Consider the following 57671-nt stretch of genomic DNA (forward strand, 5'->3'; position numbering starts at 1 on the left):
GCGGAAGCCCTCGTACTGGACGTACTTGGGCTTTCGCCCGGTGCGGCGAGAGTGCGTGCCAGACGTCGCGGGGCAGACGGGAATTTGACGACAGGGCCTAGTGCGGCCGGTCCCGACGTCGAAGCCGATTCAGATTCGGCTTCCGAGTCGATGCCGTGTGCACGGATCATCCCGGTATGCGTCCGCTGACCGGACCGTCGCCCACGGCCCCGTCGTTGCGTGCTCAGCGAACAGGCCTGTTCGTGCGGCCGGCCCCGATGCGATCATGGTCCTTTCTCGGAAGCCGAGTTGGGGGATCAGAGCATGGGCTATGTGCTGTCGTTGGACGCTGCGACCGCGACACTGGAAACGGCGGGCGGCAAGGGAGCGGCCCTCTCCGAGCTCGCGCGCGCAGGGCTGCCGGTACCGGGCGGTTTCCATGTGACGACCGCCGCGTACCAGGAGTTCGTCACCTCGACCGGCGTGGCCGATCGCATCCGTGCGGAGCTCACCGCCGCGTCCGGATCGGATGACGATCCGGACGCGGGCGCGGGCGCCCGCATCCGGGCGTTCTTCGAGGACGGGCCGTTGCCTTCCGACCTGGAGCAGGCCATCTCGAAGGCGTACGCGGAACTCGGCGACGGCGCGCGCACGGTCGCCGTACGGTCGTCGGCCACGGCGGAGGACCTGCCCGACCTGTCCTTCGCCGGCCAGCAGGACACGTACCTGAACATCACCGGCGAGAGCGCCCTGCTGGCAGCCGTCCGACGGTGCTGGGCATCCCTGTGGACCGACCGCGCCCTCGCGTACCGCGCCAGGGCGGGCATCGCGCACGAGGACGTCTCGCTCGCCGTGGTGGTGCAGGAGCTGGTGGCCGCGGATGCCGCCGGGGTGATGTTCACCGTCGACCCGCTCGGCGGGCGTGCAGACCGGCTCGTGGTCAACGCGGCCTGGGGACTGGGCGAAGCCGTCGTCAGCGGGCTGGTCACCCCGGACACCCTGATCGTCGACCGGGCGAACCTGGCCGTGGTGGAGGAACGCATCGCCGCGAAGGAGGTGATGACCGTACCGACCGCCGCCGGCACCACGGAGCAGCCGGTCCCCGCGGACCTGCGCGAAGCCCCGGTCCTCAGCTCCGCGGAGGCCGGTGAACTGGCCCGGCTCGGACTCGCGATCGAGGAGCTGTACGGGGAGCCGCGCGACGTCGAGTGGGCGCGCGAGGCGGGCTCCTTCCGCATCCTCCAGGCCCGCCCGATCACCACCGTCGCGGCGCCCCGGCCCGAGGTGTGGAACGACAGCACCGGCACCGACTCCCTGTGGACGAGCGCCAACCTGGGCGAGGCCGTCCCGGACGTGATGACGCCCGCGACCTGGTCGTTCGTCAAGGCGTTCATGGGCGACGTCATGGTCGGGGCCAGCCTGGAAGGACGCCCGATGTACGGGAACATCGGCGGCCGCTTCTACATGAACCTCAGCGTCACGGCCACCCTCGCGGCCGCGTTCGGGCAGGGCCGGAAGTTCGCCCGGGCCAACGAGCTGGTGTTCGGGCGCCTTCCGGACGGCATGGCCATTCCGTTGCTGCCCGCATCCAGGCTGCGGGTCTGGCGGGACACCATCGGCGAGGCGTTCGCGGTGATGAACCGCATTCGCGCGAACGGAAAGCAGCTGCCGGCGTTCCTGGAGGAGGCGCCCGCTCGCTGCGAGGAACTGCGGACCCGCGTCGCCGCCGCGGCGACCGCGGGGGACCTGTCGGCCCTGTGGGAGGCGGAGGTGGCGCCGTACTTCCGTCGCTGCTGCCACATGCTCCAGGCCGCCACCCGCCAAGGCGGCGACTCCCTCGTCAAGGTACGCGGCACCCTGGAGTCCCTGGTGGGCGAAGAGGACGCCGACCTGATGACCACCGGCCTCGGCGACGACGGCCAACTGGCCAGCATGGGACCGCTGCTCGGCCTGGAACGACTCGCCCGCGGCGAGACCGACCGCGACACCTACACCCGTACGTACGGCCACCGCGGCCCGCACGAGTTCGAGGTGTCGCTCCCGCGGCCCGCCGAGGACCCGCAGTGGATCGACCGGCAGCTCGCCGCACTCGGCACGGTCGAGGAGGACGCGGCACTACGGATCGCACGGCAGACCACCGCTCGCGCGGCGGCATGGGACCGCCTGGCCGCCGAACACCCCCGGCGGGTGACGGGGATACGCGCCGCGGTGGACACCTGGGCGGCCTCGGCACGCCTGCGGGAGGCCGCCCGTACCGAGGTCGCCCGGGTGTTCTGGCTGCTGCGCACCTTCGTCCTGCGTGCCGGTGAGGTCAGCGGGGCGGGGGAGGAGCTGTTCTTCCTGTCCCGCGAGGAGATCCTCGCCGTGCTCGGCGGCGACCGGGCCCCGCTCGCCGCGGTGCCGGCCCGCCGTGCCGCGTACGAGGGCTACCGCGCGCTCCCCACCTACCCGACCCTGATCCGGGGCGAGTTCGACCCGGCGACCTGGGCTGCCGACCCGAACCGGCGGGCCGACCTGTTCGACGCGAAGGACACGACACCGGCCGCGGACACGGTCGCGGGCTCGCCCGCGTCCGCCGGCGTGGTGGAGGGCATCGCCCGGGTCGTCGCCACCGTGGAGGAGGGCGAGGCCATCCGGCCGGGCGAGATCCTGGTGACCACGGTGACGAACATCGGATGGACGCCGCTGTTCACGCGGATCGCGGCGATCGTGACGGACGTCGGCGCGAACCTCTCGCACGCCTCGATCGTGGCGCGGGAGCTCGGCATTCCGGCGGTGGTCGGATGCGGCAACGCCACGACGCGGATCCGGACGGGGGACAGGATCCGGGTGGACGGCGGCCGCGGGACGGTGGACGTCCTGGAGCCGGCGGCCGCGGCCCCCGAACCCGCCTGACCCTTCGGCCGATGCCCTGACGAAACCCAGCGTACGAACGGATGAGCTGCCCGGTGCCCAAGCACGACCAGGCCATGCGCCGCCATTTCCACCAGGCCGCGGCGCGAAGCGGATTCTCAGTCGCCCCGGCACAGGAGGCCGCCGTCGAGCGATTGGCCCGCCTGGCGGCCGAACTCGCCAGGCCGGCCTGGACGTTCCCCAGGCCGCCCCGCGACCTGTACGTCTGGGGCCCGGTGGGCCGGGGGAAGAGCTGGCTCGTGGACACCTTCTACGAAGGGCTGCCGGCCGGGCGCAAACGCCGGCTGCACTTCCACGACTTCTTCCGGCGGCTGCACGACGGAGTGACCAGGCCGGGCGCCCGCCACGACGGGCAGAGCGCTGTCGACAGCGCTCTCGACGAGCTGATCGGGGACAGCCGGGTCCTGGTCTTCGACGAGTTCCACGCACACGACGCGGGTGACGCGATGCTGATCGCGCGCCTCTTCCGCACGCTGCTGGACCGCCGCATCACCCTGGTCACCACCTCCAACTACCCGCCCGCCGGACTGATGCCGGACCCGCTCTACCACCACTTGTTCGAGCCGACCATCAAGCTCATAGAGGAGCGGATGGACGTCCTTGACGTCACCGGTCCGGTGGACTTCCGCAGACTCGCGGCGCCTCGGACGGAGGCCGGCGGCCGCCGGTTCGCGACGGGCCTGTGCCTACCCCCGGGGGACACCGCTCTCGAGGCGCTGGGCCTCACCGTCCCGGCGCCCGCGGAGTCCACCACCGTCCAGGCCCACCTGCGGATGCTGCCGGCTCGCGCGGTGCGCGGCGAACTCGTGTGGTTCGGCTTCGACGAGCTGTGCGAGACCGCGACGGCGGTGCCCGACTACCTGGCCCTCGCCGAACGGTTCGCCACCCTGGTCCTGGACGGCGTACCCCCGCTGGCCGAGGCCTCCACGGATGGACGTCAGCGGTTCGCGAACCTCGTGGACGTCGCCTGTGACCGGGACGTCAGGCTGGTCCTCATCGGCTCCGACCCGCTGACCTCCCTCCCCGGCGGCCAAACCCCGACCCGCGACCTGGACCGCACGGCGAGCCGGCTCGCGATGCTCCGGCGTGCGAACTGAGCCCCGGCCGCCCGGGCACGCTCCGATCGGGGTCCGTCCTGATTGACCCTGGGCATTTGGGGGAAGAGCGCACAAATGACACAACCCATCGAAGACTACGCACTCATCGGCGACCTGATGACCAGCGCACTGGTCGGTCGCGACGGGTCCATCGACTGGCTGTGCCTGCCGCGCTTCGACTCCGCCGCCTGCTTCGCCAAACTCCTCGGCGACGAGGACAACGGCCACTGGCGCATCGCCCCCCTCGCCGCCGTCCAGGGCGAGCGGTGCACCCGCAGGGCCTACGTGGACGGCTCGCTGATCCTGGAGTCGTACTGGGAGACGGACACCGGCACCGTCAAGGTCATCGACTTCATGCCGCAGCGCGACGTCGCCCCCGATGTGATCCGCATCGTCGAGGGGATCTCCGGCCGGGTCAGGATGGGCAGCACCCTGCGCCTGCGGTTCGACTACGGCCACATCGTGCCCTGGGTCCGCCGCAGCGACGGCGACGGCGACCGCGTCGCCGTCGCAGGGCCGGACTCCGCCTGGTTCCGCAGCGAACCCCCGGTCCGCACCTGGGGCGAGGAGAACAGCACCCGCTCCCAGTTCCCCATCGCCGCCGGACAGCGCGTCGCCTTCGTGCTCACCTGGCATCCCTCGCACCAGCCGCGCCCCGAGCCCCTCGACCCGTTCGCCTCCCTGGAGCAGAGCCTCGCCGACTGGCGGGAGTGGACCTCCCAGTGCCGTTACGAGGGCCCCTACCGGGAAGCGGTCACCCGTTCCCTGATCACCCTCAAGGCCCTCACCTACGCCCCGACCGGCGGCATCGCCGCCGCGGCCACGACCTCCCTGCCCGAGGAGATCGGCGGGGTCCGCAACTGGGACTACCGCTTCTGCTGGCTGCGGGACTCCACCCTCACCCTCGACTCGCTCATCGCCACCGGTTTCCTCGACGAGGCCCGCGCCTGGCGCGCGTGGCTGCTGCGCGCGGTCGCGGGCGATCCCGCCGACCTCCAGATCATGTACGGACTCGGAGGCGAGCGCCGAATCCCCGAGAGCGAGCTGCCGTGGCTGCGGGGCTACGCCGACTCCGTGCCCGTCCGCGTCGGAAACGCGGCCGTCGAGCAGCTCCAGCTGGACGTCTACGGGGAGGTCATCGACTCCCTGCACCTGGCCAGGTCCTCCGGACTGCCCTCCGAGCACCACGCCTGGCGCATCCAGCTCGCACTCCTCGACTTCCTCGAACGCAACTGGCACCGACCCGACGAAGGGCTGTGGGAGGTGCGCGGACCGCGCCGCCACTTCGTGCACTCCAAGGTGATGGCCTGGGTCGCCGCCGACCGGGCCGTGAAGACCCTGGAGGGGGACCCCTCGCTCGACGGTGACGTGAAGCGCTGGCGTGCCATGCGCAAAGCGGTGCACCAGGACGTCTGCGAGCACGGATACGACGCCGAGCGCGGCACCTTCACCCAGTACTACGGTTCGAGCGAACTCGACGCGGCGACCCTGCTCATCCCCAGGGTCGGCTTCCTGCCGCCCGACGATCCGCGCGTCGTCGGCACGGTGGACGCCGTGCGCGCGGAGCTCGGCAGCAGCGGGCTGGTCCGCCGCTACAGCACCGAAGGCCCGAACGTCGACGGACTGCCCGGCGGCGAAGGGGCCTTTCTGGCCTGCTCGTTCTGGCTGGCCGACGCCCTGCACATGACGGGTCGGGAGAAGGAGGCCCGGGCCCTGTTCGAACGACTGCTGGCGGTACGCAACGACGTGGGCCTGCTCGCCGAGGAGTACGACCCCGTCGCCGGACGCCAACTGGGCAACTACCCACAGGCGTTCAGTCACGTCGGACTGGTGAACACCGCGCTCACGCTGGGCGGCGCCGGCTGAGCGACCGCTCGCCGTGCTCCACGCGCACGGAGGCCGCGCACCCTCCTTCGGGGAGGAGGACGCGCGGCCACGGTGGTCAGGCGGCCCGCACTAGTCGGCCGAGCCCTGACCGTCCTCCGGGATGCTGACCAGCCAGCGGGTTTCCTGACGCGGGCGCAGGTACAGCGCCCAGTACAGCGTGGCCACGGCGGTGATCCCGCCGGTCCACAGCAGGTACTGGGTCTCCTGCTGGGTCAGGATGTACGCGAACACGGCGATCAGCACGACCGGTACGGCCGGCCACAGCGGCATCCGCCAGGCGGCCGCCTGGCCGTGCGTCCCGCGCCGGCTGAACAGGGCGGCGATCGCGACGAGCAGGTACATGCCGGTCACGGAGACGCCGGTGACCCCGTACAGGGTGTCGAGGTTGACGAAGCACAGCGCCGCACCCGGGACACCGACGATCAGGGTGGCCACCCACGGGGAGCCGAAGCGGCCCAGCTTGGACAGTGCGTCGTTCACCGGCATAGGCCAGGCACGGTCACGGGCGGAGGCGAACAGCACGCGGGAGTTCTGGATGACCATGACGATGCCCGCGTTGACGATGGCGAGGGCCACGCAGAGGCTGACGAAGGTGCCGACGGCGGAGTTGGACCAGGCGGTCACCATCCCGCCGAGGTCACCGGCGACCAGCGCCTCCAGGTCCGGGGCGCCCATGGTGATGGCGATGACCGGGACCAGGATGACGGCGGTGGAGATGGCGAGCGTGAGGAGCACGGTGCGCGCCACGTTGCGCTTCGGGTTCTCCAGCTCCTCCGAGAGGTAGACGGCCGTCGAGAACCCCTGGGTGACGAACAGGGCGATGGCGAGCCCGGAGACGACCATCATCGCGGTGACCGTGGAGGTGCCGCCGCCCTCGGCCACGACCGTGCCGTGCACGAGCGCGTCGGCGCCGCGCTCGCTGTGCGCGAAGCCCAGCACGGCGACGAGCGCCGCGGCGATCACTTCGAGCACCAGGAAGACACCGGTGATCCAGGCGTTGGCCCGCAGGTCGAGGAGTCCGGCGAGGGTGGCCAGCAGCATCACGGCGCCACCGGCGACCGGCGCCGGGATGTCGACGACCGGGGCGAGGTAGTCGGCCGTGCCCATGGCGATCACGGGCGGCACGATCATCACGACCAGCAGGGACAGCACGAACACCAGCCATCCGGCGAGCCGGCCGGCCAGGGTGGAGACCATCGCGTACTCGCCGCCGGCGCTGGGGATGAGCGTCCCGAGCTCGGAGTAGCAGAACGCGACGCCGATGCAGAGCAGCGAGCCGATCGCGATGGTCAGGGCCGTCCAGGTGCCGAGACCGGCGAACAGGTCGGGCACGACGACGAAGAGGGTCGAGGCGGGCGTCACGCACGAGAGCGTCAGCAGGGTGCCGCCGACGACGCCGATGGAACGCTTGAGCTTCTGGGGGGCGGGCCCGGTGGCGGGGGAGGGGGCCTGTGGTGCGCTGATCGTGTCAGTCATCTGTGCGGTGTTCCGATCGGCAGATGCGGGGAAATGAGCGCGGGAGCGGTATCGCCTCCGAGGCGGTGGTGAGCAAGTGGTTCCGTGGCTCCCGGGCCGACATGCAATCCCCACGAGATCCGCAGGTCAAGAGTTGTTCGCCTGCGGATTCCATCGTCTCGGGGCCCGCCGGGCACCGACTCCGGCGTAAAGATGGTGTTAAGACTGCCTGAGCGGCAGGTACGAGAACCGCAGCTCACCCGCCGAAGAATTTCCCTCCGCTTTGCCGGACGCCGTCCCGGATGCCGGCCACCCCGCCTGATCGGGGGTGTCCGGCACCATCCGGGGCCCGGAGTCCGCCGACGTGCCGTCGGCGTGCTCGTGCCGATGCCGCCGTCCGGGGTGCCGCCCGCGACGGCGAGCGGGGCCGGGTCGACCGAACCACGGCAGGGCGCCCGACAGGCCGGCCCCGCTGGTCGCGGACGCGCTGCTCGCCGGCGACGCGTACGCCCGTGCCACAGCGGGCAAGGCCGCCCGACTGCTACGGGTCCCCGCCCGTGCGGGACGCCAGCAACAGGGCGATGTCGTCCGGCCGGTCGGTGGACCCGCCCGCCTCCGCGATCAGCCGGTCGGCGGTCTCGGTCAACGGGGCCGGCCGGGCCGAGGCCAGCGCCGCGCGCAGCCGCTCCACGCCGACGTCGATGTCGGTGCCGGGCTTCTCCACCAGGCCGTCCGTGTACAGGGCGAACACCGAGCCCGGCGGGAGGCGCAGTTCGGTGACCGGGTACGTGGCCTCCGGGTCGATGCCGAGCACCACCCCGCCCGCCAGGTCGAGCACCTCGGTCCGGCCGTCGGCGTGGCGCAGCAACGGCTGGGGGTGCCCGGCCCGCACGGCCCGCGCGTCGCCCGACACCGGGTCGAACAACACGTAGCAGCAGCTGGCGAACTGGCCCGGGTCCAGGTCGATGAGCAGCCGGTTGGTGCCGCTCATCACCTCCTGAGGGGTGCTGCCGCTGAGCGCGAAGGCCCTTACTGCGCTGCGCAGTTGACCCATGGTCGCCGCGGCGGCCACACCGTGGCCCTGGACGTCCCCGATGATCAGCGCCAGCAGCCCGTCGTCGGTCTCGATGACGTCGTACCAGTCGCCGCCGACGTCCATGCCGACCGTGCCCGGGAGGTAGCGGGCCACCGTGTCCACGTGCTCGCGCACCGGCAGCCGGTGCGGCAGCAGGGCCGATTGGAGTCCCCGGGCGCGCGCCGCCTCGTTGTCGTACCGCTTCGCCCGCTCCAGGGCCTGCGCGATCAGCCCGGCCAGCGCGGTCAGCACCGTACGCTCCTCCGGGCTGAAGCCGCGCGGAGCGTCGAAGCCGAGGATGCAGGAGCCCACGGGCCTGCCGGAGGCGATCAGGGGCAGGAAGGCGCGGGCGCCGACGTGCGCGTCCAGCGAGATCCCCGGGTAGGCGGCGGCCAGCTTCTCCATCGACTCGAAGAACAGCGGCCGACCCGAGGTCAGGGTCTGCACGCCGGGCAGCTCCGTGTCGAGCGAGACACCGTCGAACTTGTCGAGGAAGCCCCGCGGGAACCCCGTCTCCCAGGCGAGGTACAGGTGCCGCTCGTCGAGCATGTAGATCGCCAGCTGGCGGCCGCCGAAGGCCGGCAGCAGCTCCTCGGTGACCACCGCAGACACCTGGCGGGCCGTCACCGCCTCCGTCAGCGCGATCGCGAGGGCCACCGGCCGGTACAGGGCCGAGGCCCGGTCGGCCACCGAGCCGAGTCCCGTACCCGGCTGGGCGACGGACTCCGGAGCGTATTCGGGCTGCTCGGCGGAGCCGATCAGCACGGTCAGCCCGTCGGAACCGGGATACAGGTCCACCGACAGCCACTCACGGGGCCGGTGCCGGCCGCGCCGGACCGGGAAGTGCGCCGCCACGCCGGAGAGGAAGACGGCCCGGAAGTGGTCCTCGTGGGCGCGGTTGCCGAGCCAGGGCGCCGCCTCCCACAGCACCTGCCCCAGCAGCCGGGCCTCGCCGATACCGAGCAGCGTCGCGGCGGCCGCGTTCGCGAAGCGGATCCTGCCCTGCCGGTCCACGGAGAGCACCGCCTGCGCGAGCCGATCCACGGCGGCCCGGACACCTCCGGCCGGTTCCGGCGGCGGCACGTATACCGGGTCCCCCTCCCAGAGCACCGGCGCCCCGGCCGCCGTCAGGGCCGCGAGCTCCCGGGCCAGGGCGGCCGCGGCCTCGCGCATCCGCTCCCGGTCGGCAGTCCCGACCGGGACCCCGGGGGTGGCCGGGCGCAGCACCATCAGCACCCCGAACCGCTCCGACCCGGCGGTGACCGGCTCGAACAGCGAGCCGAAGGGGAAGGGCAGCCCGGCCATCAGCTGCGGGAAGCGCCGCATGGCCGCCTCGGCGTCCGGCAGGTGCACGGCCTGCCCGGAGCGGTACGCCTCCGCCACCGGGTAGGGGCGGTTCACCTGCATTCGCCACCAGGCCTTGAACAGCGGTCCCGGCAGTCCGAGGAGTGTCGCCAGCAACAGTTCCTCGGTGCGCGAGCGTAGGTAGACCCCGCCTGCGTACCCGCCGACGGCCTCCACGGCACTCGCCGTGGCACGCGTGAGCGCCTGGGCCGTGGCGTCGGGGGCCGGTCCGGAGCTGTCCCCTCTCGCCGTCACACCGTCAGGATGCGCCCTCGGCCGCCGCCGCCGCACCCCGGCGGGCGTCCCGCCGCCCACCCCCGGAGCCCCGGTATCCGGCCACCACCAGCGCGGAGACCACCAGCAGCACCACGGCCACGGTGCGCAGTGCCGACCCCATCGCGTCGGTGAAGGCGCCGATCCGCGCCGGATCCGTCGGGTCGCCGTGGAAACGGGACGCCAGCACGGTGCCGACCACCGCCACCCCGAGGGCCGCGCCGATCTCGCGGGCCGCCGTGTTCAGGCCGGATCCGAGCCCGGCCTGGTGCGCGGGCAGCTCCGCCACCACCGTCAGGGTCAGGGAGGGCGCGCACAGCCCGGTGCCGACCGACAGCACCAGCAGGTAGAGCGCGTACAGGGCGTACGGGGTGCCCGCGTCGGCGGTGGAGACCAGCAGCAGCCCCGCCCCGATCAGCCCGAGCCCTGCGCCGACCGGCAGCCGCGGCCCGGTGCGCTCCCCCAGCCGGGCGCCGAACCTGGGCACCAGGGCCATGCCGACGGTCAGCGGAACGATCGCGAATCCGGCCTGCACCGGGGAGAAGCCCTTCGCGTACTGGAGGTACTGGGCGTTGACGAAGAAGAGGGAGAAGAGCCCGAAGAAGGCGGCGCCGATCCCGAGCGTCCCGGCGCGCAGCCCGCGCGAGGCGAAGATCCGCGGGTCCAGCAGGGGTCGGGCCGCGCGCAGCGCATGGCCGGTGAAGGCGGCCAGGAGTGCGGCGCCGGCGCCGAAGGCGGCAAGCACCCGCAGGGAGCCCCAGCCGTACGCGGGCCCCTCGATGATCCCGTAGACCACCGCGAGCAGGGCCCCGGCGAGCAGAGCCGCACCGAAGGGGTCGACGGCCGCGTCGGGCCGGGACGGCGTACGGGGCACCGTACGGGCGACCGCGATCGCGAGGAGCGCACCGAGCGGGACGACCGCCCAGAACAGGGCCCGCCAGGTCAGGAACTCCCCGGCCAGGCCGCCCCCGACATTGCCCGCCAGGCCGCCGAGGCCCGCGGCCAGGGTCCACGTGGCGAGGGCCTGGCCGCGCGCCTCGGGCGGGCTCAGGTGCACCAGCACGGACATCGTTGCCGGCATGATCAGCGCCGCCCCGGCCCCGCACAGCCCGCGCCCGGCGATCAGCACGGCCGGGTCCGGGGCGAGCGCGCTGACCGCCCCGCCCGCGGCGAACAGCGCGAGTCCGGCCAGCAGGGCGCCCTTGCGGCCGTACCGGTCGCCGAGCGCTCCGGCCGGGATCAGCAGCGCGGCGAAGACGATCACGTACGCGTCGACGGCCCACAGCAGCTCGCCGGGGTCCGGCCGCAGGGTGGAGGCGGCGAGCTGGGGGATCAACAGGTTGACGGCGGCGACCATGGCCTGGGCGACCAGCACGCAGGCACACAGAACGAACAGGGCGGGCCGGGTCAGGGCGGGCCGGTCCGGGGCGTCGTGCGGGTGCGGGTCGGGCCCGCTGGGGGCGGTCCGGTTCGGGGCAGGGCGGAGCACGGCTCCTCCTAGGAGTCGGCGGCGGGAAAGCGATGAGGGGGATGGGCGGATGGGGGAGGCGAGGCCATCTCCCGTCCCTCACCGTAGAGTTGGAGTGACCTGCGTTCCAGTGCAAGTTGTGCAAGGGATGAATGCGTGTGACGCAATCCGGATCGGGCCCCGGCTCCGGCCTCGGACTCGACCTCAATCTCCTCGTCGCCCTCGACGTCCTCTTGGAGGAGTCGAGCGTGTCCCGGGCCGCCGCCCGCCTCCACCTGTCCGAGCCCGCCATGAGCCGCACCCTCGGCCGCATCCGCAAGGCCCTCGGCGACCCCGTCCTGGTCCGGGCCGGCCGGACCATGGTGCCCACCCCGCACGCGCTGGCCGTCCAGGGCGAGGTCCGCGCCGTCGTGGAACGGGCCCGCGCCCTCTTCCTCACCGGCGGCCAGGTCGACCTGCCCACCCTCACCCGGACCTTCACCGTGCTGGCCAACGAAGCCTTCACCGCCGTCTACGGAGCCACCCTCTTCACCCGGATGACCGACGAGGCGCCCGGGGTGCGGCTGCGCTTCCTCGCGGAGAGCCACGTGGACGTCCCGGCCCTGCGCGAGGGCGTGGCCGACCTGGAACTCGGCGTCGTCGACACCCGGACCCCCGAAGTGCGCGTCGAGCACCTCGCCGACGAGCGGATGCTGGCCGTCGTACGCCCCGGTCATCCGCTGCTCCGCGGCCGCGTCACCGCGCGCCGCTTCGCCGCCGCCGACCACCTGATCGCCTCCAGGCGCGGCCGCCTGGAAGGCCCGGTCGACACCGCCCTCGCCGAGCAGGGGTTGTCCCGGCGGGTGGTGGGCGCGGTGGGCACCTTCCCCACCTCCCTCTTCGTCCTGCGCGAGAGCGACCTCGTCGGCCTGCTCAGCACCCAGGCCGTGCCGCTCGCCACCGCGCTCGGACTGGAGGTCTTCGAGATCCCCCTCGACCTGCCGACGCTGCCCTTCGGCATGGCCTGGCACCCGCGCCACGACGCCGATCCGGGGCACGCCTGGCTGCGCACCTGCGCGCGCGAACTGCTGCCGAGGGGCTGAAAGCCCCGGGCGACAGCGACCACACCCCCTGGCAATAGGCCGACCGCTTCCCTCGTCCGGGGGACGCACAGCCGTACGGACCGCCTCCGGCCACGCCACGGGGCACGATACGCACGCGTCCCCACCCCCGGCGGGCCACCGGAAGGCAGAGCATGCGGTACCAGTACGACATCATCGGCGAACGCTACGCGGAGTCCAGGAGCATGGCCGCCTTCTCCGCGGCGGACACCCACACCCTCCTCGGCGCCCTCGACGAGCTCGGCGGGGTCCGCGGGCTCGACACCCTCGACCTGGCCTGCGGACACGGCGACAACACCCGGCTGCTGGCCGGCGGCGGGGCCCGCCGGACCGTCGGCGTGGACAGCTCGCCGGAGCTGATCAGGCTCGCCCGCGAGCACGGCACGGGCCCGGAGCGGGCGGACATCGAGTACCTCGTCGCCGACGCCGCCGGCCTGCCCGACCTCGGCCCCTTCGACCTCGCCACCGCCGTCTACCTGTTCAACCAGGCACCCGACCGCGGCTCCTTGCACGCGATGTTCCGCTCCGTCCGCGCCAACCTGCGCCCCGGCGCCAAGCTCCTCGCCATCGTGCCCAACGCCGGGGCGTTCCCGCACGTTGACTGGTCGCCGTACGGGGTCCGCATCCTCGACCGGCTCCGGGAGGGCGACGCACCGCTGCTCAAAGCACACTTCGTCACCGAGCCCCCGGCACCCCCGGTGCACTTCGAGTACCGCGAATGGGCCCACGCCGACCTCGCCGAAGCAGCCGTCGAGGCGGGCTTCACCACCGTCGGCTGGCAGCCGACCCGGACCCCGCCGGCCGACCCCGTACGCGACGAGGCCTACTGGACGGCCTACCGGGCCTGGCCGGTCAGCTCCCTGATGACCTGCACGGCGTAACGGTCACAGCTCCTCCGTGGCCCGGATCAGCTCCACGATCCGCTCCCGTGCCGCCCGCCCCTCCGGCAGCGGCATCAGCGGATACCCGTGCGGCAGCCCCGCCTCCTCGTGGAACTCCACGTCCACCCCGGCCGCCAGGGCCCGGCTCAGCAGCTCCCTGCTGTCCGTGACCAGCACGTCCCGGGTCCCGGCGAACACCGTCAACGGCGCCAGCCCCGCGAAGGACCCGTGCAGCGGGCTCACCAGAGGATCGTCCGCGGCGAGCATGCCGGCGTACAGCCGGCCTGCCTCGCGCAGCCCCGGCCGGGCCAGCATGGGGTCGGCCGCCTCGATCAGCGCCTGGTCGGGATGGCTCATGGTCACGTCCAGCCAGGGCGAGATCAGCACGATCCGGGAGGGCTGCGCCCCGGTCCGGTCGCGCAGCCGCTGCGCGGCGGCCAATGCCAGCCCGGCACCCGCGGAGTCCCCGAGGAGCACCGTGCCGCCCGCGCCGCCGCTCTCGATCAGGCCGCTGAGCAGGTCGGCGGCGACCGGGACCGTGCGGTCGGCGGTTCCGCGCGGGGCCAGGATGTACGCCGGGACGACCACCCGGGCCCGCGCCCGCGTGACCAGGTGCCGGATCAACGCCCAATGCGGGCGGACCAGTTCGTTGATGTACCCGCCACCGTGCACGTACAGCACCCGCGCCGCCGGCTCGGTCCCGAGGGGGGACACGTCGTACACCGGCCAGGCCCCGACGAAGGTCCGGGATATCTCGGCGACCCGGCCCAGCGAGCGCGGCGGCAGATGCGACGCGGGCCGCCGGGCGGACTGCGCCACCTGGCTCCGCACCGCCTCGGCGCTCGCGAACCGTCTTCGCCGACCCGCCGCGATCAGCGCCGCCGACAGCGCCCTGCTGCGCAGACTCGGCACGCCCCTCACCTCCCCTTTTCCCCGAACCGTGCATCCGGCCCGGGACCCTGCCCCGTCACCTGAGGAGCATAGGCGTGAAGCTGCGCTGTCGACCCGCTTAAGAAAGTCTCGATGGACTGATCACCGTGCCGATCGGCAGATTGGTGCCGTCACCGACGCCGTCCGGGCCCGCACGCCCGCGGCGCCCCCTTCCGCATGCCTGGAGCCACCCCCATGAAGGCACTCGTCAAGCACAAGGCCGAGCCCGGGCTGTGGCTCATGGACGTTCCCGAGCCCGAATACGGCCCCGGCGACGTGCTGATCAAGGTGCTGCGCACCGGCATCTGCGGAACCGACCTGCACATCCGTGCCTGGGACGGCTGGGCGCAGGGCGCGGTCAAGACTCCGCTCGTGCTCGGCCACGAGTTCGTCGGCGAGGTCGCCGCGCTCGGCGCCGACGTCCGCGACATCGAGATCGGCGCGCTCGTCAGCGGCGAGGGCCACCTGGTCTGCGGCAAGTGCCGCAACTGCCTGGCCGGCCGCCGTCACCTGTGCCGCAGCACCATCGGGCTCGGGGTCGGCCGTGACGGTGCCTTCGCCGAGTACGTGGTCCTGCCCGCGCAGAACGTGTGGGTGCACCGCACCGCGGTGGACCTGGACGTGGCGGCGATCTTCGACCCCTTCGGCAACGCCGTGCACACGGCGCTCTCCTTCCCGCTCGTCGGCGAGGACGTGCTGATCACCGGCGCCGGCCCGATCGGGATCATGGCGGCGGCCGTGGCCCGGCACGCCGGTGCGCGCAACGTGGTCATCACCGACGTCAGCCCCGAGCGCCTGGAGATCGCCCGCAAGGCGGGCGCCACGCTCGCGGTGAACGTCGCCGAGCGGTCCATCGCCGACGCGCAGGCGCAGCTGGGCCTGCGCGAAGGCTTCGACATCGGCCTGGAGATGTCCGGCCGCGCCGAGGCGATGCGCGACATGATCGACAACATGACGCACGGCGGCCGGATCGCCATGCTGGGCCTGCCCGCCCAGGAGTTCCCGGTGGACTGGGCGAAGGTCGTCACCTCGATGATCACCATCAAGGGCATCTACGGCCGCGAGATGTTCGAGACCTGGTACGCGATGACGGTGCTGCTGGAGGGCGGTCTCGACCTCAGCCCGGTCGTCACCGGCCGCTACTCGCACCGCGACTTCGAGGCCGCGTTCGACGAGGCGTCCACCGCCCGCAGCGGCAAGATCATCCTGGACTGGACGGCGTAACCGGGCGAGGCGGCCCCGCGCCCGCCGCGTCGCACCCACCGCCCCACCAGTCCCTCCGAACCACCTCCCTCCGGCCGGGCCCCGCAAACCCTCCCCCCTCCGCGGGGCCCGGCCCCCTCCTCCCCTCGCCGCCCTCCGCCGCATAGGAGCCCGCATGTTCGAGACCGTCCGCGACGACCTCCGCACCACCCTCGACGAGATCCGCGCCGCCGGGCTGCACAAGCCCGAGCGCGTCATCGGCACCCCGCAGAACGCCGCCGTCGCCGTCACCGCGGGCGGCCAGGCCGGCGAGGTGCTCAACTTCTGCGCCAACAACTACCTCGGCCTGGCCGACCACCCCGAGGTCGTCGCCGCGGCGAAGGACGCGCTGGACCGCTGGGGCTACGGAATGGCCTCCGTCCGCTTCATCTGCGGCACGCAGGAGGTGCACAAGGAGCTGGAGGCGCGACTGTCCTCGTTCCTCGGTCAGGAGGACACGATCCTCTACTCCTCCTGCTTCGACGCCAACGGCGGCGTCTTCGAGACCCTGCTCGGCGCCGAGGACGCGGTCATCTCCGACGCCCTCAACCACGCCTCGATCATCGACGGCATCCGCCTCTCCAAGGCCCGCCGCTTCCGCTACGCCAACCGCGACATGGCCGAGCTCGAAGCCCGCCTGAAGGAAGCCACCGAGGGCGGCGCCCGCCGCAAGCTCATCGTCACCGACGGCGTCTTCTCCATGGACGGCTACGTCGCCCCGCTCGCCGAGATCTGCGACCTGGCCGAGCGCCACGACGCCATGGTCATGGTCGACGACTCGCACGCCGTCGGCTTCGTCGGCCCCGGCGGCCGCGGCACCCCCGAGCTGCACGGCGTCATGGACCGCGTCGACATCATCACCGGCACCCTCGGCAAGGCCCTCGGCGGCGCCTCCGGCGGCTACGTCGCGGCCCGCGCCGAGATCGTGGAGCTGCTGCGCCAGCGCTCGCGCCCGTACCTCTTCTCCAACTCCCTCGCCCCGGTCATCGCGGCGGCCTCGCTCAAGGTCCTGGACCTCCTGGAGTCGGCGGGCGACCTGCGCGAGCAGCTGGCCGCCAACACCGCCCTCTTCCGCTCGAAGATGACCGAGGCCGGCTTCGAGATCCTGCCCGGCGACCACGCCATCGCCCCCGTGATGATCGGCGACGCGGCGAAGGCGGCCAGGATGGCGGAGCTGCTGCTGGAGCGCGGCGTGTACGTGATCGGCTTCTCGTACCCGGTGGTGCCCATGGGGGCGGCCCGCATCCGCGTCCAGCTCTCGGCGGCCCACTCGACGGCCGACGTGGAGCGCGCGGTGGCCGCGTTCGTGGAGGCCCGGGCGGCGCTGGAGGGCTGAGATACTGGTGGGGTGATCGACCCCCGCCGGCTGCGCATCCTGCGGGCCGTGGCGGATCACCGTACGGTGACCGCCGCGGCCGCAGCCCTGTACCTCACCCCCTCCGCCGTCTCCCAGCAGCTCGCGGCGCTGGAACAGGAGACGGGCCACGCGCTGCTCACCCGCAGCGGCCGGGGCGTACGGCTCACGGCGGCCGGCGAGATCCTGCTCGCCCACGCCCACGAGGTACTGGCGCAGCTGGAGCGGGCCGAAGCCGAACTCGCCGCTTACGCGGGCGGCTCCGCGGGCGAGGTCACGGTGGCCGCCTTCGCGACGGGCATCGCGGAGGTGCTCGCCCCCGCCATCGCCCGCCTCGCGCTGGAGCACCCGGGAATCCGGCTCCGGGTGCGGGACGCGGAGGGCGACCAGAGCCTGCCGTTGCTGCTGGACGGCGAGGCCGACGTGGCGCTGGCCGTCGAGTACCGGGGCGCGCCGGGCGCGGACGACGGGCGGCTGTCGGTGCTCCCGCTGTACGCGGAGCCCTTCGACGCGGTGCTCCCCTCGGGGCACCCGCTCGCCGATCTCCCGGCCGTGTCCCTGGCGGACCTGTCCGACTCGGACTGGGTGGGCCAGTACCCGGGCAATCCGTGCCACGACGTGACGCTATTGGCGTGCGAACTGGCGGGCTTCCAGCCCCGGTTCGTGCACTCCTCCGACGACTTCCGCGCGGTGACCGCGCTGGTGGGCGCCGGGGCGGGGGTCGCCCTGGTCCCGCGGTCGGCCCTGCGCGGCATGGACCTCAAGGAGGTCCAGGTCCGCCCGGTGGCTCCGGCCGGGGGCCCCGCCGCCACCCGCCGCGTGTTCGCGGCCACCCGCCGAGGGGCGGAATCCCACCCTCTGATCGCGCCGGTCCTGGCGGCCCTGGTGAGGGAGTCGGAGCGGCTGCCGGAGCACTGAGGAGGCGTCCGCGCACCGTCATGGGCCGGGGCGGAACACGAAGTGGACGTCGGTCAGTTGCTCTGACAGCTGCCACAGACGGCGGCCGGTGTCGGCGTCGGCCGCCGCGGGGGACAGCCGGACGGTCGTGGGCCGGCCGCGTAGCTCGGCGAGGCCGTCCGGGCCGATGAACTGTCCGCCCGCCACGTCCGGTGCGGTCGCCGCGTACAGCTGGGGCAGGGCTCCCTGGTCCGGGGACTGGGCGAGTGGGGCGAGGACGCGGCCGAAGAGGAGCTTGGTCAGGCCGCTCGGGGAGCTCGTCTGCAGGTTGGTGGCCGTGTACCCGGGGTGGGCGAGGACGCTGAGCACCGGGCTTCCGGCTTCGGTCAGCCGACGGTGGAGTTCCCGACCGAAGACGGCGTTGGCGAACTTCGACTGGTTGTAGAAGGCCATCGGCTTGTAGCCGTGCTCGCCGGTGATGTCGTCGAAGTGGATGCGGCCCTGTCGGTGGTTGGTCGAACTCACCGTGACGACCCGGGGGTCGTGGCCGGCGGTGAGCAGGTCGAGGAGCAGTCCGGTCAGCGCGAAGTGGCCGAGGTGGTTGGCGGCGAACTGCAGCTCGTGGCCCTGGGCGCTGAGTGTCCGAGGCGGTGCCATCACACCTGCGTTGTTCACGAGCACGTCCAGTCGCGCGTGATCCTCACGCAGCCGGTCCGCGAAGGCCCGGACCGAATCGAGATCGGCCAGGTCGAGTCTGCGCACCTCAAGGACGGCGTCCGGCTGACGGGCGGTTATCTCCACGACCGCCCGGCGTCCCTTCTCCTCGTCTCGCACGGCGAGGATCACGTGCCCACGCCGACGGGCGAGCATCCGGGTCGTCGCCAGACCGAGCCCGCTGTTGGCTCCGGTGACGACGAACACCCGCTTGTTCTGGTCCGGTATCCGCTCCACAGTCCATCGCATGTGGCACAGATTGCCTCTGGTGGCACTTGGTGTCAAGGTGCCCCTCAGTGTCATGCGAGGCATTGGGTTACCATCGGTCGGTGACATCACGCCCTGAAATCAGCCTGGCCGAGCGCAAGCGCCGGCTCGTCTCGGACGAGCTGACCGAGGCGGCCCTGCAACTGCTGGCGGTCAAGGGATTCGACCTGGTGACGGTCGACGAGATCGTCGCCGCCGCCGGTGTGTCCAAGAGGACGTTCTTCCGGTACTTCGCGTCGAAGGAGGACGTGGTCGTCCAGTTCCTCGCGGACATGGGCACCGGGATCCGCGCGGAACTGGCCGCCCGCCCCGTCGAGGAACCGCCCTCCGAGGCCCTGAGGCATGCCATCTCGATCCCCGTCGCCGCCTGCGGTGACCACTCGGACCGGGCGCTGCGCGTGGTTCGGCTGATCCTGGGCACGCCGGCCCTCCATGCCCGCTTCCTTGAGCGTCAGGCGCAGTGGCGCGACGAGCTCGCACAGGAGTTGACGACCCGCATGGGCTCCGGCGTCGACCTGTATCCACGCCTGGCCGCCGGAATGGCCCTGACGGCCTTTGATGCCGTCTTGCACCGCTGGAGCGACAGCGGCGGCGCCGAGGACCCCGCCGAGCTGACCGACCGGGCCTTCGCCGTCATCGCTCCCGCGTTGGACCCGCCGCAGGCGGCCGTCGGACGCTGATCGATGGGCGGCGCGTAGGGATGTGACGCGGGGTGGTCGGCCGCCTGTCCGGCGTGCCCGCGGCCTGAGCCCTCACCCCGTCGGCCCGTCACCCCGTCACACCCTCAGCACCTCGACCCCCGCCCCCGCGAACTCCTCCGCGACCTCCGCCGACAGGCCCGTGTCCGTGACCAGGACGTCCACCGCCGAGGTCGCGCAGATGCGGGCGAACGCCCGTACGCCGAGCTTGCTGGAGTCGGCCGCGATCACCACCCGGCGGGCCCGTTCGCACAGCAGGCGGTTGATCGACGCCTCGTCCTCGTGGCGGGTGGCCGCGCCGTCAGCCGGGTCGAAGCCGTCCACGCCGACCACCGCGGTGTCCACCGCCAGTTGGCCCAGTACCTGTTCGGCGAGGGGGCCGGTGAGCTCGTACGACTGGGGCCGGGCGACGCCCCCCGTCAGGACGATCTTGAACTGTGGGCGGATCACCAGCTCGCCCGCGATGTTGAGGGCGTTGGTGACCACGGTCAGCGCCGGCGAGCCCGCTGCCAGGTCCGGGCGTCCGGCCAGGGCGCGGGCCACCTCGGTGGTCGTGGTGCCGCCCGTCAGGCCGATCACCTCGCCCGGCGTGATCAGGGCCGCCACCGCCTCGCTGATGCGCTGCTTTTCGGCGGCGCGCCGCGACGTGCGGTAGCGCAGCGGGAGTTCGTACGAGACCCCGTGGAGGACCGCCCCGCCGCGCGTGCGGACCAGGAGCTGCTGCTCGGCGAGCTGGTCGAGGTCGCGGCGGATGGTCGCGGCCGACACGCCGAGGGCCTCCGCGGCCGGCTCCACCTCCAGCTCGCCCCGCTCCACGAGCAGGTCCAGCAGCGTCTGCCAGCGCTCCTTGCGGGTCATCCGCCGCCCCCTTGGGTGTTCCGTCGCCTTCCGGCATGTTCTCCGTTGGCCTACACGCCGACATTAACTCAGGCGATCAACCCCCATGATGCTTGAAGTTGCGTGAAACACCCCGCTACCTTGCAAGAACACGCACCCATCGGCGCTAGGGAGCCCCATGAGCCACGTCGCGTACGAGTTGAGCACGCAGCCCGAATGCTGGGAACGGGCCGCCGAACTGGCCCCGGCGCGGCGGGCGGTGCTGCCGCGGCCCGCCGACCGTATCGCGATCGTCGGGTGCGGGACCTCGTACTACATGGCCCAGGCTGCCGCCGTGCTGCGCGAGGAGGCCGGGCAGGGGGAGACCGACGCGTTCCCCGCCTCGGAGTTCCCGCGCCACCGCCGCTACGACCGGGTCCTCGCCCTGACCCGCTCGGGCACCACCACCGAGGTGCTGGACCTGCTGGCCGGACTGCGGGAGGCGGGCGTGCCCACGACCGCCGTCATCGGGGATCCGGTGACCCCGGTGATCACCCTCGCCGACGAGGTCGTCGTCCTCGACTTCGCCGACGAGCAGTCCGTCGTGCAGACCCGCTTCGCGACCACCGCCCTCACCCTCTTGCGCGCCCACCTCGGCCTGCACACCGCCTCCGTCGTCGCCGACGCCCGCACCGCCCTCGCCGAGCCGCTCCCCGCCGAGCTGGAGAGCCGGGGGCAGTTCACCTTCCTCGGCCGGGGCTGGAGCGTCGGGCTCGCCAACGAGGCCGCGCTCAAGATGCGCGAGGCCTCGCTGTCCTGGGCCGAGTCCTATCCGGCCATGGAGTACCGCCACGGGCCCATCAGCGTCTCCGGGCCCGGCACCGTCACCTGGTCGCTCGGCGAAGCCCCCGACGGGCTCGCCGAACAGGTACGCGCCACCGGCTCCCAATGGGTGGCGGGGCGGCTCGACCCGCTCGCCGAACTGGTCCGCGTGCACCGCCTCGCCCTCGCCGTCGCCGCGCACCAGCAGCTCGATCCGGACGCGCCGCGACACCTCACCCGCTCGGTGATCCTCACCGCCGGCGAGGAGGCGGTCCGATGAGCCTCGTGCCGGCCGGTCCCCTCGTCCTGGACGCGGCCCGCGCCGGCCGCGCCGTCGCCGCCTTCAACATCATCACCCTGGAGCACGCCGAGGCCGTCGTCGCCGGGGCGGAGGCCGCCGGGCTGCCGGTCATCCTCCAACTGAGCGAGAACGCCGTGAAGTTCCGCGGCGGACGACTGCTCCCCATCTCCCGGGCCGCTGCCGCCTGCGCGGAAGCCGCCACGGTCCCCGTCGGCCTGCACCTCGACCACGTCAAGAGCTCCGAGCTGCTCCGCCAGGCCTGCGACGCGGGCTACAGCTCCGTGATGTACGACGCCGCGCAACTGCCGTACGCCGAGAACCTGGAGGCGACCCGCTCCGCCGCCGACTGGGCGCACACCAACGGGCTGTGGATCGAAGCCGAGTTGGGCGAGGTGGGCGGCAAGAACGGCGCCGCCCCGCCGGACCCGCACGCGCCCGGCGCACGTACGGACCCCGACGAGGCACGGCGGTTCGTGGCCGACTCCGGGGTGGACGCGCTGGCCGTCGCCATCGGCAGCAGTCACGCCATGACCACCCGGACCGCCGCCCTGGACCACGTGCTGCTCGCCCGGCTGGCGAAGACCGTGGACGTACCGCTCGTCCTGCACGGCTCCTCGGGACTGCCGGACACCGAACTCGCGGCCGCCGTCGCGGGCGGCATCCGCAAGGTCAACATCGGCACCGCGCTGAACGTGGCCATGACCGAAGCCATCCGCGCCCATCTGACCCCGGCGGACCCCCGGCCGTACCTGACGGCCGCCCGCACGGCGATGACGGCTACGGCCGCGGCTATGATCAGCGCCCTGAACTGAGCGGTGGCGGGGGGCGATCGTGGACACACGGCGGGGGCGCACGAACAGGCGGAGGTTCCTGCTGATCGCGGGCCTCCCGCTGCTGGCGGTGGGCGGCGGCATGACGTACCTCCTGTGGCCGGAGCCGTACCGCAACCCGGTCCGCACCGACCTGGAGCCGCTGAACGAGCGGTTCAAGCCCTACCTGGGCGAGCTGAGCGAGGCGCACTGGCAGGGCTACGACATCGACGAGGCCACCCAGGGCAGCCGCACCATCCCGGGCCCGGACTCGCGGATCCGGCTGGTCGGCATCGCCCACCTGCCGCCGGGAGGCGCGGCCGCGGTCGTGCGCGCCCCCGGCCGTACCTTCGCGCCCGCCGAGCCGCCCGCGTTGCCCGGCCCGCTGAAGAAGCACCTGCCAGCCGTGGCGGCCTGGCAGCACAGCCCGGAGTTCGACGCCTACATGAACGGCAAGAGCTCGGACGCGTCGGGCGCGTCGGGCGCGTTCCACTTCGAAGTGGAGCGTGACCTCGTCCACTTCGACGTGCTCTACCTCTTCTCCTGACAGCCGGACATCCCACTCAGCGGGAGGACGCCCGCGGCGCCGTTGAAGGTGCGCGGCGGACGGTGTTTCGTCGTACGGCAGACGTGCCGAGCCGTACGACGGAAGGGCCCACCGCAGATGCCGCAGCCCCATCTCCCCGCCCGTTTCGGGGTGTTCCTCGCCCCCTACCACCGGCCCGACCGCGACCCGGCGCTCCAGCTGCGCCGCGACCTCGATCTCGTCGGCGCACTCGACCGGCTCGGGTACGAGGAGGTGTGGGTGGGGGAGCACCACTCCGCCGGCTACGAGATCATCGCCTCGCCCGAGCTGTTCCTCGCGGCGGCGGCCGAGCGGACCGGTCGGATCATGCTCGGCACCGGCGTCAATTCCCTCCCGTACCACCAGCCGCTGATCCTCGCCGACCGGATCTGCCAGCTCGACCATCAGTCGCGAGGCCGGGCCATGTTGGGCGTCGGACCGGGCCAACTGCCTTCCGACGCCTTCATGATGGGCGTCGATCCCCTGCGCTCGCGGGAGATGATGGCGGATTCGCTGGACGCCGTCATACGGCTGTTGCGCGGGGAGACCGTGACGGCCGCCACCGACTGGTTCGCCCTGGAGGAGGCCAGGCTCCAGCTCGGCCCCTACCGGGGTCGGGAGTTGGACGTGGCCGTCGCCTCGGCGGTGTCGCCCACCGGGGCCGTACTGGCCGGGCGGCACGGAGTCGGCATGCTCTCGCTCGCCGCCTCCGACCCGGCGGGTCACGCCGCGCTCGACGCCAACTGGGCCGCACACGAGCGGGCCTGCGCCGAAGCGGGCCGAGACCCCGACCGCGACGCCTGGCGGCTGGTCACCCCGGTGCACCTCGCCGAAACCCGGGAACAGGCCCTGCGCGAGGCGGAGTTCGGGACCACCGATCTCGTGACGTACATCGAGACGCTCGGCGGGACCCGGCTGGAAGGCTGCGGCACGGCGGCCGGCGCCGTCGAACGCTGGGTCACGGACGGGCTGCCCACCTTCGGCCGGGCCGTCATCGGCACCGCCGAGGACGCGGTCGAACGCATCGGACAACTGGCGGACAAGACCGGTGGCTTCGGCACCTTCCTGATCCTCCAGCTCGACATCGCCGAGCCGGCCGCCGCCCTGCGCAGCCTCGAACTCTTCGCCGAACGCGTCGTACCGCGGCTCACCGGAGCGGCCGAGGCCCGCCGCGCGAGCCTCGACTGGGTCGGACGCAACAGCGAGCGGTTCGTCGGGGCCGTGCGCCGCTCCACCATGGAAGCCATCGCCCGCAAGGGGGAGGTCCGTTGAGGGCGGCGGTGCTGGAGGGCGGACGGTTCCGGGTCCGGGAGTACGCGGACCCCCTACCCGGCCCCGGGCAGGCCCTCGTGGAGACGGCGGCCTGCGGGATCTGCGGCTCCGACCTCAGCGCGGTCGCCCACACCGAGGACTTCCTGCGGGCCTCCCGGGACAGCGGCACCACCAGCTTCCTCTTCGACCCGGACCGGCCGCTGGTCATGGGCCACGAGTTCTCCGGCCGGGTGTTGGCCTACGGGGCCGGCGCGAGCGGACCCGAACCCGGGACCGGGGTGGTCGGCCTGCCCTGGGCGGTCGACACCGGGGGAGTGGTGCGCACCGTCGGCTACAGCAACGCCTTCCCCGGCGGATTCGGCGAGCGGATCGTCGTACAGGCGCAGGCGCTGCTGCCCGTACCGGACTCCCTCGACCTGGCGTCGGCCGCGCTGACCGAGCCGCTCGCCGTCGGCTTCGGGAACATCGCCCGCAGCGCCGCCGGGGAGGGCACCCCGGCCGTGGTCATCGGCTGCGGTCCCGTGGGGCTGGGCGCCATCGCGGCCCTGCTGGAGCGCGGCGCCGGACCGGTGGTGGCCTCCGACCCCTCGGCGCTGCGGCGTGCGGCGGCGGCCCGGCTGGGCGCGCACGCGGTGGTGGACCCGGCGGACGGTGAGCACCCGGTGGACCCGGTGGCCCGCTGCGTCGAGCTCGCCGGGGCCGGTGCGCGTGCCATGGTGGTCGTCAACTGCGTGGGCGTCCCCGGCGTGCTGGGCGCGCTGCTGCACAGCGTCCCGCGCGGCACCGAGATCCTCCAGATCGGCGGGGTGATGACCGAGGACGTGATCCGTCCCGTGGTCGGCATCTACAAGGACGTGACCATCAGGATGTGCCTCACCTACCCGCCCCAGGAGTTCGGCGCGACCCTGACCCGGCTCGCCGACGGGCGCATCGACCCGGCCGTCCTGGTCACCGGGGAGGCCGGCTTCGGCGGCCTCGACGCGGCCTTCGCCTCGCTGCGCCGCCCGGAGGAACACATCAAGGTGCTGATCAGGCCCGGCCTGGCCGGAGAGGGAGTCACACCCGTGTGATCAGCGCGGTGCGAGCCGGGCCTGGTGGCACTGGATCCCGTGCCACTCGGCCCGGTCCGGGCGCGCGCCCCGGGCGAGCGTCCGGGTGCCTTCGGCGACCGCCAGGGTGTGCTCGGTGGACAGGCAGAAGGCGACGAACCAGGTGGTCCGGGCGGGCTCGACGGTCTCCTCGTAGTACCAGTCGGCGGTCACGCCGCTGCCCCTGGAAGGGTCGGACAGGAAGGGACGCTGTACGAAGTCCTGTACGGGGAGCGGGAAATGGCCCAGCACCCCCTGCGCCGCCGCCCCCAGGTCGATCCGCAGCACCGGAGCCCCCGGCGCACCCGGCGCGGCGGCCCGCCCGTCGGGCGAGGGCTTCCCGTCGAAGGCCCGGCTGCGCAGCGAGCCCGGCTCCACCCGGACCCGCCGCCCCCGGAACTCCGGTGCTCCGTCACGGGGTTCCTGCGTGACCCGGCACAGCCCACGGTCACCGACCACCAGCGCTGAGGGCCGCCCGTCGGCATCAGGCCCGGCCCACCAGGTCAGGGTCCGGCCCGCCTTCTCCAGCAGCCGGGCCGTGACGTCCCCCGGCAAGCTCTCCCAGTACTCGGCGCGGGCGGGGATCCCGATGTCGACGGGGAGGGCCCCCGGCTCGTGGATCTGCGTCACCGCCGACTCGAGCTCGGAGCCCCCGGCGCCCCCGGCGAGCTCGCGGCGCCGTGCCTCGTGGTCCATGTACGCCCCCCGGATCCTCCGCCTTCCGCGGCCCGGAAGTCCGGGCCGCCAGAAGGCCATTGTGCGGCAGGCCGCCCGGGCGGCAGAGGCGTACCTCAGATCCCGATGGCCCCGTCTATCCGCTCGCGGAGCAGGTCGGCGTGGCCGTTGTGCCGGGCGTACTCCTCGACCATGTGGATCAGGACCCAACGCAAGGACACCTTGCCCCGCCAGGCGTCGTCACCCTCGACTTCGAGGTCGGGTGCCTCGGCCACGAAGCGTTCGGCGAAGGCCACTTCGTCGCGCCACGCCTCCCAGGCCGCCGCCACGGCCGCCGGGTCGGCGACGGCTCCGTCGAAGGCCCCGTCGGGATCGTCCGCCGAGGAGAAGAGGGGCGAGGCGTCGTCCTGACCCGCCAGGACCAGGCGGAACCAGCGCCGCTCCACATCGGCCAGGTGCCGCACCAACCCGAGCAGGGACAGCGTGGACGGCTCCACCGACCGCCGCGCCAACTCCTCCACCAGGCCCGCGCACTTCAGTTCCAGGGTCGCTCGATGGTCCGCCAGGAAGGCGACCAGCATGCGCCGTTCGTCACCGGTCGCGGGTCCGCTGAAGCGGCCCTCCAGCTCCGGCTCGACGAAGAATTCCGCTCTGCTCCGTGGGGTCGTCATGGTCGAAAGTATGAGCGCCCCCACTGAACCGGGGGCGCGCGGGTCCTTCCGAATCTTTCGGCCCCTTCCGAATTTATGGAACTGGTTCTACTCTGACCGCCGCCGTCACCCAGCGAACCGGCTGGACCGCGAGACTCCCGGAGGGGCCGTGCACCTCGAATACACGCCTGAGCAGCAGCAGTTGCGCACCGAGCTGCGCGCCTACTTCGCCGAGCTGGTCCCCGAGGACGTCTACTCCCGCTACGAGGACCCGGCCGCCCAGAAGCGGTTCTACCGGGAGACCATCCGCCGGCTCGGGGCGGACGGCTGGCTCGGGGTCGGCTGGCCCAAGGAGTACGGCGGCCGCGGCATGACCCCGATGGACCAGTTCATCTTCTTCGACGAGGCCGCGCAGGCCGTCGTACCGCTGCCCCTGATGGCGCTCAACACCGTCGGTCCGACCATCATGCAGTTCGGCACCGACGAGCAGAAGGCGTACTTCCTGCCGAAGATCCTCGCGGGCGAGATCGACTTCGCCATCGGCTACAGCGAGCCCGACGCCGGCACCGACCTCGCCGCGCTCAAGTGCAAGGCCGTCCGCGAGGGCGACGAGGAGACCGGCACCTACGTGGTCAACGGCCAGAAGATCTGGACCACCAACGGCGACACCGCCGACTGGGTCTGGCTCGCCGTCCGCACCGACCCGGAAGCGCCCGCGCACAAGGGCATCACCATGCTCCTCGTACCGACCTCGGACCCCGGCTACTCCTGCACCCTCATCAACACGCTCGCCTCGCACGACACCACCGCCAGCCACTACGAGAACATCCGCGTCCCGGCGTCCCGCCGCGTGGGGCAGGAGAACAAGGGCTGGCGGCTGATCACCAACCAGCTCAACCACGAGCGCGTCACCCTCGCCGCCCACGGCACCATGGCCATCCGCGCCCTCCACGACGTCCAACGCTGGGCCGCCGAGACCAAACTCGCCGACGGCCGCCGCGTCATCGACCTCTCCTGGGTCCGCGGCCGCCTGGCCCGCACCCATGCCCGGCTCGACGCGATGAAGCTGCTCAACTGGCAGATGGTGAACGCCGTCCAGGAGGGCACCCTCACCCCCCAGGACGCCTCCGCCGTCAAGGTGTACGGCTCCGAGGCGCGCAGGGACGCCTACGCCTGGCTGATGGAGGTCGTCGGCGCGGCCGGCTCCCTCAAGGACGGCTCGGCCGGCGCGGTCCTGCACGGCGAACTCGAACGCGGCTACCGCAGCGCCGTGATCTTCACCTTCGGCGGAGGCAACAACGAGATCCAGCGCGAGATCATCTCCTGGATCGGCCTGGGCATGCCCCGCGTACGCCGTTAGGGCGGTGTGACGAGGATCTTTAGTTGGCACTTGGGCCTCATGGTTGTCACCTGGATCCGTGGAGGCTCGGCAGGTTCCGCCCGGGTGGGACCTGCCGGGTTGGGGCTCGTGCGTGACGTGTCGCTGTGAAGCGCGGCAGCGCTCCGCTCGGTCAGGCGAGGGTGGGTGTGACCCTCGGCGGATCGCAGCTCGGCGGGCAGGCCAAGTCGGCCGACGACCGTCGGTCTCCAGACGTCAAGGGCATTCGTCGTGTGGGCCCGTGGCCTGCGTCAGGGGTCCTCAATCCTTCCAGGCCGCCCGCCCCTGGCGGCGCCAAATCTGAAAGTGTCGGAACGCCCGAGGATCGGTCTCTCTGCGCGGCGTTGCGGTTTCGGCGCCACGGACGCCAAGGGGGATCACGCTGTGCGCAGTGCCCAGTCCGGTGCCCGGCGACGTGCACCCAGGCTCGACTCCTGCGCGAGTAGCTGGGGCACCACGGCGGCATGTGGCGTGGCACCTGCGCGACTTGTGCAGATGTCAGCTAGCCGCCAGATGCGACCTCCCCATTCGCGGGCGAGGTGGCGGGTCCTCGCTGTGGGATCGTCCGGGAACTCGGCGGCGTACCGACCCGCTTCCTCGTCGGACACCCTGGGCGGCCTGTATCTTCCGCACGTTCCCCAGGCGTGGCGCCGGGTCACGTCGTGGCGTCGGCCGAGAGCTCGGCGGTGACCGGAAGGGCGCCTCTGGCGATGGGCAGCGTGAGGACCATCGTCAGGCCGCCGCCGGGGGTGTCTTCGGCGGTCAGGGTGCCGTCCATGGCCTCCAGGAAGCCCCTGGCGACTGCCAGCCCGAGCCCCACCCCGGCACCCGCGGGGGCGTCTCCGTACCGCTGGAAGGGCTCGAATATCCGGTCCTTGGCCTCGTCGGGGACACCCGGTCCACGGTCGACGACGCGAAGTTCGAGACGGTCGGCGAGGGCGCTGGCGGAGACGAGGACGGTCTCTCCGGCCGGGCTGTACTTGACCGCGTTCTCGACGATGTTGGCGACGGACCGTTCCAGGAGGCCTCGGTCGACGGCGACCATCGGCAGGGTCTCGGGAATGTCGAGTTCGACGCTGGCGTCGGGGACTCCGGCCAGGGCCATCGGGACGACCTCGTCGAGATCGGTCACGCGGATGATCGGGACGACGGTGCCCGTCTGGAGGCGGGACATGTCGAGCAGGTTGCCGATCAGGTGGTCGAGGCGGTCGGCGCCGTCCTCGATGCCCTCCAAGAGTTCGGCCTGGTCCTCGTCGGACCATTCCACGTCAGTGGAACGCAGGGAGGTGACGGAGGCCTTGATGCCGGCGAGCGGTGTGCGCAGGTCATGACTGACGGCGGCCAGCAGCGCGTTCCGGATCTGATTGCCTTCGATCAGGCGGCGCGCCTCCTCGGCCTCGTCGACGAGGCGCTGCCGGTCGAGTACGACGGCTGCCTGGGCGGCGAAGGCGCCGAGGACGCGGCGGTCCTCGGCGGGCAGGACCCGGCCGGTCAGGGCCAGGGACATGTTCTCACCGATGGGCATGTCCACGTCGGCGTCCTCGGGACGGGTGACCGGGTTCCGGCCCGTGCTGCCCGCCGAGGTCCACGGCTCGACGTCGGTACCGCGTTCCAGCAGTGCGACGGAATCCATGGCGAAGGTCTCGCGCACCCGCTCCAGCAGGGCGTCGAGGGCGGTTTCGCCGCGCAGGATGCTGCCGGCGAGGAAGGAGAGGATCTCGGACTCGGCGCGCAGCCGGGCGGCCTGGTGGGTGCGCCGGGCGGCCAGGTCGACCACCGAGGCCACCGATACGGCGACGCCGACGAAGATCGCGATGGCGACGATGTTCTTGGGGTCGGCGATGGTGAGCTTGTGGACCGGCGGGGTGAAGTAGTAGTTCAGCAGCAGTGACCCGAAGGCTGCCGAGGCCAGAGCGGGGAGCAGCCCGCCGAGGAGTGCTGCCGCCACGGTGAAGGTGAGGAAGAGCAGCATGTCGTTGGCCAGGCCGAGTTCGGGTACGACCTGGCTCAGCAGCACGGTGAGCAGGGCGGGTCCGGCGATGCCGGTGAGCCAGCCCCAGATGAGGCGGGGCCGGCCGAGGCGTGCGCCCCGGGCGACGGGAAGGCCGCGGCCCTTGGCGGCCTCGTCGTGGGTGACGATGTGGACGTCGAGGTCGGGTCCGGATTCGCGGGCGACGGTGGCGCTGACACCGGGGCTGAAGACGGACTGCCAGGAGCGGCGGCGGCTGACGCCGAGGACGATCTGGGTGGCGTTGACGCCGCGGGCGAACTCCAACAGTGCGTCGGGGATGTTGTCGCCTATGACGTGGTGGAAGGTGCCGCCGAGGTCCTCGACCAGGGTGCGCTGGACGGCGAGTTCCTTGGGTGACGCGGCGGTCAGTCCGTCGCTGCGGGCGATGTAGACGGCGAGGACCTCGCCGCCCGAGCCCTTTTCGGCGAGCCGGGCGGCCCGGCGGATGAGGGTGCGGCCCTCCGGTCCACCGGTGATGCCTACGACGATGCGCTCGCGGGCTTGCCAGGTGGTGCGGATGTTGTGCTCGCCGCGATACTCCCGAAGGTACTCGTCGACGCGGTCGGCGACCCAGAGCAGCGCGAGTTCGCGCAGCGCGGTGAGGTTGCCGGGCCGGAAGTAGTTCGAGAGCGCGGCGTCGACCTTGTCCGGCTTGTAGATGTTTCCGTGCGCCATGCGTCGGCGCAGGGCCTGGGGCGACATGTCGACGAGCTCGATCTGGTCGGCGCGCCGCACGACTTCGTCGGGCACGGTCTCCCGCTGCCGAACGCCCGTGATCGTTTCGACGACGTCGCCGAGGGATTCCAGGTGCTGGATGTTGACGGTCGAGACGACGTCGATGCCGGCCTGGAGCAGTTCCTCGACGTCCTGCCAGCGCTTGGCGTTGCGCGAGCCGGGCACGTTGGTGTGGGCGAGTTCGTCCACGAGCGCGACGGCCGGACGGCGGGCCCGGATCGCGTCCACGTCCATCTCGGTGAACGTGGAGCCCCGGTACTCCAGCTCCCGCCGTGAGATCTGTTCCAGACCGTGCAGCATCACCTCCGTGCGCGGCCGGTTGTGGTGCTCCACGAAGGCGACGACGACGTCAGTGCCGCGTTCCACCCGGCGGTGGCCCTCCGAGAGCATCGCGTACGTCTTGCCGACGCCGGGGGCCGAGCCCAGGTAGATACGAAACTTGCCGCGTCCCATTTTTCTCGTCATCCCTCGAAGCGGTAGCCCATACCGGGCTCGGTGATCAGATACCTCGGGTGCGAGGGGTCCGCTTCCAGTTTGCGGCGTAGCTGGGCCATGTAGACCCGCAGGTAGTTGGTGTGCTCGGCGTACGTAGGTCCCCAGACGTCCAGCAGCAGCTTTCGCTGACTGATCAGTCGGCCGGGATTGGTGATGAGGATCTCCAGCAGGTGCCACTCGGTAGGGGTCAGCCGCACCGTGCGGTCGCCGCGGCTGACCTTCTTCGCGATCAGGTCCACGGTGAACTCGTCGGTCGAGACCATGGAGATCTCTTGGGCGGGTGCCGGAATCTCCACTCGGCGGACGGCAGCCCGCAGCCGGGCGAGGAGCTCGTCCATGCTGAACGGTTTGGTCACGTAGTCGTCGGCCCCCGCGTCCAGGGCCCGGATCTTCTCCTCGGACGTATGGCGGGCGGAGAGCACCAGGATCGGCACGCCACTCGTCCTGCGCACCTCTTTGATCACGTCGATGCCGTCGATGTCCGGCAGGCCGAGATCCAGCACGATGACGTCCGGCTTGCGGGCGGCTGCCAGCCTCAGGGCGTTGTTTCCGTCGGAAGCCGTCGCCACTTCGAACTTCCGTGCCTCCAGGTTGATCCTGAGCGCGCGGACGAGCTGGGCGTCGTCTTCCACCACCAGCACCTTGACCATCGGTGTGGGGCCTTCCTCTTTCGGTGGATACGGGTCGGAGCCGGCAGGGCGCTGAGGCCCTCCCAGCGGTGGCTGGGGGAGCTTCGCGTCCCACCGGCTCCAGACCCTTGATGTGCGGAACGTCAGCTCTTGGTCAGTGCCTTGAGCGCGGTGTTGAGTTCGAGGACGTTGACGCGGGGTTCGCCCATGAAGCCGAGGGTCCGGCCGGTGGTGTGGTCGGCGACGAGCTTCTCGACCTGCCTGACGTCGAGCTCGTTCTGCTCGGCCACCCGGTGGACCTGGAGCTTGGCGTACTCCGGGGAGATGTCCGGGTCCAGGCCGGAGCCGGAGGACGTGACGGCGTCGGCCGGGACGTCCTCCGGCTTGACCTTGTAGTCGGCCGTGGAGTTGTCGGCGATGACGGCGTCCTTGGCGGCGACGACCTGGGCGCAGAGGGTGCCTTCCTCCGCCTTGTCGGTGCACTTGCCGTTGATGGCGCCGTTGTCGGCGGAGCGGTTGGTGGCGCCCGAGAGGATCAGCGAGTACTGCGTGTTGACGCTGTTGGTGCCGAGGCCGTTGGAGGGGCGGGGCTGGAACCACTTGAGGTCCGGCTTGGCCGCCTCTTCGGCGTCGTCAGGGTTCTGCTTGGGCAGGTTGTAGGTCTGCCCGATGAGCGAGGAGCCGACGACGCTTCCGCTCTTGTCCTTGATCTCGGAGCCGTTGGCCTTGTCGTTGAACAGGGCCTGGGCGATCCCGGTGACGGCGAGGGGGTAGATGACCCCGCAGATCACGGTCAGGACGAGCAGGGCGCGCAGGCCCGCCCCGATCAACCGTGCTGTGTTGCCTACAGAGTTGTTCATGTCGTCTCAGCCGATTCCGGGGATGAGGGTGATGAGGAGGTCGATGATCTTGATGCCGATGAACGGGGCGATCAGGCCGCCCAGTCCGTAGATCCCGATGTTGCGGCGGAGCATCTTGTCGGCGCTGGTCGGCTTGTACTGCACGCCCTTGAGGGCGAGCGGGACGAGCGCGATGATGATCAGCGCGTTGAAGATGACGGCCGAGAGGATCGCCGACTCGGGGGAGCGCAGGCCCATGATGTTGATCTTGTCCAGGCCCGGGTAGACCACGGCGAACATGGCCGGGATGATCGCGAAGTACTTCGCGACGTCGTTGGCGATGGAGAAGGTGGTCAGCGCGCCCCGGGTGATGAGGAGCTGCTTGCCGATCTCGACGATCTCGATGAGCTTGGTGGGGTTGGAGTCCAGGTCCACCATGTTCCCGGCCTCCTTGGCGGCCGAGGTGCCGGTGTTCATGGCCACGCCGACGTCGGCCTGCGCGAGCGCGGGGGCGTCGTTGGTACCGTCGCCGGTCATGGCGACGAGCTTGCCGCCGGCCTGCTCGCGCTTGATGAGGGCCATCTTGTCCTCGGGGGTGGCCTCGGCGAGGAAGTCGTCGACACCCGCCTCCTCGGCGATGGCCCTCGCGGTCAGCGGGTTGTCGCCCGTGATCATGACGGTCTTGATGCCCATGCGGCGCAGCTCGTCGAAGCGTTCGCGCATGCCCTCCTTGACGACGTCCTTGAGGTGGATGACACCCAGGACGCGAGCACCCTTCTCGTCCTCGACCGCCACCAGCAGGGGAGTGCCGCCCGCCTCGGAAATCCGGTTGGCGAGGAGGTCCGCGTCGTCGGCGACTTCGCCGCCCTGCTCCTTGACCCAGGTGATGACGGATCCGGCCGCGCCCTTGCGGGTCTTCTTGCCGTCTACGTCCACACCCGACATGCGGGTCTGGGCGGTGAAGGCGATCCACTCGGCGTGCTCCAGCTCGCCCTGGTGGCGCTCGCGCAGCCCGTACTTCTCCTTCGCCAGGACGACGATGGAACGGCCTTCGGGAGTCTCGTCGGCGAGGGACGACAGCTGGGCGGCGTCGGCCAGCTCGGCCTCGGTGGTGCCCTTGACCGGTACGAACTCGGAGGCCTGGCGGTTGCCGAGGGTGATGGTGCCGGTCTTGTCGAGCAGCAGCGTCGAGACGTCGCCGGCGGCTTCGACGGCCCGGCCCGACATGGCCAGGACGTTGCGCTGGACGAGGCGGTCCATGCCGGCGATGCCGATGGCGGAGAGCAACGCGCCGATGGTGGTCGGGATCAGGCAGACGAGCAGGGCCGTCAGCACGATCATCGACTGCTCGGCGCCCGCGTAGATCGCGAACGGCTGGAGCGTGACCACGGCCAGCAGGAAGACGATCGTGAGGGACGCGAGAAGGATGTTCAGCGCGATCTCGTTCGGCGTCTTCTGCCGGGCCGCGCCCTCGACCAGGGCGATCATGCGGTCGATGAAGGTCTCACCGGGCTTCGTCGTGATCTTGATGACGATCCGGTCGGACAGCACCTTCGTCCCGCCGGTGACGGCACTGCGGTCGCCACCGGACTCGCGGATCACCGGAGCGGACTCGCCGGTGATGGCGGACTCGTCCACCGAGGCAACGCCCTCGACGACGTCCCCGTCGCCGGGGATGGTGTCGCCGGCCTCGCAGACGACCAGGTCACCGATGCGCAGCTCGGTGCCCGGCACCTGCTCCTCGCCGAGGCCGTCCCTGGTCAGGCGGCGTGCGACGGAATCGGTCTTGGCCTTGCGAAGGGTGTCGGCCTGGGCCTTGCCTCGGCCCTCGGCGACGGCCTCGGCGAGGTTGGCGAAGATCGTGGTCAGCCACAGCCAGGCGGTGATCGCCCAGCCGAACCAGTCCGTCGGGTCCTTGATCGCCAGAACGGTCGTGACGGCCGAGCCGATCAGGACGACGAACATGACCGGGGACTTGATCATGACACGGGGGTCAAGCTTGCGGACCGCGTCCGGGAAGGACTTCAGCAGTGCCTTGGGGTCGAACAGACCCCCGCCGACACGTCCGGCAGGCGGCTTGTGGCCGGTGGGCAGGTCCTCGTGCGGAGCACGGGTCGGAGTGGCGGTGCTCATGATGCGAGCCCTTCGGCGAGCGGACCCAGCGCCAGGGCCGGGAAGTAGGTCAGTCCGGTGACGATGAGGATGGTTCCGACGAGAAGGCCCGCGTAGAGCGGCTTGTCGGTGCGCAGGGTGCCCGCCGTCTCGGGGACGGGCTTCTGCTCGGCGAGTGAACCGGCCAGGGCCAGGACGAACACCATCGGCAGGAAGCGGCCCAGCAGCATCGTGATGCCGATCGTGCTGTTGAACCACTGCGTGTCGGCGTTCAGGCCGGCGAAGGCCGAGCCGTTGTTGTTGGCGCCCGAGGTGTAGGCGTAGAGGACCTCGGAGAAGCCGTGCGCGCCCGAGTTCAGCATCGAGTGGGGCGGGGTGGGCAGGGCCATCGCCGCGGCGGTGAAGCACAGCACCAGCGCCGGGGTGATGAGTATGTAGCAGGCGGCGAGCTTGATCTCGCGGGTGCCGATCTTCTTGCCGAGGTATTCGGGGGTGCGGCCGACCATCAGGCCGGCGATGAACACCGCGATGATCGCCATGATCAGCATGCCGTAGAGGCCGGAGCCGGTACCGCCGGGTGCGATCTCGCCGAGCTGCATGCCCAGCAGCTGGATGCCGCCGCCGAGACCGGTGTACGAGGAGTGGAAGGAGTTGACCGCACCCGTGGAGGTCAGCGTGGTGGCGACGGAGAAGATCGCGGAGGCGCCGACGCCGAAGCGGTTCTCCTTGCCCTCCATCGCGCCGCCCGAGACATCGAAGGCCGGGCCGTGGTGGGCGAACTCGGTCCACGTCATCAGCGCCGTGAAGCCGACCCAGATGATGCCCATGGTGGCGAGGATCGCGTAGCCCTGGCGCAGGTTTCCGACCATGCGGCCGAAGGTGCGGGTGAGCGCGAAGGGGATGACGAGGATCAGGAAGATCTCGAAGAGGTTGGAGAAGGGGGTGGGGTTCTCGAACGGGTGGGCGGAGTTGGCGTTGAAGTAGCCGCCGCCGTTGGTGCCCAGTTCCTTGATGACTTCCTGAGAGGCGACCGCGCCGCCGTTCCACTGCTGGGTGCCGCCCATGAACTGGCCGACCTCGTGGATGCCGGCGAAGTTCTGGATGGCGCCGCAGGCGACGAGGACGATCGCGCCGATCACCGAGATGGGCAGCAGGATGCGGACGGTGCCGCGGACCAGGTCGGCCCAGAAGTTGCCGAGCTCGCCGGTGCGGGAGCGGGCGAAGCCCCGTACGAGGGCGACGGCGACGGCCATGCCGACCGCGGCCGACACGAAGTTCTGCACCGCCAGACCACCGGTCTGCACGACGTGGCCCATGGCCTGCTCGCCGTAGTACGACTGCCAGTTCGTGTTGGCCACGAAGGAGGCGGCGGTGTTGAAGGCCTGGTCCGGGTCGATCGCCTGGAAGCCGAGCGAGCCGGGCAGCACGCCCTGGGCGCGCTGCAGGGCGTAGAGGAAGAGGACGCTCACCGCCGAGAAGGCGAGGACGCCGCGCAAGTAGGCGGGCCAGCGCATCTCGGCCGACGGGTTGGCGCCGATGGTCTTGTAGATCCACTTCTCCGGCTTGTAGTGCTTCTCGGAGGAGTAGACCTTGGCCATGTAGTCGCCGAGCGGGCGGTAGGCCAGGGCCAGGGCGGCGATCAGTGCGAGGAGCTGGAGCACACCAGCGATCTGGGGACTCATGTCAGCTCAGAACCTCTCCGGGTACACAAGGGCGAGGACGAGGTAACCGAGCAGGGAGACGGCCACCACGAGACCGACGACGTTTTCGGCGTTCACAGCTTGGTCACCCCCCGGGCGATGAGAGCCACCAGCGCGAACACCGCGACCGTGGTGACGACGAAGGCCAGATCGGCCATCGCGAGCTCCTGAGTTAAGTGGAAGAAATGAATCGGCCAGATGGCCGATGACGAGATAACCGTGTCTTCACCCGGGTGTTAAGACGCCTTGACGGGGTCCATACGGGCGCACGGGAACCTTTAACGCGGCCCTTACGGGGCGTCCCACCTGCGGGTGGTCAGACCCGGTGGGGCAGGCCTGCCGAGTCCAGGGCGGCGCCGGCCTGAGCAGCCAGCGCGACGGCCACCAGACGGGCCTCCTCGGGTGGCAGGGGGCGGCCGGGGTACCCGTCGAGGAGGTAGCGGCCGTAGTAGTGCCCGCCGCCGACGACCCGCAGTTCGGTCTCGCCGTCCGGCCAGTCGGCGTACTCCGTTCCCAGCAGCGTCCCGTACTCGAAGCGGCAGCCGCGCAGTCCCAGCAGGCCCACGAGCTCCTGGCGGACGTACTCCACCACTGCCTCCGGCGAGCGGCCGTCCTCGGCTAGGCGGGCGGTTCCCTGGAGACTCGACAGATGGGCGGTGTCCATGACCACGACCGCCTGGAGCCGGCGGGTACGGACGGCCGGCTGGGAAATTGCCGGTACGGCCTGGTCAGGAAGAAATCGAACCAGGCCGCCGCCGAGAGAGCGGCCACCGCACCGGCCGCCCGGGTGCCCGGGGCGGCGACCGCGACCACCGCGACGACCATGATCAGTGCCTCGTTCGTCGCCGAAAGGTACGTGCGGAAGGGCACGAGCGCGAGTGCCGCGAGGAAAGGGATCCCGAGGCCCGCGGCCAGGGCGGTGCGCTCGTGGAGCCGGAACGAGTACCCGGACATGTGATGCCTCCCGTCCGGACGGGCCGACTTGATTCAGAGCGCCGTTCAGAACTTCTCGGGCTTGATCAGAGCGACCACGAGGTAGCCGAGCAACGCCAGGGCGATGAGCAGTCCGACCACGTTCTCCGCGTCCATCAGCGTCTTCTCATCATGTGATCCGGTCGGGCAGGTGCCACCCAGATCAAGCGTGCCCCTTTCCGGAGCCAGGGCAACGCGCGACGGCGCCTCTTGACGGACCTCTTACGCTGCCGCGACCGGCGCATATGAATCACGTGAAGAGCGGCCGGATGGGCGTATGGAACGCGCCAAGAGTGCCGGCGCTACACCCGTACGGCTTCGACGCTGTTCTGACTTGCTCATTCGGAGGGAACGGCGACATGGCCACACACGTAGAGAAGGCGACCACGACCGCTCAGAGGTCGGGCCAGGAGGAGCCTCCCGATACCAGCGCGACCGGGGCCGGAGACCGGCACAAGCTGACCGCCCTCCAGGGCCTCGCCGCGCTGTCGCTCGATGCGATGGCGTCCGTCGCGTACGGCCCCGAGTCGATCGTGCTCGTCCTGGCCGCGGCCGGCGCCCACGGCATGGGGTTCACCCTTCCGGTCACCCTCGCCATCGCCGCGCTCCTGGCCGTGCTGGTCGCCTCGTACCGGCAGGTCATCGCCGCCTTCCCCGACGGGGGCGGCTCGTACGCGGTCGCCAAGCGGCACCTCGGACGGCGCACCAGCCTCGTCGCCGCCGCCTCGCTCATCCTCGACTACGTCCTCAACGTCGCGGTGTCCGTCACCGCCGGTGTGGCCGCGCTGACCTCGGCCTTCCCGGCTCTGCACGGGGAGCGGGTCTGGATCTGCCTCGCCGTGCTGGTCCTGGTCACCGCCGTGAACCTGCGCGGGGTCGTCGATTCCGCCAAGGCCTTCCTCGTCCCGACCGCGCTCTTCGTCGGGTCGATCCTCGCGATGATCGCCGTCGGGCTGTTCCGCGACGGACCGGTCAGCACCGCCTCCGCCGCCGGACATGCCTCCGCGGTCGGCGAGGGCGCCACCACCGTCGGCGCGCTGCTGCTGCTGAAGGCCTTCGCCGCCGGCTGCTCGGCGCTCACGGGCGTGGAAGCGGTCGCCAACGCCGTACCGTCCTTCCGGGCCCCGGCCGCCCGCCGCGCCCAGCGCACCGAGGTCGCCCTCGGCGCCCTGCTCGGCGTCATGCTGATCGGCCTGTCGATCCTCATCGGCCGTTTCCACCTCCAGCCGGTCGAGGGCGTCACCGTCCTCGCCCAGCTCGCGGACGCCTCCTTCGGCCACAACGCGGCCTTCTACGTCGTCCAGTTCGCCACCATGGTGCTGCTGGCCCTCGCCGCCAACACCTCCTTCGGCGGGCTCCCGGTGCTGATGAGCCTGCTGGCCCGCGACAACCACCTGCCGCACGTCTTCGCCCTCAAGGCAGACCGGCAGGTCCACCGCCACGGTGTGGTCTGGCTGGCGGTCGTCTCCGCCGCCCTGCTCGTCTTCTCGGGCGGTGACACCAACACCCTCGTCCCGCTCTTCGCGATCGGCGTCTTCGTCGGCTTCACCATCTGCCAGGTCGGCATGGTCCGGCACTGGTACTCCGAGCGCCCCAAGGGGTGGCAGACCAAGGCAGCCCTCAACGGCTTCGGCGCGCTCCTGACCGGTGTCTCCGCAGTGGTCGTCACCGCCACCAAGTTCACCGAGGGCGCCTGGTTGATCGTCCTGGCCCTGCCGTTGATCGTCCTCGCCTTCGAGAAGGTCCACCGCGCCTACGCCGAGATCGGCGAGCGCCTCGAACTGGGCCGCGTCCCGCAGCCGCCGCAACGGGCGCGCTCGCTCGTCGTGGTCCCCGTCTCAGGTCTGTCCCGCCTGACCTGCCAGGCCCTCACCGCCGCCCGCTCCCTCGGCGACGAAGTCCTGGCCGTCACCGTCACCCACCCCACGGCCGAGGACCGGCAGGCCGCCGAAGCCCTGCGCCGGGACTGGGAGTTGTGGAAGCCGGGGGTCGACCTGATCGAGCTCTCCTCGGAGACCCGCTCGCTCGGCCGCCCGGTGTCGGCGTACGTGCGCAAGCTCGCGCAGACCCACCCGGACGCCCAGGTCACGGTCCTCATCCCGGAGACCGAACCCGCGCACCTGTGGCAGCGGATGCTCCAGAACCAGCGCGGCTCCGTCGTGGCCCACGCCGTGCGCCGCGACACCGACGCCGTCATCTGCCGCCTCCGTTTCCGCCTCACGGCGGAGGCCGAGCCGGCGGTCCTTGACGCCGCCTTCACGCAGTCCTGACGGTTTCGTTCCGCTTGCCGTCAAGAGGGCACAAATTACCTGTCCGGTACGGCCGATGAGGGCCCCAGGACCGGTAAGTTCCTGCCCGTTCCACCGCCGGGGATCCCAACGTCACGCGACGAGCCGGAGGGGGTCCCACAAGGGACGGATCCCCGGCGGTGCACCCCTCGTTCCGGCTGCGCCGATTCGACCCGAAGGTCTCTCCATGTCTCCCGCCGCCACCCGGCAGGTACCTCCCGTCACGTCCCCCTCGCGGGCTCCCCACAACAGGCCGCCCAGAAGGCGCCCAGGCCGAGGGCCCCTGCTGGAGTCGATACGGCCGGGGGCCTCCTTCCGTGAGGCCCTACGCAAGCTCGAACCCCGTGAACTGATCCGCAAGCCAGTGCTGTTCGTGGTCGCGGTCGGCTCCGTTCTGACCACGCTCTCGGCGCTCATCCACCCTTCGGTCTTCACATGGGTGATCAGTGTCTGGCTCTGGCTGACGGTGATCTTCGCCAACTTTGCCGAGGCCGTCGCCGAGGGGAGGGGTCGGGCCCAGGCCGCTTCGCTGCGCAAGGCGCGTACGGACACTGTCGCGCTACGGCTGCGGCACTGGACGTACGGCATGAACCTGCGGCACGCCGAGACGGAGGCCGTCGCCCCGAGCGAGCTTCAGCCCCTGGACGTCGTGCTGGTGGAGGCGGGCGAACTGATCCCGGCCGACGGCGACGTCATCGACGGTGCCGCGGCCGTCGACGAATCCGCCGTCACCGGCGAATCGGCGGCAGTGATCCGAGAAGCCGGCGGCGATCGCAGCGGGGTCACGGGCGGTACGACCGTACTGTCCGACTCGATCGTCGTACGCGTCAGCTCACGCCCGGGGCACAGCTTCATGGACCGCATGATCGCCCTGGTCGAAGGCGCGTCCCGGCAGAAGACCCCGAACGAGATCGCGCTCAACATCCTGCTGGCCGCTCTCACCGTCATCTTCATCCTGGTCGTCGTCTCGCTCCAGCCGATGGCCGACTACGCGGGCGCCGCCCAGACCACCACCGTCCTCGTGGCCCTACTCGTCACGCTGATCCCCACGACCATCGGTGCGCTGCTCTCCGCGATCGGCATCGCGGGCATGGACCGCCTCGTCCAGCGCAACGTCGTCGCGATGAGCGGGCGCGCGGTCGAGGCCGCCGGTGACGTGAACACCCTGCTGCTGGACAAGACCGGCACCATCACCCACGGGAACCGCGAGGCGGCCGCCTTCATCCCGCTCCCCGGCATCGACCACATCAAGCTGGCGGACGCGGCCCAATTGGCCTCCCTGTCCGACGAGACCCCCGAGGGCCGGTCCGTCGTCGCCCTGGCCCAGCAGTACGGGCTGCAGGCAGCGGCCGAGGAGGACCTGAGCAACCCGCGCTTCCAGGCGTTCAGCGCCCGTACGCGCATGAGCGGAATCAACCTGAGCTGGCCCAACGGGGCCGGCTGCGCCATTCGCAAGGGCGCCGTGCCCCAGGTGTCCGAGTGGGTGACGCTGCGGGGCGGGACCGTACCGCCGGAGGCCGTCGCATGGTCGGCCGCCGTGTCCGACTCCGGCGGCACCCCCCTGCTCGTGGCGGTCCACGACTGGGACGGACCTCGGGTCCTTGGGATCATCCACCTCAAGGACGTGGTCAAGGACGGCATCCGTGAGCGCTTCGCGGAGCTGCGCAGCATGGGGATCCGTACGGTCATGGTGACCGGCGACAACGAGCTGACGGCCCGCGCGATCGCCGCCGAGGCCGGCGTAGACGAGTACCTCGCCGAGGCCACGCCCGAGGACAAGCTCGCCCTCATCAAGCGGGAGCAGGCGGGCGGCAAACTCGTCGCGATGACGGGCGACGGCACCAACGACGCCCCCGCGCTGGCCCAAGCAGATGTGGGCGTCGCGATGAACACAGGCACCTCGGCCGCCAAGGAGGCCGGGAACATGGTCGACCTCGACTCCAACCCCACCAAACTCATCGACATCGTCGAGATCGGCAAACAACTCCTCATCACCCGGGGCGCCCTGACCACCTTCTCGATCACGAACGACGTCGCGAAGTACTTCGCGATCATCCCCGCCATGTTCACCGCGGCCCACCCGGGCCTGGAAGCCCTCAACATCATGGGCCTGAGCAGCCCGTTGTCCGCCATCACCTCGGCGATCATCTTCAACGCCCTGATCATCATCGCGTTGATCCCGCTCGCCCTGCGCGGCGTCCGCTACCGCCCCGCCTCCGCCCACGACTTGCTGCGCCGCAACCTCGCCGTCTACGGCCTCGGCGGACTCGTCCTGCCGTTCGTCGGCATCAAGATCATCGACCTGGTGGTGTCCACGATCCCCGGGCTCGGTTGAAGGCCGCCAAAACCGCATCAGAAGGTCGTCGGAGCGCTTGAGCCGTGATCCGCGGGCCAGTTGGATGGATGGCATGAACATCGGTCAGCGCCACGACGACCGGCCGCCGCATCAGGTGCGGCCGGGCACGCGCTCTGTTCACTTCCGTCGGCTCAGCGCCCGTTGACCCCGGCGGCAGGAGCCTTCGGCCCTGCCGCTGCCAACCGCGCAACTGCAGGCGCACCCACCCCTTACGCGATACGGAATCACACCTCACCGCAAGGCTGCGCTCCCGGCTTCCTCGGCCGTCCGCTGCCGTGCCTATCCACTGGAACCACTCATGTCTTCGTTCCTGTCCGGCCGGACCATCATGGTCACCGGTGCCACCTCCGGCATCGGCTACGAGACCGCCCGCCTGCTCGCCGAGTCCGGTGCCACCGTCCTTCTCCACGGCCGGACACCGGAGGAGGCCCGAGCAGCCGTCAAGCGACTCCTCGCCACCGCCGACATCGACGCGGAACTCCTGCGCCCGTGCGCGGCGGACTTCGCACGGCTCGACGAGGTGGAGCGGCTCGCCAACCGGGTCATCACCGGGCACCCCTACCTCGACGCCCTGGTCAACAATGCCGCTGTCGCCGCCCCCGAGCGGCACACGCTCACCCCGACGGCAACGAGCTCGCCTTCCAGGTCAACTTCCCAGCCCACTACCTGCTGACGCATCTCCTGGAGCCGGCGCTCACGACCGACCCGGGCGGACGCGTCGTGAACGTCTCCTCCTCGATGCACCGCACCGCGTCGATCAGGTGGAACGACCCTAACCGCACACGCCGTTACTCGCGCTCGCGGCGTACGCGCAGTCGCAGCTCGCGTTCACCGTGTTCACCGGGGCCGTGCCCTCTCGCCGGCCTGCACCTACTTCCTCGGCAGCCGCTACGAGGACGTCGCAGCCCTGGCCGACCCCGGACACCGCCGGCAACACCTCGCCCTCGCCTGCGTCACCGCCCTGTGCCAGGACATCGCCGCCCGCGGCCGCACGGCGAGCTGGACCTGCTCCCGCGACAACCGCCCCAGCCGCCTCCTGGCCTGGTCGGCCGGGTGTCGCCTGACCCGCGAGTACCTCCACTACGCGACGGGCCCCGCTCGCCGCCTGGCGGTACCGGGGGCAGAGGCGGCCTGACCCGTCCCGCCGGAGCCGGCAGCAGACCACGCCGGCACGGCGACAGGGGCGGCCGGTAGTAAGGGCACGGCGGTGCGCGCTGACAGGCGGCGCGCTCCGCTGTCAGCGCTTTGTCGATGGTCTGTCAGCGTGCCCGGGCATCGTCGTGATCATCGAGAACGACGACATCCGATCAGGAGAAACGCATGAACGCCGACAGCAACGCGAAGCCCCAGGCCGAGAACTCCCGGACCGAGCTCGCCGAGTTCGTCGAGCAGGCCGCCACGAAGTTCGGCATTCCGGGCGCCACCGTCGGTGTGTGGGCGGACGGCCGCGAGACCTACGCGAGTCACGGCGTCACCAGCCTCGACAACCCGCTGCCCGTCGACGAGCACACTCTGTTCCAGCTGGGCTCCGTGACGAAGACCTTCACCGCGGTGGCGCTGATTCGGCTGGTCGCCGACGGGCGCATCGAACTGGACGCGCCGGTGCGCCGGTACGTTCCCGAGCTCGTCCTCGCGGATGAGAAGACCGCGGACACGATCACCGTGATGAACCTGCTCAATCACACCTCGGGCCTGGGCTGGAACATCATCGTCGACACCGGCGACGGTGACGACGCCCTGGCCGCCTTCGTGGCGAAGACGGCCGAGCTGGAGCTCATCGGCGAGCCCGGTGCCCGGGCCTCGTACAGCCAGGCCGCATACAACCTGCTCGGGCGCATCCTGGAGAACGTCACGGGGCAGACGTACGAGAAGGCCATCTCCTCGCTCCTGTTCGAGCCGCTGGGACTGTCGAACAGCTTCTTCGGTACCGCCGACGTCATGACCCGCCGGTTCGCGGTGGGCCACAACGCGGACGAGGACGGCAACATCGCCGTCGCGAAGGAGTGGCGGATCACCCGGGGCAACAACCCCGGAGGGGGCCTCGCGTCCTCGGCGGCGGACGTCCTCGCCTGGGCGAGGTTCCAGCTCGCCGACGGTGGCACGGAGAACGCGGAGCAGCTCCTGCCGGCCGAGCTGCTGCACCGGATGCGGGAGCAGACGGTCGAGCTGCGCGGCAGCAACCTCGGCGACGGCTTCGGCATCTGCTGGTTCCTGCGCGAGGTGGACGGCGTACGGACGATCGGACACGGCGGTTCGGCCAACGGCCAGTTCGCCGAGCTGCTGATCGTGCCCGAGCGGAACTTCGCCGTGGTGGCCGTGTCCAACTCCGGGCCGAGCGGCATCCCCTTCAACCAGAGTGCCGTCCGCTGGGCCCTGGAGCACTACCTCGGTGTCGTGGACAAGGACCCGGAGCCCCTGCCGTACGACGAGGCGCGGGCCCGGGAGGTCGCCGGGGCCTACGAGAACGATGTCATGACGCTCACCGTCGCCATCGACGGGGCGGCGCTGACCATCGCGGTCACGATCAAGCCGGAGATCCGCGAGGCGGCCGACTTCGAGATGCCCGCGGACTACGAGCCGGCCGCCATGGGCCTGCTGCCCGGCGCCGACGACGAGTTCATCGTCACCGCCGGCGGACTGCAGGGGCAGCGCGGCTTCTTCACCCGGGACGCGAGCGGTGCCGTCGTCGGCATCGACCTCGGGGGCCGCCTCTTCAACCGGGTCCCCACCGCCTCTGCGTGACCAACGCGCACACGATGTCCTCGCCGCTCCTCCGGGGTGACGAGGACATCGTCATAGTCCTGCTTTCCCACGGCCGGCGACGGACGGACACCGGTCACTCCAAACCGGACACCTTGAAGACGGTGTGTGCCGCCTCGCGGTCGATGCGCCTCGCCAGCCGGCGCAGGGCGGTCGTGCCGCACAGCAGCGTTCCGCACTCGATGGAGGTGCGGGTGTCCATGTCGAGGCGTCGCCACATGTCGGGATTGCGGATGAGGACGGCCGGGTCGATTTCGACCCGGTTCCCATCCGTGTCCCGGAGGATCATCCGCTGAGACACCCCGTCGAACCACCGGATCGAGACGAGGGAGTCGGTGCGGACACTGCGCTCCACGAACAATCCGCGGGCACTCAGCAGACCGGGCCGGGTGGAGACCCGGAGCGGCAGCACGATCACGAAGACGAGGACGGCCAGGCCGGTCCAGAGGGCGCCGCGGGTCACATCGAGCCGGCCGCGCACCCTGATGGACTGTTGACGCCGTGGCGACGGCATCTTGACGGGGTCCGGTCCTCTTCGGTGTGCCGCAGCCGGAGGCAGGCGACGAGGGGTGGACCCGTCGCGAGCGGGCTGCGAGCCGCGCGTGACGTATGGGGGTCGTCAAGGTCGTGCCCCTTGCCGTATGGACGTCGTCAAGGCGTGCCGAGGTGGCCGGGAATCCGCTGTTTCATCGAGAGACCGTTCGACCGGTCCCGGTCGCTCCCCATGACGTACGTACGACAGGAAGGCGGCACGCCGATGACCCGGGTACTGGTGGTGGATGACGAACCGCAGCTGGTGCGGTCTCTGGTCATCAGTCTGAAGGCGCGGAAGTACGACGTGGCCTCCTCGCCGGACGGGGGCACGGCCCTGGAGGCTGCTGCGGGACGGCGTCCGGACGTGGTGCTGCTCGACCTGGGCCTGCCGGACATGGACGGTATCGATGTGATCAAGCGCCTGCGCGGATGGTCGCAGGTGCCCATCCTGGTGCTCTCCGCCCGCCACGACTCCGAGGAGAAGGTCCAGGCACTGGACGCGGGCGCCGACGACTACATCACCAAGCCGTTCAGCATGGACGAGCTGCTGGCCCGGCTGGGAGCCGTCACCCGCCGCGGTTTGGCGCACGACTCGGTCGGCCCGGACGAAGCGGTCGTGGAGACCGAGGAGTTCACCGTCGACCTGCTCGCGAGGAAGGCCAGGCGCGGAGGCAACAACATCAGGCTCACGCCGACGGAATGGCATCTGCTGGAGGTCCTCATCCGCAACAAGGGCCGGCTCGTCAGCCGGCGACGTCTGCTCCAGGAGGTATGGGGCTCCTCCAGCAGATCGCAGACCAACTACCTGCGGGTGTACATGGCTCACCTGCGTCGGAAGCTGGAAGCGGACCCGTCGCACCCGCGCCATCTGATCACGGTCTCCGGCTTGGGTTACCGCTTCGAGGCGTGAGTGAGGCCAAGCCGACGGGCCCCGTCAAGGACCCGTCAATTCCGCGCCTCCCGCGTATGGATGCCGTCAACGTACCTGGTGGGTCGAACTGTTGAGCCGGATGCTGGCGTGCACGCAGGGCCGTACGAACGGCCCGGGTGTGAGCTGGAGGGCGAGTGACGATCACCGCCGGTACCGAGCACGGCCAGGGGGCAGGGGCATCGGGAACTGTCGCCGAAACCCCGATACCCGACGTTCCGAGCTGGATGCTCCCCGGATCACGGGACGGGGAGGAACCGCAAGGACGGCAGCCTTGGCGTACTCGCCACGTCGCCGATCGGGCGGCCCGCCTGATCGCCGACCGCTACTGGACCACCTTGCCAGGCCGGCTGCGCCTCGCCCGCGCGACGTGTGGCCTCCTCGCGGCCGGTCTATTGATCCTGCTCGTGGTCGCGGCGACGGGGGCGAGCACCACCTGGGACGAGACGGCCCACCGCGACGCGCCCCGCACCATCTCCGCCACCCAGCTGAACCTGGCACTCAACGACATGGACGCACAGACCGCCAACATCCTCCTCTCCAGCGGCGAATCAGGAACAGCGAAGGGGCGTCTGGAAGAGTCGTACGCGAAGGCCGCCGGCTTCTACCGGGATGCCCAGCAGACCATCAGCCGCTCCCTGCGCGCACTCGCCGCGGCCTCGGAGGGCGACCCGGCCACCGAGGCGACCGTTGTGACGCTCACCGACGACTTCGCGCACTACCAGGAACTGATCGGGCGGGCACTGGAGAACGACAGCCGCGTCGGCGGTAAGGACGCCGCCCGCGAGGACTACCGGACCGCGACCGACCTCCTCACCGACCGGCTGCTGCCGGAGGCCCGCAGGCTTGTTGATGCCAACAACGCCGTCTACGAGCGGCAGTACGACGCGGCGCGGGGCGACATCGAAGTGCAGCGAACCACGGAAGCGGTCCTCGGGATGCTGCTGATCGCCGCGCTCGTACTGCTCCAGGTCCACCTCGCCCGCCGCTTCCACCGGGTCTTCAACCCAGGACTGATCGCCGCCACCCTCTGTGCCGTGGTCGCGGTGGTGTGCGGTGCGCAACTGTTCACGATCACTTACGACCGGATGAAGGTGGCCCGCCGGGACTCCTTCGACTCCGTCATCGCACTGTCACGGTCGAAGGCGATCGGCTATGACGCCAACGCGGACGAGAGCCGCTACCTCCTGGACCCCGACCGGCGCACGACGTACGAGCGGTCCTTCCTCGACAAGTCGCACCAGCTGTACGGGATCCCGGGCGCCGGGCTCGACACCTACGACGGGAAGCTCGACGAGACCTGGTCCGCGTACCGAAAGGACCGCAACGACAAGCGGTTCACCGGCGAGTACCGGCGCGAACTGGACAACATCACCTTCGTGGGGGAGCGGGAAGGGGCCGAGAAGACTGTCGAGGCCTACTCCGTCTACCAGCGCGACGACCGGACCGTCCGGCGGCTGGTGGCCGAGGGGAAGCAGCAGGAGGCCACTGTCTTCTGCATCGGCTGGGCAGCGGACACATCCAACTCACACTTCGGGAAATGGATGAAGGCCCTGGACGAGGTGACCGCCATCAACCAGCGGCACTTCGACCTCGCCGTCCGCGACGGCCGCGGGGCATTGACCACACAGGCCCCGATGGCCGGCGCCGCGTTGCCGCTCGCGGCCGGGCTGACCGTGCTCGGGCTGCGCCGCCGACTGGCTGAATTCCGGTGAGGGCGGCCCTCATCCAGGTAGGTCCAGGCCTCGGTCGTACAGGACTTGCGCCGCTCCTCAGCTCAAGACTCCCGACGTTCGACCTAAACGATCCAGGGCTCCTGCCCGCGAATCTCTTCCCTGCATTGGATACGTTTTCTCGTGGGATGACCGTCAGAACGAGGGGGGACTGTCATGGCGCAGCACTTGGGGCCGCTGGAGTGGGTCGGGGGCCGGTGGGTGATCGGGGACTCGACCCGGGAGTCGGGCCTGTCCATCGCACTCACGCCTGAGGGCTTGGAGCACCGCCGACGTGGGGAGACGGCGCCCCTGGTCACCGTCGAGTGGGGGCAATTCGTAACCCTGGGGGTGAATGTCGCCTACCGAAACTGGCAGACCAGCCGTGCCGCGGGCTTCGTCGCCGCTTTCAGGAACGTCGACTGGGGCCGTGACGGATGCTCCCTGCAGGGCAACCTGCTCCATCCGTACGAGCACTGGTCCGCGCGGTACACGCATCACGCACGCCGGTACGGAGCCGGCCACGTCATCGTCCTCCAGGCGCTATTCGACCAGCTCAGCGACGCGAGGGCGCTGGACAGGCTCGGCGATCCCGAATGGCTGGGCGCGGCCGTCACAGAGCTGTCGTCATACACCTCGTGGTACGCACCCAGGGGCAACCGCTTGGTGAAGGCGACCATCCGAACTCTCGGCGTCTGAGCGGGCACCCAGCCCTTCCCGGTTGTCCTGCTGGTGTCGGCCGGGCAGCCGCAGTCGGTGCGCCGACGACATGGTGGGTGTATTCGATCTCGGGACGGAAGCCCGCCGCGAGCAGGCGGCCAGGCCGGTTGTCCTCGCGGCGAGCTACGTCGAGGCACCCGGCTGTAACAGGAGTGCGTCTGCTACGCCACAAGTGGCGCTGTCCGCGTTAAGGACGCGTCAGGGTTTGCTCGCTCGCGTGCATAAGTGATCGGGCTGCGTACGCTGGCTCAGCCGTCGATGTCGATGGCTGATTCTCTGCCGTACGACAGGAGCCCCCACGATGGCCACCCCTGCCCGCTCCGCGCGCCTGCGCGCGTGGATGCTGGAAGGCTTGACCGCCCAGACGAGTTCGCCCGCCGCCAAGGAGGCGGCGGCCCAGCCCCATGGCCGGCCGTGGTGGCGGGTCATGTGCCTGACGGGTCTGGACTACTTCTCGACCCTCGGCTACCAGCCCGGCATCGCGTTCCTCGCGGCCGGTCTGCTGTCGCCGCTGGCGACCATCGTGCTCGTCCTGCTGACCCTCTTCGGAGCGCTGCCCGTCTACCGGCGGGTGGCCGAGGAAAGCCCGCACGGCGAAGGCTCCATCGCCATGCTGGAGAAGCTGCTGTCGTTCTGGAAGGGCAAGCTGTTCGTCCTGACCCTGCTCGGGTTCGCGGCGACCGACTTCCTCATCACCATCACCCTGTCGGCGGCGGACGCCACCGCGCACCTGGTGGAGAACCCGCACCTCACCAGTACCCTGCACGGCCACGAGGTGCTGATCACCCTGATCATGATCGCGCTCCTCGGAGCGGTGTTCCTCAAGGGGTTCAGCGAGGCCATCGGAGTCGCGGTGGTCCTGGTGGCCACGTATCTCGGTCTGAACGTCGTCGTCGTGGCGGTCGGCCTGTGGAACGTGTTCACCGACCCGCAGGTCATCACCGACTGGACCACCGCGCTGACCGCCGAGCACGGCAACCCGTTCATGATGATCGCCATCGCGCTCGTCGTGTTCCCCAAGCTCGCGCTGGGCCTGTCCGGGTTCGAGACCGGTGTGGCGGTCATGCCCCACGTCCAGGGTGACCCCGACGACACCGAGGACAAGCCGGCAGGCCGGATCCGCGGCGCGAAGAAGCTGCTCACCACGGCCGCCGTGATCATGAGCATCTTCCTGATCTGCTCCAGCCTCATTACCGCCCTGCTGATCCCGGCCGCCCAGTTCGAGCCGGGCGGCGAGGCCAACGGCCGCGCCCTCGCCTACCTGGCACACGAGTACCTGGGCTCCGCCTTCGGCACGGTCTACGACATCTCCACCATCCTCATCCTCTGGTTCGCCGGTGCCTCCGCGATGGCCGGTCTGCTGAACCTGATGCCGCGCTACCTGCCCCGCTACGGCATGGCCCCGCACTGGGCGCGCGCTCTGCGCCCCATGGTCATCGTGTTCACCCTCGTCGCGTTCCTCGTGACCTGGATCTTCAACGCCGACGTCGACGCCCAGGGCGGCGCGTACGCCACCGGCGTCCTCGTCCTGATCACCTCGGCCGCCGTCGCCGTGACCATCGCCGCCCGCCGGGCGGGGGAGCGCGGCTGGACGATCGCATTCGGCGTGATCTCGGCCGTCTTCATCTACACCACGGCCGTCAACGTCGTCGAGCGGCCGGACGGCGTGAAGATCGGTGCCTGCTTCATCGGCGGCATCATGGCGCTCTCCCTCCTCTCCCGGCTCGCCCGGGTCTTCGAGCTGCGCGTCACGGACATCGAGTTCGACGACATGGCTCAGCGGTTCATCCGCGACACCGCCAACCGCACGATCCGCTTCATCGCCAACGAGCCGGACAAGCGCGACCTCGACGAGTACCGGGAGAAGAAGGCGCAGATCCGCGCGGACAACGACATCCCGGCCGAGGACGACGTCATGTTCGTCGAGGTCACGGTCCTGGACGCCTCCGAGTTCGAATCCGGCATGCGCGTACGCGGCGAAGTCCTCCACGACCGCTACCGGGTCCTGACCCTGGAGAGCTCCTCCATCCCCAACGCCCTGGCCGCGCTCCTCCTCCACGTCCGCGACGAGACCGGCCAGCGCCCCCACATCTACTTCGAGTGGACCGAGGGCAACCCGATGGCCAACTTCCTGCGCTTCTTCCTCTTCGGCCAGGGCGAGGTCGCCCCCGTCACCCGCGAGGTCATCCGCGAAGCCGAACCCGACCGCAGCCGGCGCCCCCACGTCCACGCCGGCTGACCCATTCGCATCAAGAAGCCGACAGGAATCCCGCTGGACCCTCGCCATGGCGAAGGCCCAGCGGGATTCTCACTATGACCACTCGCTCGCGCCCCGACCGCGGAATGCGCCGGACCGTCCTCCTTCTCGGGGCGGCCGGCCTGGCCCTCATCGCCGCCGGTGCGGTCCTTGATGCCCTGTGGCTGCTAGGCATCGGGGTCTGGGGTGTCATCGCCGCGATGGTGATCGAGCTCGTCTACCGGCCCTTGTGCCGCTGGAGGGCGGCCACAGTAGCTGGTCGGATCCTCACTCCTGATGCCCGTCGGCCGGTGCCTTCAGCAGCCGGTCCAGCTCGTTTCCAGCCTCGTCGTACCCGGCGTCGGAGATCCGTTGCAGCTCGCGCAGGTCGCCGGCCGCGGCGGCCCGGCGAGCGAGCAGGAACCCGGCGTGCATGGATCCCTCGTCCAGCAGCTCGCTCAGCTCCCCGAGGTCGCCGGCTGCGTCGGCGAGGTCGGCCAGCCGGTCCAATGCGGTCTCGTTGCCCTCGTCGGCCAGGTCGCGCAGGGTCACCCGATCGATGTTCGTATTCGTCATGCCGCCATGCTGCGACCCTGCCCCTGGGGAAAGGTCAAGTGGGACGATGGGCGGGTGATCACCATTGGGCAGCTGGCCAGGTACGTCGGAGTGTCGACGAAGACCATCCGCGTCTATCACGACAAGGGGCTGCTTCCCGAGCCCGACCGTGATGCGTCCGGCTACCGGCGGTACGGCGCGAACGACGCCATCGACCTGATCAAGATCCGGACGCTCGCCGAAGCCGGCGTCCCCCTGGCCCGTATCCGGGACTTGAGGTCAGCGACCGATGAGGAGTTCCAGCAGGCGCTGCGCGAGATCGACGACGACCTCACCCACCGCATTCGCGGCCTGCGGGCGACGCAAGGGCGCCTGCGCCGACTCGCTGCCGGACATCTGGCACCGCTGCCCACCGAGGTCGGTGCCCATCTGGAGCACCTGGCCCGCTGGGGATTCACCCCTCGATGGGTGGACCTGCAACGCGACCTGTGGATCCTCGTGTTCGCCACCCACCCAGACCGCGCGATCGCTCTGTTCCACGATCAAGCCGAAACCCTGGCCGACCCGGCGCTACGGCAGCTGTTCCTCGACTATGACCATGCGTACGACCTCGACGCCGCTGATCCCCGCATCGACGACCTCGCCCGCCGGATCGTCGAGGCGACCCGGGAACGCTACGGACCGGACGAACCGCCCGAGCTGGATGCGGCCTCCGAGATCCCCGCCCTCATTCAGGGCACGGTCAACGCCTCGTCCCCTGCTTGGCAGCGCCTCGACACGCTCATTCGCGCACGACTGGACGCGTGACTCGACGTGTACGGACGTACGGTCTCGGCTGCGCGTCGAAATCAGTCAGCGCACGCCGCGAACCACACTGCAGGCATTGCCTGATGCGGCACTAACTGCCGACGTCCCGGCTGCGGAAGTCCTCCAGCGTCTCGCGCCGGACCAGCACCCGGGACGTGCCCTCGAGGACGGCGATCACCGGAGGGCGCCCCACCATGTTGTAACCGGAGGCCATGGACAGCTGGTACGCGCCCGCCACCGGTACGGCCAGCAGGTCCCCGGGGTGGATGTCGGCGGGCAGTTCCACGTCCGTGGCGAGGACGTCGCCCGCCTCGCAGTGCCGGCCGACGACCGTTGCCGTACGGGATCCGGCGGCCGGGGCACGGCCGACCAGCCGGGGCGCGTAGCGCACCCCGTACAGGGCGGGGCGCGGGTTGTCGCTCATGCCGCCGTCGACGGCGACGAACACCTTCTCGCCGGTGTGCTTGACGGCCAGCACCCGGTACAGCGCGACTCCGGCCGGCCCCACGACGGCCCGGCCGGGCTCGATGACGAGCCGAGGCACCGCCAGTCCCGCGGCGGCGCAGCTTTCGCTGAGCTCGGCGCGGAGACCGCGGGCGAGGGCGGTGACGTCGAGGGCGGGTTCGCCCGGCCGGTAGGCCACGCCGTGGCCGCCGCCCATGTCCAGCTCGGGCAGGACGGCGCCGTGCGTATCGCGGATGCAAGCCATCAGCCCGATCATGCGCCGCAGGGCCACCAGGTAGGGCTTCACGTCGGTGACCTGCGAGCCGATGTGACAGTGCAGGCCGGTCAGTTCGAGCTGTCGCTGGCCGAGTATGCGCGCGATGGCGTCCTGCGCCGACCCGTCGGTGAGCGCGAGCCCGAACTTCTGGTCCTCCGTACCTGTACGGATCTTGTCGTGGCCTCCGGCCGAGACGCCCGGTACCACCCGGACCATGACCTTCTGGTGCCCATCGGGGCCGACGGCGGCCGCGATCCGGGCGATCTCGGACGGACCGTCGATGACGATCCGCCCCACACCGAGCCGCAGCGCCGCCTCCAGATCGTGAGGCGACTTGGCGTTCCCGTGCAGCACGATCCGCTCGGGCGCGAAGCCGGCGGTGACGGCCAGCTCCAGCTCACCGGCGGAACACACGTCCAGCCCCAGACCTTCCTCCTCCACCCAGCGCACCATCGCGCGGGAGAGAAAGGCCTTGGCGGCGTAGAGGACTTCCGCTTCCGGGAAGGCGTCCCGGTAGGTGCGGCACCGCCTGCGGACCTCGCCCTCGTCCAGGACGTAAGCCGGTGTGTCGAACCGGTCGGCGATCTCTGTCAGGGACACCCCGCCGACGGCCAGGTCACCGTGCGGAAGCCGGGTCGTGGAGGCGGGCCATACGGACAGTTCACCGGCACTGGCCGGTATCGCGGAGAGCGCTGCGATGGTCATGGTGGGCCTCCCCTTCAGGCGGACGGGGCAGCGATGTCGGGAGCCCGCAGGACTGGAGTGGTGACCGAACCGGTCGCCGTCGTGGTGACCGCAGGTGCGGTGAGGGTCGGATCGACAGTCAGCAGCGATGCTCCGACAGGTTCGGCCATCGCGCGGAGCGCGGACTCGGAGAGCCGGATCCACTGCCGGCCGGCACCAAGCGTGGCAGCCAGCCGCTCCGCGCTGGTGAACCCCACAGCGGTACGCGCTCCCAGCGGGGTACGGAACAGGCGTACCACCACCTCCGCCCTTCCCGGCAGGACCGGTACGTACAGGGGCCCGGCCGGGACGCGTTCTTCAGGCTCCGGGTCGTCTTCGTACTGGAACAAACACATGGGGCCCTCCCAGAGGAACCACGAGTGGCAGTTGAGGCCCTGGATGCGGGGAGGCAGTCCAGGGCACGACAACGAAGCTATCCCCGGCTCCGTGTCCCTACGGCCACCCGATAACGGGACCTTTACGGCGACTCGCGAAGTCCATACGGATCCCTGACGTCCCGATCCGTGCGGCATCAGGAGCCCGTCAAAGTTGTGGATCGCCACGTGAGAAGGCCATCAAAAGCCGCCCTGCATCCTCCGTCGCGGCCCTTCCATGGGAACTGGCGTACGACGAGGAGAGGGGAAGAGGCCGTGCGAAGAGTCGTGGTCGGTGCTACGAGCACCCCGGGGAGTCTGACCGCGTTGCACAGGGCGGCGGCAGAGGCCCGCGTGCGCGACGAGGAGCTGTGCGTCGTCCTGGCCTGACGCCTTCCCCAACTCCACCTCCGGCCGCGTCGAGCAGTGGGAGCTCGCCGTCAACGGCGACGCGGTGTCCGCGACCTCCGTCCGACTGTGGGACGCGGGCTCCGCGGTCGAGGGCTGCTACGCCGACGAGACCACCGGCAAGCTCTACCTCGGCGAGGAGGACGTCGGCGTCTGGGTGTACGGAGCCGAGCCCACCGCCGGCGCGAGCCGCACCAAGCTCGACTCCACCGGCTCCGGCGGCCACATCACCGCCGACAACGAAGGCATCACCGCCGCCGGCAACCGGATCTACGTCTCCTCCCAGGGCAGCAACGACTTCACCGTCTACGACCGCACCAACCGCGCCTACCTCGGCCGCTTCTCCGTCTCGAACGGCACCGCCGCCGACGACTGCGAGGACACCGACGGCATCGACGCCACCGCCGCCAATCTCGGCCCGGCGTTCCCGCAGGGCGTCTTCATCTGCCAGGACGGCTCCAACGGCACCCCCGGCACCAGCGGGAACCAGAACTTCAAGTTCGTTCCCCTGCAGCGCATCACCGCCCAGTTCGGCTGACCGCCCCGGGCGCCGGACGTGCAGCCGGCGCCCGGCCGGCGCCCGCGCCCCGCCCGGTCCGCGGCCACTCCCGCCGTCAACGCCGTGGAACGCCCCGACGGAGTGAAGATCGGGCCTGGGCGAGACCCGCCTCGGCTAGGCTGGATCCGCCGGGCGCCTGTGACAGGGAGGTACGGGGATGGGCGACACCACGACCGGACCCACACGTGCCGACCCCGGCCTGTACGGCCCGTCGTCCGTCACCTGGCAGTGCCACGGCGACCCGATCATGTGGATCGCCGGCGTCCGGGCCCTCTACCTCCAGGCCCTTCACCCGCGCGCCGTCCGCGGGGTCATGGCGAACTCGGCTGCTCTCGACAGTCAGAGGGGCCGGCACGACGCCTGGGGCCGGCTGCTGCGCACCGCCGACTTCGTCGGCACCCTCACCTACGGCACCAGCGAGGCCGCCGAGCGCGCCGGGGCCCGCGTCCGCACGATCCACCGCAAGCTGTCCGCCACCGATCCCGTCACCGGCGAGCGGTTCCCCGTGGACGACCCCGAGCTGCTCCTCTGGGTCCACTGCGCGCAGATCGACAGCTTCCTGCACGTGATGCTCCGCTCCGGCATCCCCCTCACCCCCGCCCAGGCCGACCGCTACGTCGACGAGAACAGGGTGAACGCCCGCCTCGTCGGCCTCGATCCGGCCGACGTCCCCGCCGACACCGCCGGCCTCGCCGCGTACTTCGAGCGCGTCCGCCCCGACCTCGCCGCCGGGTCCGACGCCCACGCCGTGTACGACTTCCTGCACGGCCCGCCGGTCCATCCCCTCCTCGTACCTGGCCGAAACCTGCTGTGGCGCCCGCTCGCCGGCCTCGCGTACGGTTCCCTCCCCGGCTGGGCACACCAGCTGTACGGAAGACCCGCACCGCCCCCGCGCGCGGTCACCCGGCGCCTGCGCCTCACCGGGCGCGTCCTGCGCAGCATTCCCGCAGGTCTACGCTGGAAGCTGCCGCCAGGTCACATCTTGAAAGCGATGCGTCGCATGGGCCCCGGGAGCCGCCCCTCGACGCACACGCTGCGCACGGCAGCGGCCATACTGGACGGGCCGGGGAGGGCATGGCACGACGACGGGGGCGGCTTCAAGACATGGCGGAGTCCAGACTGATCCAGGGACGGTACCGGTCGCTCGACCTGATCGGGCGGGGTGGCATGGGCGAGGTTTGGCGTGCCCGGGACGAATCGCTGGGCCGTCAGGTCGCCGTGAAGTGCCTCAAGCCGATCGGGGCCGAGCAGGACGCCCATTTCACCCAGGTGCTGCGCGAACGCTTCCGGCGCGAGGCGCGCGTGGCCGCGTCCCTCCAGCACCGAGGGGTCACGGTCGTCCACGACTTCGGCGACGACAGCGCCGCGGGCGGCTGCCTCTACCTGGTGATGGAGCTCCTCGAAGGCCGCAACCTGAGCCAGCTCCTGGAGGAGAACGAGACCCGCCCGCTCCCCGTGGACGTGGTCGTCGACATCGCGGAGCAGATGGCCGCCGCCCTCGGCTACACCCACGACCAGGGCGTCGTCCACCGCGACCTGAAGCCCGCCAACATCATGCGGCTCACCGACGGCACGGTGAAGATCTGCGACTTCGGGATCGCCCGCCTCGCCCACGACATCGGCTTCACCGCCAAGCTCACCGGCGGCGGCATGGCCATGGGCACCCCCCACTACATGTCTCCGGAGCAGATCGCGGGCGGCGAGGTCGACCACCGCAGCGACCTCTACTCCCTCGGTTGCGTCCTGTACGAGATCGCCACCGGAGCTCCGCCCTTCGACCTCGGCGACTCCTGGTCGGTGCTGGTCGGCCACCGCGACACCGCGCCCGTGCCGCTGCGCGAGCACCGCCCCGAACTGCCGGCCTACTTCGAGGAGGTCGTCCTCGACCTCCTCGCCAAGCGCCCCGAGGACCGGCCCGGCGACGCCCGCCACCTGCACCGCCGGCTCGTCGAGGCACGCCTCGGGCCCGGTGGGCTGCCCGGCGCCCAGGCCCCGCTGCCGGTGTGGGCCCGCGGGATGACCGCCGGACGCAAGGCCGGGATCGACGCGCGTCCCGCGAGCGGCGAATGGGCCGTGCTCACCGGTGCCTGGACGGCCGCACGCCCCAGCGGTGAACAGCCCGCCCTCGGCCCCGGCCTGCGCCGCCCCGAGCCCACCGAGGACCCGCGGCTCACCGTGGCGTACGGTCTCCCGCGCGTCCCCGGCCCGCGCGAGACCGACCCCGACGCGCTCACCGCCGGCCACACCCGCGCCTTCGCCCTCAGCCGCGCCGGCCACCCGGAGGAGGCCCTCGCCGTGTACACGGCCGTGGCGGAGGGCCGCACCCGCGCCCTCGGCGCGGACCACCCCGACACCCTCGCCGCGCGCCAGGAGGCGGCGTACGAACTGGGCCGCCTCGGGCGCCACCAGGAAGCGCACGACATCTACCGCGCGGTGCTCGTCGCCCGCGAGCGGACCACGGGCCCGCGCCACCCCGACACCCTGCGCTGCCGCCACAACCTGGCCTGCGCCCTGGGCGCCCTCGGCCGGTTCGCGGACGCCCACGCC

General features: G+C 71.2%; 46 protein-coding genes and 3 pseudogenes (1 of these 49 running past the window's edge). 28 read left to right on the plus strand and 21 right to left on the minus strand.

Annotated features, from left to right (window positions below; genetic code table 11):
- Positions 1-303: 303 nt before the first annotated feature.
- From ACFV9H_RS25955 to ACFV9H_RS25965, 3 genes are all read left to right on the plus strand, one after another.
- Positions 304-2874, plus strand: a complete 2571-nt coding sequence (locus tag ACFV9H_RS25955) for a PEP/pyruvate-binding domain-containing protein (protein ID WP_385402446.1) — start codon at positions 304-306, stop codon at positions 2872-2874.
- A 53-nt stretch (positions 2875-2927) separates the two neighbouring features.
- Complete coding sequence (zapE, locus tag ACFV9H_RS25960; protein WP_385402449.1) at positions 2928-3989, plus strand: cell division protein ZapE; 1062 nt, start codon at positions 2928-2930, stop codon at positions 3987-3989.
- Positions 3990-4064: 75 nt separating this feature from the next.
- Positions 4065-5855 carry a glycoside hydrolase family 15 protein gene (locus ACFV9H_RS25965; RefSeq protein WP_385402451.1) on the plus strand — a complete coding sequence of 597 codons (1791 nt, stop codon included), beginning with the start codon at positions 4065-4067 and terminating at the stop codon, positions 5853-5855.
- A 90-nt stretch (positions 5856-5945) separates the two neighbouring features.
- Here the strand turns inward: ACFV9H_RS25965 and ACFV9H_RS25970 are convergent, their stop codons facing one another.
- The 3 genes from ACFV9H_RS25970 to ACFV9H_RS25980 form a co-directional block, all read right to left on the minus strand.
- Positions 5946-7352 (minus strand): APC family permease, encoded by a 1407-nt coding sequence (locus ACFV9H_RS25970; RefSeq protein ID WP_385402453.1) that lies wholly within the window; start codon positions 7350-7352, stop codon positions 5946-5948.
- Positions 7353-7872: 520 nt separating this feature from the next.
- Complete coding sequence (locus ACFV9H_RS25975) at positions 7873-10005, minus strand: SpoIIE family protein phosphatase (RefSeq protein ID WP_385402456.1); 2133 nt, start codon at positions 10003-10005, stop codon at positions 7873-7875.
- A gap of 4 nt (positions 10006-10009) precedes the next feature.
- Positions 10010-11434: an MFS transporter gene (locus ACFV9H_RS25980; protein ID WP_385402569.1), complete on the minus strand. Its 1425-nt coding sequence runs from the start codon at positions 11432-11434 to the stop codon at positions 10010-10012.
- A gap of 209 nt (positions 11435-11643) precedes the next feature.
- Here ACFV9H_RS25980 and ACFV9H_RS25985 point away from each other — a divergent pair, with 209 nt between their 5' ends.
- Together ACFV9H_RS25985 and ACFV9H_RS25990 are read left to right on the plus strand one after the other, a co-directional pair.
- On the plus strand, positions 11644-12573 hold the full coding sequence (locus ACFV9H_RS25985; RefSeq protein WP_385402457.1) for a LysR family transcriptional regulator: 930 nt from the start codon (positions 11644-11646) through the stop codon (positions 12571-12573).
- Positions 12574-12725: 152 nt separating this feature from the next.
- Positions 12726-13472, plus strand: coding sequence for a class I SAM-dependent methyltransferase (locus ACFV9H_RS25990; protein WP_385402460.1), 747 nt, complete (start codon positions 12726-12728; stop codon positions 13470-13472).
- 3 nt (positions 13473-13475) lie between these two features.
- Here the strand turns inward: ACFV9H_RS25990 and ACFV9H_RS25995 are convergent, their stop codons facing one another.
- The gene (locus ACFV9H_RS25995) at positions 13476-14384 is read right to left on the minus strand and encodes an alpha/beta hydrolase fold domain-containing protein (RefSeq protein ID WP_385402462.1); all 909 of its coding nucleotides are present in this window, start codon (positions 14382-14384) and stop codon (positions 13476-13478) included.
- A 213-nt stretch (positions 14385-14597) separates the two neighbouring features.
- On the opposite strand from ACFV9H_RS25995, the gene tdh reads away from it, so the two are divergent.
- The 3 genes from tdh (at position 14598) to ACFV9H_RS26010 (ending at position 17916) form a co-directional block, all read left to right on the plus strand.
- A complete protein-coding gene (gene tdh, locus ACFV9H_RS26000; RefSeq protein ID WP_385402465.1) occupies positions 14598-15626 on the plus strand; it encodes an L-threonine 3-dehydrogenase in 1029 nt (342 codons plus the stop codon).
- 154 nt (positions 15627-15780) lie between these two features.
- Positions 15781-16980: a glycine C-acetyltransferase gene (locus ACFV9H_RS26005; protein WP_385402468.1), complete on the plus strand. Its 1200-nt coding sequence runs from the start codon at positions 15781-15783 to the stop codon at positions 16978-16980.
- A 12-nt stretch (positions 16981-16992) separates the two neighbouring features.
- Positions 16993-17916 (plus strand): LysR substrate-binding domain-containing protein, encoded by a 924-nt coding sequence (locus ACFV9H_RS26010; protein WP_385402470.1) that lies wholly within the window; start codon positions 16993-16995, stop codon positions 17914-17916.
- A gap of 18 nt (positions 17917-17934) precedes the next feature.
- Here the strand turns inward: ACFV9H_RS26010 and ACFV9H_RS26015 are convergent, their stop codons facing one another.
- Entirely contained in the window at positions 17935-18858 is a 924-nt protein-coding gene (locus ACFV9H_RS26015; protein WP_385402473.1) for an oxidoreductase, read from the minus strand.
- Between the two features lie 80 nt (positions 18859-18938).
- Here ACFV9H_RS26015 and ACFV9H_RS26020 point away from each other — a divergent pair, with 80 nt between their 5' ends.
- The gene (locus tag ACFV9H_RS26020) at positions 18939-19556 is read left to right on the plus strand and encodes a TetR family transcriptional regulator (protein WP_385402475.1); all 618 of its coding nucleotides are present in this window, start codon (positions 18939-18941) and stop codon (positions 19554-19556) included.
- Positions 19557-19652: 96 nt separating this feature from the next.
- On the opposite strand, the gene ACFV9H_RS26025 is transcribed toward ACFV9H_RS26020, so the two are convergent.
- Positions 19653-20432 carry a DeoR/GlpR family DNA-binding transcription regulator gene (locus tag ACFV9H_RS26025; protein WP_385402478.1) on the minus strand — a complete coding sequence of 260 codons (780 nt, stop codon included), beginning with the start codon at positions 20430-20432 and terminating at the stop codon, positions 19653-19655.
- Between the two features lie 157 nt (positions 20433-20589).
- Between ACFV9H_RS26025 and ACFV9H_RS26030 the strand changes: the two genes are divergently transcribed.
- The 5 genes from ACFV9H_RS26030 (at position 20590) to ACFV9H_RS26050 (ending at position 25229) form a co-directional block, all read left to right on the plus strand.
- Complete coding sequence (locus ACFV9H_RS26030; RefSeq protein ID WP_385402481.1) at positions 20590-21492, plus strand: SIS domain-containing protein; 903 nt, start codon at positions 20590-20592, stop codon at positions 21490-21492.
- Entirely contained in the window at positions 21489-22325 is an 837-nt protein-coding gene (locus ACFV9H_RS26035) for a ketose-bisphosphate aldolase (RefSeq protein ID WP_385402483.1), read from the plus strand. The genes ACFV9H_RS26030 and ACFV9H_RS26035 overlap by 4 nt, the downstream gene beginning before the upstream one ends.
- 19 nt (positions 22326-22344) lie before the next feature.
- Positions 22345-22869, plus strand: coding sequence for a hypothetical protein (locus tag ACFV9H_RS26040; RefSeq protein WP_385402486.1), 525 nt, complete (start codon positions 22345-22347; stop codon positions 22867-22869).
- Positions 22870-22986: 117 nt separating this feature from the next.
- Positions 22987-24159, plus strand: coding sequence for an LLM class flavin-dependent oxidoreductase (locus tag ACFV9H_RS26045; RefSeq protein ID WP_385402489.1), 1173 nt, complete (start codon positions 22987-22989; stop codon positions 24157-24159).
- Positions 24156-25229 (plus strand): zinc-binding dehydrogenase, encoded by a 1074-nt coding sequence (locus tag ACFV9H_RS26050; RefSeq protein ID WP_385402492.1) that lies wholly within the window; start codon positions 24156-24158, stop codon positions 25227-25229. Before ACFV9H_RS26045 ends, ACFV9H_RS26050 begins: the two co-directional genes overlap by 4 nt.
- Here ACFV9H_RS26050 and ACFV9H_RS26055 read toward each other — a convergent pair whose 3' ends face one another.
- Complete coding sequence (locus ACFV9H_RS26055) at positions 25230-25943, minus strand: hypothetical protein (RefSeq protein WP_385402494.1); 714 nt, start codon at positions 25941-25943, stop codon at positions 25230-25232.
- A 95-nt stretch (positions 25944-26038) separates the two neighbouring features.
- On the minus strand, positions 26039-26593 hold the full coding sequence (locus ACFV9H_RS26060; protein ID WP_385402497.1) for a DinB family protein: 555 nt from the start codon (positions 26591-26593) through the stop codon (positions 26039-26041).
- Between the two features lie 148 nt (positions 26594-26741).
- On the opposite strand from ACFV9H_RS26060, the gene ACFV9H_RS26065 reads away from it, so the two are divergent.
- Positions 26742-27932 (plus strand): acyl-CoA dehydrogenase family protein, encoded by a 1191-nt coding sequence (locus ACFV9H_RS26065; RefSeq protein WP_385402500.1) that lies wholly within the window; start codon positions 26742-26744, stop codon positions 27930-27932.
- A gap of 673 nt (positions 27933-28605) precedes the next feature.
- Here ACFV9H_RS26065 and ACFV9H_RS26070 read toward each other — a convergent pair.
- The 9 genes from ACFV9H_RS26070 to kdpF (ACFV9H_RS26110) form a co-directional block, all read right to left on the minus strand.
- Positions 28606-31149, minus strand: coding sequence for an ATP-binding protein (locus ACFV9H_RS26070; protein WP_385402502.1), 2544 nt, complete (start codon positions 31147-31149; stop codon positions 28606-28608).
- An 8-nt stretch (positions 31150-31157) separates the two neighbouring features.
- Positions 31158-31841: a response regulator gene (locus ACFV9H_RS26075; RefSeq protein WP_385402504.1), complete on the minus strand. Its 684-nt coding sequence runs from the start codon at positions 31839-31841 to the stop codon at positions 31158-31160.
- 122 nt (positions 31842-31963) lie between these two features.
- A complete protein-coding gene (locus ACFV9H_RS26080; protein WP_385402507.1) occupies positions 31964-32680 on the minus strand; it encodes a potassium-transporting ATPase subunit C in 717 nt (238 codons plus the stop codon).
- A 6-nt stretch (positions 32681-32686) separates the two neighbouring features.
- Positions 32687-34792, minus strand: coding sequence for a potassium-transporting ATPase subunit KdpB (kdpB, locus tag ACFV9H_RS26085; RefSeq protein ID WP_385402510.1), 2106 nt, complete (start codon positions 34790-34792; stop codon positions 32687-32689).
- Positions 34789-36453, minus strand: coding sequence for a potassium-transporting ATPase subunit KdpA (gene kdpA, locus ACFV9H_RS26090; RefSeq protein ID WP_385402513.1), 1665 nt, complete (start codon positions 36451-36453; stop codon positions 34789-34791). Before kdpA ends, kdpB (ACFV9H_RS26085) begins: the two co-directional genes overlap by 4 nt.
- A gap of 6 nt (positions 36454-36459) precedes the next feature.
- Positions 36460-36549 (minus strand): K(+)-transporting ATPase subunit F, encoded by a 90-nt coding sequence (kdpF, locus tag ACFV9H_RS26095; RefSeq protein ID WP_385402516.1) that lies wholly within the window; start codon positions 36547-36549, stop codon positions 36460-36462.
- Positions 36550-36787: 238 nt separating this feature from the next.
- Positions 36788-37135 (minus strand): hypothetical protein, encoded by a 348-nt coding sequence (locus ACFV9H_RS26100; protein WP_385402518.1) that lies wholly within the window; start codon positions 37133-37135, stop codon positions 36788-36790.
- Positions 37090-37425 carry a DUF4118 domain-containing protein gene (locus tag ACFV9H_RS26105; RefSeq protein WP_385402521.1) on the minus strand — a complete coding sequence of 112 codons (336 nt, stop codon included), beginning with the start codon at positions 37423-37425 and terminating at the stop codon, positions 37090-37092. Before ACFV9H_RS26105 ends, ACFV9H_RS26100 begins: the two co-directional genes overlap by 46 nt.
- 45 nt (positions 37426-37470) lie before the next feature.
- Positions 37471-37560, minus strand: a complete 90-nt coding sequence (gene kdpF / locus ACFV9H_RS26110; protein WP_327301315.1) for a K(+)-transporting ATPase subunit F — start codon at positions 37558-37560, stop codon at positions 37471-37473.
- A 242-nt stretch (positions 37561-37802) separates the two neighbouring features.
- On the opposite strand from kdpF (ACFV9H_RS26110), the gene ACFV9H_RS26115 reads away from it, so the two are divergent.
- From ACFV9H_RS26115 to ACFV9H_RS26135, 5 genes and pseudogenes are all read left to right on the plus strand, one after another.
- Entirely contained in the window at positions 37803-39713 is a 1911-nt protein-coding gene (locus ACFV9H_RS26115) for an APC family permease (RefSeq protein ID WP_385402524.1), read from the plus strand.
- Positions 39714-39918: 205 nt separating this feature from the next.
- A complete protein-coding gene (gene kdpB / locus ACFV9H_RS26120) occupies positions 39919-42066 on the plus strand; it encodes a potassium-transporting ATPase subunit KdpB (RefSeq protein WP_385402526.1) in 2148 nt (715 codons plus the stop codon).
- Between the two features lie 319 nt (positions 42067-42385).
- Positions 42386-42926: pseudogene (locus ACFV9H_RS26125) on the plus strand (SDR family NAD(P)-dependent oxidoreductase); the annotation flags it as partial.
- A gap of 56 nt (positions 42927-42982) precedes the next feature.
- Positions 42983-43222: pseudogene (locus tag ACFV9H_RS26130) on the plus strand (GNAT family N-acetyltransferase); the annotation flags it as partial.
- A gap of 185 nt (positions 43223-43407) precedes the next feature.
- Complete coding sequence (locus ACFV9H_RS26135) at positions 43408-44829, plus strand: serine hydrolase domain-containing protein (RefSeq protein WP_385402529.1); 1422 nt, start codon at positions 43408-43410, stop codon at positions 44827-44829.
- Between the two features lie 94 nt (positions 44830-44923).
- Here the strand turns inward: ACFV9H_RS26135 and ACFV9H_RS26140 are convergent, their stop codons facing one another.
- Positions 44924-45328, minus strand: a complete 405-nt coding sequence (locus ACFV9H_RS26140) for a hypothetical protein (protein ID WP_385402531.1) — start codon at positions 45326-45328, stop codon at positions 44924-44926.
- 276 nt (positions 45329-45604) lie between these two features.
- Here ACFV9H_RS26140 and ACFV9H_RS26145 point away from each other — a divergent pair, with 276 nt between their 5' ends.
- From ACFV9H_RS26145 to ACFV9H_RS26160, 4 genes are all read left to right on the plus strand, one after another.
- Positions 45605-46291: a response regulator gene (locus ACFV9H_RS26145; protein ID WP_385402571.1), complete on the plus strand. Its 687-nt coding sequence runs from the start codon at positions 45605-45607 to the stop codon at positions 46289-46291.
- A 155-nt stretch (positions 46292-46446) separates the two neighbouring features.
- The gene (locus ACFV9H_RS26150) at positions 46447-48024 is read left to right on the plus strand and encodes a hypothetical protein (protein ID WP_385402533.1); all 1578 of its coding nucleotides are present in this window, start codon (positions 46447-46449) and stop codon (positions 48022-48024) included.
- Positions 48025-48198: 174 nt separating this feature from the next.
- Positions 48199-48720, plus strand: coding sequence for a hypothetical protein (locus ACFV9H_RS26155; protein ID WP_385402535.1), 522 nt, complete (start codon positions 48199-48201; stop codon positions 48718-48720).
- Between the two features lie 322 nt (positions 48721-49042).
- Complete coding sequence (locus tag ACFV9H_RS26160) at positions 49043-50980, plus strand: amino acid transporter (protein WP_385402537.1); 1938 nt, start codon at positions 49043-49045, stop codon at positions 50978-50980.
- Positions 50981-51265: 285 nt separating this feature from the next.
- Here the strand turns inward: ACFV9H_RS26160 and ACFV9H_RS26165 are convergent, their stop codons facing one another.
- Positions 51266-51553 carry a hypothetical protein gene (locus tag ACFV9H_RS26165; RefSeq protein ID WP_385402539.1) on the minus strand — a complete coding sequence of 96 codons (288 nt, stop codon included), beginning with the start codon at positions 51551-51553 and terminating at the stop codon, positions 51266-51268.
- A 54-nt stretch (positions 51554-51607) separates the two neighbouring features.
- Here ACFV9H_RS26165 and ACFV9H_RS26170 point away from each other — a divergent pair, with 54 nt between their 5' ends.
- The gene (locus tag ACFV9H_RS26170; protein WP_385402541.1) at positions 51608-52339 is read left to right on the plus strand and encodes a MerR family transcriptional regulator; all 732 of its coding nucleotides are present in this window, start codon (positions 51608-51610) and stop codon (positions 52337-52339) included.
- 91 nt (positions 52340-52430) lie between these two features.
- Here the strand turns inward: ACFV9H_RS26170 and lysA are convergent, their stop codons facing one another.
- Together lysA and ACFV9H_RS26180 are read right to left on the minus strand one after the other, a co-directional pair.
- Entirely contained in the window at positions 52431-53765 is a 1335-nt protein-coding gene (gene lysA, locus ACFV9H_RS26175; protein ID WP_385402543.1) for a diaminopimelate decarboxylase, read from the minus strand.
- Between the two features lie 14 nt (positions 53766-53779).
- Complete coding sequence (locus ACFV9H_RS26180) at positions 53780-54139, minus strand: SAV_915 family protein (RefSeq protein ID WP_385402545.1); 360 nt, start codon at positions 54137-54139, stop codon at positions 53780-53782.
- Positions 54140-54575: 436 nt separating this feature from the next.
- On the opposite strand from ACFV9H_RS26180, the pseudogene ACFV9H_RS26185 reads away from it, so the two are divergent.
- From ACFV9H_RS26185 to ACFV9H_RS26195, 3 genes and pseudogenes are all read left to right on the plus strand, one after another.
- Positions 54576-55103 (plus strand): annotated as a pseudogene (locus tag ACFV9H_RS26185) (phytase); the annotation flags it as partial.
- Positions 55104-55281: 178 nt separating this feature from the next.
- Positions 55282-56247, plus strand: coding sequence for an oxygenase MpaB family protein (locus ACFV9H_RS26190; RefSeq protein WP_385402547.1), 966 nt, complete (start codon positions 55282-55284; stop codon positions 56245-56247).
- Positions 56229-57671 carry the 5' portion of a tetratricopeptide repeat protein gene (locus tag ACFV9H_RS26195; RefSeq protein ID WP_385402549.1) on the plus strand. Its footprint extends 633 nt past the window's final position, so the window shows 1443 of its 2076 coding nt (coding positions 1-1443); the start codon lies at positions 56229-56231; its stop codon lies off the right edge, out of view. Before ACFV9H_RS26190 ends, ACFV9H_RS26195 begins: the two co-directional genes overlap by 19 nt.

It is taken from the genome of Streptomyces sp. NPDC059874, assembly GCF_042731135.1.
Lineage (GTDB): Bacteria > Actinomycetota > Actinomycetes > Streptomycetales > Streptomycetaceae > Streptomyces.

Excerpts from the sequence above, each read along its gene's own strand:
- ACFV9H_RS26190 (WP_385402547.1), top strand. The coding sequence starts at position 55,282 with ATGGGCGACACCACGACCGGACCCACACGTGCCGACCCCGGCCTGTAC.
- kdpB (WP_385402526.1), top strand. The coding sequence starts at position 39,919 with ATGTCTCCCGCCGCCACCCGGCAGGTACCTCCCGTCACGTCCCCCTCG.
- ACFV9H_RS26155 (WP_385402535.1), top strand. The coding sequence starts at position 48,199 with ATGGCGCAGCACTTGGGGCCGCTGGAGTGGGTCGGGGGCCGGTGGGTG.
- kdpB (WP_385402510.1), bottom strand. The coding sequence starts at position 34,792 with ATGAGCACCGCCACTCCGACCCGTGCTCCGCACGAGGACCTGCCCACC.
- ACFV9H_RS26045 (WP_385402489.1), top strand. The coding sequence starts at position 22,987 with ATGCCGCAGCCCCATCTCCCCGCCCGTTTCGGGGTGTTCCTCGCCCCC.
- ACFV9H_RS26160 (WP_385402537.1), top strand. The coding sequence starts at position 49,043 with ATGGCCACCCCTGCCCGCTCCGCGCGCCTGCGCGCGTGGATGCTGGAA.
- ACFV9H_RS26055 (WP_385402494.1), bottom strand. The coding sequence starts at position 25,943 with ATGGACCACGAGGCACGGCGCCGCGAGCTCGCCGGGGGCGCCGGGGGC.
- ACFV9H_RS25985 (WP_385402457.1), top strand. The coding sequence starts at position 11,644 with ATGCGTGTGACGCAATCCGGATCGGGCCCCGGCTCCGGCCTCGGACTC.
- ACFV9H_RS26070 (WP_385402502.1), bottom strand. The coding sequence starts at position 31,149 with ATGGGACGCGGCAAGTTTCGTATCTACCTGGGCTCGGCCCCCGGCGTC.
- ACFV9H_RS26035 (WP_385402483.1), top strand. The coding sequence starts at position 21,489 with ATGAGCCTCGTGCCGGCCGGTCCCCTCGTCCTGGACGCGGCCCGCGCC.
- ACFV9H_RS26030 (WP_385402481.1), top strand. The coding sequence starts at position 20,590 with ATGAGCCACGTCGCGTACGAGTTGAGCACGCAGCCCGAATGCTGGGAA.
- ACFV9H_RS26075 (WP_385402504.1), bottom strand. The coding sequence starts at position 31,841 with ATGGTCAAGGTGCTGGTGGTGGAAGACGACGCCCAGCTCGTCCGCGCG.
- ACFV9H_RS26025 (WP_385402478.1), bottom strand. The coding sequence starts at position 20,432 with ATGACCCGCAAGGAGCGCTGGCAGACGCTGCTGGACCTGCTCGTGGAG.
- ACFV9H_RS26115 (WP_385402524.1), top strand. The coding sequence starts at position 37,803 with ATGGCCACACACGTAGAGAAGGCGACCACGACCGCTCAGAGGTCGGGC.
- ACFV9H_RS26135 (WP_385402529.1), top strand. The coding sequence starts at position 43,408 with ATGAACGCCGACAGCAACGCGAAGCCCCAGGCCGAGAACTCCCGGACC.
- tdh (WP_385402465.1), top strand. The coding sequence starts at position 14,598 with ATGAAGGCACTCGTCAAGCACAAGGCCGAGCCCGGGCTGTGGCTCATG.
- ACFV9H_RS26015 (WP_385402473.1), bottom strand. The coding sequence starts at position 18,858 with ATGCGATGGACTGTGGAGCGGATACCGGACCAGAACAAGCGGGTGTTC.
- ACFV9H_RS25955 (WP_385402446.1), top strand. The coding sequence starts at position 304 with ATGGGCTATGTGCTGTCGTTGGACGCTGCGACCGCGACACTGGAAACG.
- ACFV9H_RS26005 (WP_385402468.1), top strand. The coding sequence starts at position 15,781 with ATGTTCGAGACCGTCCGCGACGACCTCCGCACCACCCTCGACGAGATC.
- ACFV9H_RS26165 (WP_385402539.1), bottom strand. The coding sequence starts at position 51,553 with ATGACGAATACGAACATCGATCGGGTGACCCTGCGCGACCTGGCCGAC.
- ACFV9H_RS26060 (WP_385402497.1), bottom strand. The coding sequence starts at position 26,593 with ATGACGACCCCACGGAGCAGAGCGGAATTCTTCGTCGAGCCGGAGCTG.
- ACFV9H_RS26080 (WP_385402507.1), bottom strand. The coding sequence starts at position 32,680 with ATGAACAACTCTGTAGGCAACACAGCACGGTTGATCGGGGCGGGCCTG.
- ACFV9H_RS25970 (WP_385402453.1), bottom strand. The coding sequence starts at position 7,352 with ATGACTGACACGATCAGCGCACCACAGGCCCCCTCCCCCGCCACCGGG.
- ACFV9H_RS26105 (WP_385402521.1), bottom strand. The coding sequence starts at position 37,425 with ATGTCCGGGTACTCGTTCCGGCTCCACGAGCGCACCGCCCTGGCCGCG.
- ACFV9H_RS25965 (WP_385402451.1), top strand. The coding sequence starts at position 4,065 with ATGACACAACCCATCGAAGACTACGCACTCATCGGCGACCTGATGACC.
- ACFV9H_RS26180 (WP_385402545.1), bottom strand. The coding sequence starts at position 54,139 with ATGTGTTTGTTCCAGTACGAAGACGACCCGGAGCCTGAAGAACGCGTC.
- kdpF (WP_327301315.1), bottom strand. The coding sequence starts at position 37,560 with ATGGACGCGGAGAACGTGGTCGGACTGCTCATCGCCCTGGCGTTGCTC.
- ACFV9H_RS25990 (WP_385402460.1), top strand. The coding sequence starts at position 12,726 with ATGCGGTACCAGTACGACATCATCGGCGAACGCTACGCGGAGTCCAGG.
- kdpA (WP_385402513.1), bottom strand. The coding sequence starts at position 36,453 with ATGAGTCCCCAGATCGCTGGTGTGCTCCAGCTCCTCGCACTGATCGCC.
- ACFV9H_RS26100 (WP_385402518.1), bottom strand. The coding sequence starts at position 37,135 with ATGGACACCGCCCATCTGTCGAGTCTCCAGGGAACCGCCCGCCTAGCC.
- lysA (WP_385402543.1), bottom strand. The coding sequence starts at position 53,765 with ATGACCATCGCAGCGCTCTCCGCGATACCGGCCAGTGCCGGTGAACTG.
- ACFV9H_RS26145 (WP_385402571.1), top strand. The coding sequence starts at position 45,605 with ATGACCCGGGTACTGGTGGTGGATGACGAACCGCAGCTGGTGCGGTCT.